Genomic DNA, 56,648 nt, shown 5'->3' with positions numbered 1-56,648 from the left:
GTGCTGGGGGAAGAGAGTGTCGCGGCAGGGATTATTCCGGTGTTGGGCGAACGCTATTTCGTGGTCGATCCGCTCGATGGGACCAAGGAATTCATCAAGCGCAATGGCGAGTTCACGGTGAATATCGCGCTGGTGGAGCATGGCGTGCCGGTGATGGGCGTGGTGCTGGCGCCGGTCAGCGGGGAAACCTTTATCGGGGACGCGGGCGGGGCCTATGCCTGCGATGCATCAAGCGGAATTGCGACAGGCAAGCGGGCTATTTCGGTGGCGACGGCAGCACCGATGCGGGTGGTGGCCAGCCGCTCGCACGGCCATGCGGCGCTGGCGAGCCTGTGTGAGACCTTTGCGGTGGAGAGCGATGTATCGGTGGGCTCGTCGCTGAAATTTTGCCTATTGGCACGGGGCGATGCGCAGCTTTACCCGCGGTTTACGCCGACTTGCGAGTGGGACACGGCGGCGGGCCAGGCTGTGCTCGAAGCGGCGGGCGGCGCGGTCGTGACATTGGATGGCGAGCGCATGCGCTATGGCAAACACGATATCGGGTTCTTGAATCCCTATTTTGTGGCGGCGTCGAGCCTGGACCTGGCGCGGCGGGCGGCGGCGGAGATGAGCTCGATATTGGGATAGGAATCGGGCGTCGGAGTACCCCCTCCTAGCCTCCCCCTGATAGGGGGAGGGATGGATTGGGGCTGGCCGGCGCTGGTTCCCGGCCCGGGCTTATTGTCGCAAGGCTGGTGGCCAGCGCGGTTACCCGTGTTGGAACTAAGTTATTGTTCTGGCAAGCATGGCCCTAAGTATTGAAGCTGCCCGATTGCCCTCGCCATTGGCATGGCCTTAACTGTTCGACGCGACTTCTGCGTCCGCAATGCTTGCGCAACCTTCAGCAGCGATATATAGCCCCGGCATATATCGTTCCGGCATATGGGCCGGCGGAGCTGCAGCTACATGAACGTCAGAACCCTATGCCTTTCCATCCTCTATAACGAGGACGCGACCGGTTACGAGATCAGGCGGCAGTGCACGGATGGCGAATGTGCCTATTTCGTGGAGGCCAGCTTCGGTTCGATCTATCCGGCGCTCGCCAAGCTCGAAGATGACGGGCTGGTGACCAGCCGCAGCCAGACTCAGGACGGCAAGCCGACAAAAAAAATCTATTCTATTACCGAGGCCGGCCGGCTCGCTTTTGTCCATCACTTGAGCGAACCGCTAGCACCGAACATGTTCCGCAGCCCATTTTTGCTGTTCGCGCGTTACGCACATCTTTTGCCACAAGAGCTGGTGGAAGAACGCGTTACCGACTTTCTCAACGAATTCACCGGCAAGCGGGAGATGCTTGACGGTTTTCTCGGCAAGCATGGCACCAATGCTGCGGACACATGGGTAATCAATTATGGACGTGCCATGATGGAGGTTGCAGAGAACCACCTGCGCTCCCATATGCACGAACTGATCACAATGGCGCGAGCCGAGCCGAAAAAAGAAGCGGCTGAGTAGAAGGGGCGAATTTCTCATGCGTGCATTGCTTTCTTACGGTATTGCCTTGCTCATCCTGGTTGGCGCCGGGCTGTGGCTGGCAACTGGCACTTTGGTGATAGGCGGGAGCGGGCCGGGCGAGGGCGAGCGCTCGATCATTTCGGTCGTCGAAGGGCAGGAGCATGGCCCCATCGCCACGACACTGGCCGATGCCGGGGTGCTGGCGCACCACGAATCAACGACCACAGTCGACCCTGCTCTGACCATTGCCCAGCGCAATGAAGCCGAAATGGGGTCGGCGACGGAGCTGCAATCGGTCCGCACGACCACTTATGTGGCCAAGCCAATGTCCATCGAAGTGCCGCTGCGCGGCCGCACCGCCGCCAAGGCGAGCGTTTCCGCGGTGGCCGAAACGCCCGGCATCGTGGATGAAGTCAATGTGGTCAAGGGGCAGAATGTCAAAGTAGGCGACTTGCTCTGCACGCTGGACCAAGGCACCCGCGCCGCTGCGGTGGCACAGGCCGAAGCCGGACTTGCACAGGCCAATGCCTCACTGAACCAGGCCCAGCTCGACTATGACACCAATGAAAGCCTGCGTGGCCGGGGGCTTGCCGCCGCCAATACGGCGCGGGCGGTAGAAGTGGCGTTGTCTTCGGCCAAGGCCAATGTGAGCTCGGCCCAGGCAGCGCTCGACAATGCCAATGCCGAACTCGACCGCACGCGGATCATCGCCAAGGTAAACGGGGTGGTGCAGGACCCAATCGTTTCGGAAGGCGCCATGCTGGCCATGGGCTCGGCCTGCGCCACCATCGTGCAGCTCGATCCAATGCGCTTCCTGGGCCAGGTTCCCGAAGCGCGCATCGCGCTGGCCAAGACGGACCTGACTGCCTCGATCCGCACGGTGAACGGCCAGACCGCCGACGGCAAGGTGACCTATATCGCCTCGACCGCCGACAGCGCGACCCGCTCCTTCCCGGTGGAAATCGAATTCGCCAATCCCGACGGCGCCATCCGCGACGGCATCACCGCCCAGGCGACCATCAATATGGGGTCGGCTCCGGCACAGCTACTGCCACAATCTGTCCTGACGCTCAGCGATGATGGCGTTCTGGGTGTGCGGACCGTGGAGAACGAGAAGGTGAAGTTCTACCCGGTGCAGATCGTCAGCGATACGCGTGACGGCATCTGGGTGATGGGACTGCCCGCGTCGGTCGATGTGATCACGGTGGGCCAGGAATATGTGACTGAGGGCCAGACCGTGGCCGCTACCAACGTTGCAGCAGGAGGGGCCGCTTCATGATCGATTTTCTCGAACGCATACTGAGAATGCCGCGTGTGGTACTCACCGTCATGGTGCTGCTGCTTGGCGCGGGTCTATCGGCGTACCTCTCCCTTCCCAAGGAGAGCTTTCCGGCCATCGATATCCCCTACTTCTATGTTTCGGTAACCCAGACCGGCGTGTCGCCCCGCGACGCCGAGCAATTGCTCGTCAAGCCAGTCGAGGACCGGATCAAGGACATCGATGACCTCGAGAACTATTCCTCGACCGCGACTACCGGGCATGCCTCGGTGTTCCTCGAATTCAACGTCAATGCCGACAAGGACACCGCACTGAACGATATCCGCGCGGCGCTTGAGGGCGTGACCGCCGATCTGCCGGCGGAGGCCGATGAACCCGTCGTTACCGAAATCTCGTTCACTGACACGCCGGTTATCTATGTCGCGGTCTATGGCAATGTGCCTGAACGCGAATTGGTGCAGCGCGCCAAGGACCTGCAGGATGAACTGGAGGGCCTGCCCGACGCGCAGACCGTGACCATTTCGGGCCAGCGCGACGAGATGATGGAAGTTACCATCGACCAGAATCGTCTGGAAGCCTATGACCTGACTGCCACGCAACTGCTCGACGCATTGGCCAAGAACAATATGGTGGTTCCTGGCGGCACGCTCGACACCGGACGCGGCTCGTTCAACGTGGAAGTGCCGGGCCTGATCAAGAGCGTCGAGGACGTCTATACCCTGCCGCTCAAGGCTTCGGGCGACACGGTGGTGACGTTCGGCGACGTGGCGACCATTACCCGCACCTTCGAGGACGCGACGCAATACGCCCATGTGAACGGCCAGACGGCCATCACGCTGGGCGTGTCCAAGAAGCTGGGCACCAATGTCATCGATGTGTCCGATGAAGTACGGCGCGTGACCGCGGAATTCACCAAGGACTGGCCGCAGGGCGTGCAGACCTCGTTCCTGATCGACCAGGCCGACTCTACCAAGAACCTGTTCCGCTCGCTGGAAGCAGCGGTGCTGACCGCCGTTGCACTGGTGCTTATCACCTGCGTCGCCACCCTTGGCGTGCGTCCGGCCATCATGATCGGCATGTCGATCCCCATCTCGTTCATGGTGGCGTTCCTTGTGGTGCAGATGCTGGGCATGACCATCAATATGATGATCATGTTCGGACTGGTGATCGCGGTGGGCGTGCTGGTGGACGACCCCGTCGTGGTGGTGGAATATGCCGAACGAAAGCTGCAGGAGGGCGTTCCCAAGAAGGAAGCGTTCATCATGGCGGCCAGGAAGATGTTTGTGCCGGTGGTTTCGGCCACCTTCACCACGCTGGGTGCTTTCGTACCCCTGCTGTTCTGGCCGGGCATTATCGGCAAGTTCATGAGCTATCTGCCGATCATCGTGATCGTGGTGATGGTGGCCTCGCTGGTCTCCGCACTGATCTTCATGCCGATCATCGGCGCCTTTATCGCTTCGACGCATATCGATGAGAAGCAGAAGGAAGCCGCCGACATCGTCATGTATGCCGACAAGTTCGACCCCAAAAAGGTCGGCGGCATTACCGGTCACTACGTGCGGTTGATGGAACACCTGCTGCATCAACCGGTGCTGACGCTGGGCATCGGCTTCGGACTGGTGGCGGCGATGTTCGCGGCCTACATGATGAATCCGACCGGCACCGAGGCCTTCCCGGCTTCCGAGGCCGAATTTGGCACGGTCAATGTGATCACGCGCGGCAACTATTCGCCGGCCGAAATCCGCGACCTGCTGATGGAAGTGGAAACCGAGATCCTGCAGGTTCAGGGCATCCAGGACGTGGTGATGCGTTTCACCAATACTGGCGGCGGTGGCGATGGCATGAGCGCGTCGGCACCTCCCGACACGGTCGGTGCGTTCGACCTGCAGCTGATCAATTACAATGAACGCGTCAAGGCCGAAGAAATCTTCCAGACCATTCGCGAGCGCGTGGCCCATATTTCAGGCCTCGAGGTACAAATCGCGGCGCAGGAAAACGGCCCCCCGGCCGGCAAGGCCATCAACCTGCGGGTGGAAGGCACTGTGTATGACGATATCGCGCCGACCGTTGCCAAGCTGCGTGACTATATCGAGCACGATCTGGGCGGCGCCATCGACGTGGAAGACGGCCGCCCTGCCCCGGGTATCGACTGGCAGGTAACGATCGATCGCGTGGAAGCCGCCAAATACGGCATCGGCGTGCGCGAGCTGAGCCCCTATGTGCAGCTCGTGACTTCCGGCGTGACACTGGGCACCTATCGCCCGGATGACGGCACGACGAGTGACGAGCTCGACATCAAGGTCCGCCTGCCGGAAAGCGAACGCACCTTCGATGCCCTGGATTCGCTGCGCATCGTGACTTCGCAGGGCCTGGTGCCGGTCTCCAACTTCATCGAGCGCACGGCAGTGCCCAAGGTGGCGAATATCTCGCGCCGCAATGGGCTCTATTCGATGAATGTGGCGGCCAATCTGGAGCCGGGCCTGGATACCGCGGCCAAGGTGGCTCAGGTGCAGGAATGGCAGGCGAGCCAGGACTTGCCCTCGAGCGTCGAGATTGTCTATGGCGGTGCTGCAGAGCAGGTCGATGACACCAATGCGTTCATCGTGGCCGCATTCGGGGCCGCCATGTTCCTGATCTTCTTCATCCTGCTGCTGGAATATAACAGCTTCTGGCAGGTGCTGGTGACGCTGACCACGGTGATCATGTCGCTGGGTGGGGTGCTGCTTGGCATGCTGGTCACGGGGATGAGCTTCTCGGCGATCATGACCGGCCTGGGTATCGTGGCGCTGGCGGGTATCGTGGTGAAGAACGGCATCGTGCTGATCGACACCTATAACCACTACAATCGCGACGAAAATGTTGAACCGATCAAGGCCATGCTGCTGACCATCAGCCAACGCGTCCGGCCGGTTCTGTTGACCGCCACCGTGACGGCGCTGGGTGTGATCCCGATGGCGCTCAATGTGGAGTTCGACTTCATCCGCCGCGAAATCGTGGTGGGCGGCATTGCCGGTTCGTGGTTCATCCACCTGTCGGCGGCGCTGGTGTCGGGCCTGTTCGTCTCCACGGCCCTCACGCTGGTGATGGTGCCGGTGATGGTGGTGGCCCCGCATGTGATGAAGGGCCAGATCGGCTGGGTCATCCGCCAGGTTGGCAAGATGATCAACTCGGCCCGCAATGGCGGCAAGCAGGCGGCGGTTCCGGCCGGGTTCGATGGCATGGCCGTCGAAATCCCCGCCGATGCCGATGGCGCCAGGCGCTACATCGTCAGCAAGGAAGAAGGACTGGTCGAGAAGGACAAGAACGGCGTGACGATCGTCAGCCGGCCTGAAGCGGCGGAGTGATCTGACGCTAGCGAATGAGTTGGAAAGGCCCGCAGTGATGCGGGCCTTTTTGTTTTGAGTTATGCTAACGGTCACAGCAGTCTGACGAGAGAAACGATGCGACTGACTGCGGAACAGGCCATGGCCGATCTGCACAAGGCTATCGAAGCCACGATCGACGGCCCGGTGCATATTGAGAGCGAGGGCAAGGACGTGGCTGTCCTTCTGTCGCCGGAGCAATATGCGGCGCTTGCCGGCCCTGCTGCACGTGTTCCCGAGCGGAGTTAGAGCGGCTCATGGCGGCGAGTATCGAGCGGCATGGCTCGGTCTATTGGGCCCTCGCGACGTGGGAAGCGGAGAATGAGCCGCCGGAGACTTGATGAACGCGACGCCATAGTGGGTGGTGCAGCATCGCACCCCTCACCCGGCGCTGCGCGCCGACCTCTCCCCTGAGGGGCGAGGTGACGTTGCGCTGGTAGTCGAGGTAGTAAAAGCACTCAGCCGCCAGGTGTCGCCTTCGAACTGGATTTCGCTTGTGGCTGGGTTCAGTGGTGCCGTGGCCTTTTGCCAGAATGCGAGGGCGGTGGTGTTGGCGAGGGGGGTGGCGATGTGCCAGTTGCCGGGATGGTGGGCAAGGATTGTCGCGAGGGCTGCGCGGCCGGTGCCCCTGCCCCGGTAGGCTTTGAGGATGAAGAACTCGGCCATGAAGAAGCACGGCTGGCGGCCGGTGAGTGGGCATTCGTCGATGACCAGGGCAAAGCCGGCGATCTCGTTGCCCGCCATCACCAGATAGGGGAAGCGCCAGAAGCGGTCGAGGAAATCGTAGGCGAAGCGGCCATCGGGCTCGACCGGGAACGGCATGAACTCGGTCATGTCGTGGAGGTAGAGCTGGATCAGATTGGCGATTACCGGTTTTTGGTCCGGTGTGGCGGGGATGACCGATATATCCTGCATGGTTGGACTATGGCCGCGGTGTTGTTTGAGGACAAGCGCCGCTACAGCCAGCGCAGTGGCGAGGTGAGCGAGGCCAATGATCTCGAAGATATTGCCACTTGCCGATATCGTCCCCTCGCCCCTCAGGGGAGAGGGCTAGGGTGAGGGGTGCGATGCTCAAACGTCGCCCCCGTTGCAGCATCGCACCCCTCACCCGGCGCTGCGCGCCGACCTCTCCCCTGAGGGGCGAGGTGAGGGCCTTGCGTGGGCCGGAGCCCCCCTACTCCGCCGCGGGCAGGCCGCGTTTGACGAAGCCGTCGGGGTCGTTGGCGGTGCGCAGGAGTTGTTCTTCGGCTTCGGTGGCTTCGCGCTGGCGGTCCCACATCTGGGCGTAAAGGCCGGCTTTTTGCAGCAGGGCGACGTGGTTGCCACGCTCGGCCACGACGCCGTCGCGCAGGACGAGAATTTCGTCTGCATTGACGACCGTGGAAAGGCGGTGGGCGATGACGACCGTGGTGCGGTTTTTCGAGACCACGTCGAGGGCGGACTGGATGTCGCGTTCGGTCTTGGTGTCGAGGGCCGAGGTGGCCTCATCGAGGATGAGGACCGAGGGGGCCTTGAGGATGGTGCGGGCGATGGCGACGCGCTGCTTTTCGCCGCCCGAGAGCTTGAGGCCGCGTTCGCCGACGGGAGTGTCGTAGCCCTTGGGCAGAGCCTCGATGAAGGGGCCGACCTGTGCCATGGCGGCAGCGGCGCGGACTTCTTCGTCGGTGGCATCGGGGCGGCCATAGCGGATGTTGTAGCCGATGGAATCGTTGAACAGCACGGTATCCTGGGGGACCATGCCGATGGCCGAGCGCAGGCTTTCCTGGGTGATGTCGCGCAGATCCTGGCCATCGATGGTGATGGCGCCGGTGGTGACGTCGTAGAAGCGGTAGAGCAGCCGGGAAATGGTGGATTTGCCGGCGCCGGTAGGGCCGACAATGGCGACGGTCTTGCCGGCGGGGACTTCGAAGCTGACGCCCTTGAGAATGGGGCGATCGGGATCGTAGTGGAAGGTCACGTCGTCAAAGCGGATGACGGGGCCGGAAATGACCAGCGGCCTGGCGCCAGCCCTGTCCTCGATTTCGGGGTTCTGGTCGAGCAGCTTGAACATTTCCTCGATATCGGTGAGGCCCTGGCGCAGCTCGCGATAGACGAAGCCGATGAAGTTCAGCGGACGATAGATCTGCATGAGGAAAGTGTTGAGCAGGACGAAATCGCCCAAGGTCAGCGTCCGGTTCATGACGCCATTGATGGCCATGACCGAGATGATGAGGAAACCGCCGTAGAAAATCAGCGCCTGGCCGAAATTGAGAAAGCCCAGCGAGGTCCAGATGCGGATGGCGGAACGCTCATAGCCGGCCATGGAAGCGTCGTAGCGCTCGGCCTCCATCTTCTCGTTGGCAAAGTACTTCACCGTCTCGAAATTGAGCAGGGAATCGATGGCCTTGCCATTGGCGTCGGTATCGGAATCGTTCATGTCGCGGCGGATGGAAATCCGCCAGTTCGAGGCCTTGATGGTGAAGTAGAGATAACCCCAGATCATCACCACCAGCACGCCCAGATAGCTGAAGCCGAACATCCAGACGAAGATGACCGCGGTGATGACGAATTCGACCAGCGTGGGAGCGATGTTGAGCATGGTGAAACGCACAATGGTTTCAATGCCCTTGGTGCCGCGCTCGATGACACGGCTCAACCCACCCGTGCGGCGCGCCAGATGGAAGCGCAGCGACATGCGGTGGAGATGGTGGAAGGTGCGCAGCGCGAGTTTGCGCACGGCATTCTGGCCGACGCTGGCGAACAGCACGTCGCGCAATTGCTGGAAGCCGGCGTCGAACACGTTGCCCAGCACATAGGCGATGACCAGGACGATGGGGATGGCGAGGCCCAGCACGACCCCGCTATCGGGCGCAGTACCATCGAGGCTATCGATAATGCCCTTATAGGCGAAGGGGATGAAGGTGGTGGCGACTTTGCTCAGCAGCAATGCGCCAATGGCCAGCACGACGCGCAGACGCAGGTCGGGGCGGTCGGCGGGCCACATGTAGGACCACAGGTTCTTGACCGTGGAAAATACCGAGCCTTCGTCCGCGCTAACGGACGGCTTCTTGTTCGTGCTGTCTATGGTCATCAGGCCGGCTCTGCTTCCAGTTTGGGGCTGGCGGGGGTGAGGCCGGCGAGCATGCCGGAATAGGCGGCACCCAGTTCGGCCAGGCGATCATGCTGGACAATGTAGCAATTGCGCGTGCCGCGCGGCTGGCGTGTGATCAGCCCCGCATCGAGCAGCACCTTGATATGCTGGGACACGGTGGACTGGGCCAGCGGCAAGGATTCCGTCACGTCGGCGCAGCAGCACTGCCCCTGCTGCTGCGTCGCCAGGATGCGCAGGATATTGAGGCGCACCGGATGGCCCAGTGCCCGCAGGAGAATGGCAATATCGTCGTCGCGCATCCGAACTCGGCTTTTTTGATCGTTGATTTACGATAGAAGATGGGGTTCGCGGGCGCAAGTTCAATGAGGGGCCAAACGTTCCGCGTCAGTGGGAATCTCAGCACCCAAGGAAGCGGAGTGGACGTTCGCCCTTACGTGCCCTTCCATTCATCGTCATCACCCGGCTTGTCCGGGTGATCCACGTCTCAGCGCCTGTGGAAGTAATGGATTGCCCGGACAAGCCGGGCAATGACGATGGAACTTAGTTTGGGAGAATGCAAAAAACCTCCCCGAAACTGCTAATTGGCCTCGCTGGGCAGATCGAAAACCTGGCCGGGATAGATGCGGTCAGGGTCGCGAATCTGGCTGTTATTGGCTTCATAGATGGTGGTGTATTTGATGCCGGCGCCATAGACGCGACGGGCGATGGTCCAGAGGTTGTCGCCGGTGCGGATGATGGCTTTGCCGGAGGCAAAACGTGCGGCTTCCGGGTCACCGACTGCGGTTGCGACCATGGTGGGGACATCGGTTTCGTCACTGGCAGATGCTGTGGCAGGCGGCGGTGTGGGCTCGTCTGGCGCAACAGGTTGAGCCGGGGTGGGCTCGGTGGGTGCTGCCGGAGCTGCGGGCTGATCGGCGGTGGGCTGTGCCGGCGCGCTGGGAGCCGCCGCGGGCTGAGCGGGCGCCTCGGGCTCGGAAGGCTGGTCGGCCTGGGCGACAGTCAATGGCGGCTCGGTGGCGGGAAGATCGACGACGAAATCGACCTCGGCGCGGGACGCGACCTGGGCGGAGCCGGGCTGCAGCATATCGACACGGATGCGCTGGCTGGGCTTGGTCAGCACATTGCCGGCTTCGACCAGCCAGCGGCCGTCGGAGACGGTGGTATCGGCGATGAAGGTGTCATCGACATAGAGGCGCATGGTGGCGCCTTCCGGTCCACCGCCGGCGAAGAAGGTGCGGTCACCCTCGATTTCGATGGCGTCGATGGTCGGCGGGGCGATTGTGGCGGGTTCTGGTGCTGCGGGGGGCGTTGTTGGCGCGGGCGTGGCAGCGGCGACAGCTGTATCGGCGTTTGCGGCTGGCGCCTCGGGCGTTGGCGCAGCGGGCTGCGGCTCGGTAGTAGCCGGTTCGGTCGTCGGAGCGGCGGGTTCGGCAGACGCCGCTGACGGCGCGGTGGAATCCGGGGGCGCCGCCTGGGCCGGAGCGGGTTGCGCGGCCGGTAGTTCGGCTGGCGGGGTGGTCTCGGGTTCAGGCTGAGCCGCTTCCGGCGCCGCAGCGACGTCGGTGCTTTGGCCGGCCGGCGGGGGCGTCAGGCCCTGCAGCACTTCGCTGGCGGCGCCGGGGGCGCTGGCGACGACCAGCGGTTCGCTGGATTTGTCTGGATTAATGACGACGACGAAGGCTTGGGCCGATTGGCCGGGCTTGCCGGCTTCGCCAAGGGTGATCTCGGTGCCGCCGGGCGGGATGGGGGCATCGGGCACCAGGACCCAATCGCCGCTGGGCTCGACCGTGGTTTGGCCGAGCAGATCGCCATTGGAGAAGACCTGCACCTCGCTGCCGGGCGTGCCGCTGCCGGCAATGACCACGGAGCCATCGGGCTCAGCGCGGAGCAAGCCGAAGGTTGCGGAGATGAGGTCGTTGGGTGCTTCGGGGGCCGCTGGCGGGGTCATGTCGGGCTGGGTGGCATCCGGCGCAGGCGTGGCGGCAGCCGGTTCTGGTGCTGTCTGTTCGGGGGCGGCGAGGGCCGTGCTCTGGCTGGGCAGGATGCCCGCATCGGTCATCTTGCCGCGCAGGCACTGGCCCATATTGCCTTCGCCGTTAAAGCAAGCGACTACGGAGGGACCAGCCAACACGCCGATGACAACCACAAGGGTAACCGCCGCTGCACCAAGGGTGAGAGCCAAGGGTTGGTTCGGTGTGGAATCGGCCAGTTTTTCCTCCGGGACGAAATAGGCGGCGCGAAGCGCCAGCCAGGTTATGCCACCTTTTCTGTTGTCCCCTGCGCCGCTTCAGTCTTCAACAGCTTATATGTGATGGATTCATATAGAGCTTCAAAGGATGCATCAATGATGTTGGGGGATACCCCGATGGTGTACCAGCGCTCGCCGGTGCCATCGCGGCTTTCAACCAGTACACGGGTGACCGCGCCCGTGCCGCCGTCCAGAATACGGACCTTGAAGTCGACCAGTTCCAAATCCTCGATGCGGGACGAATATTTGCCGAGGTCCTTGCGCATGGCCAGATCGAGCGCGTTGACCGGACCATTGCCTTCGGCCACCGACATCAGCAATTCGCCCGCGACGCGGATTTTGACCACGGCTTCGGTGACGGTGATCTCTTCACCCTGGGCGTTGTGGCGGCGTTCGACGCTGGCGCGGTAATTCTCGACGGTGAAATAGCTCGGGAGCGTGCCGAGCACTTCGTGGGCGAGGACGGCAAAAGAGGCGTCGGCGCCATCATAGGAATAGCCGCGTGACTCGCGCTCCTTGACGGTGGCGAGCAGCTTTTCGAGGCGCGGATCATCCTTGGCGAGGACGATATCGTGGCGGGCGAGAGCCGTCAGCAGGTTGGACTTGCCGGCCTGCTGGCTGACCATGATGGCGCGCTCATTGCCCACACTTTCGGGGGGCACATGCTCGTAGCTGGAAAAATCCTTGAGCAGGGCGGAGGCGTGAATGCCGGCCTTGGTGGCGAAGGCGGAGGCGCCGACATAGGGCGCCTGGCGCTGGGGGGCTCGATTGAGCCTGTCATCGAAGGCGCGGGAAATCTGGGTCAGCCGCTCGAGGCGGGCCGCGTCGATATTGGTTTCGAAGCGGTCGGCAAAGAGCGGCTTGAGCACCAGGGTGGGGATGATGGTGATGAGGTTGGCATTGCCGCAGCGTTCGCCGATGCCGTTGAGCGTGCCCTGGATCTGGCGCACGCCGGCCTCGATGGCGGCGAGCGTATTGGCGACGGCCTGGCCGGTATCGTCATGGGCATGGATGCCCAGGTGGGTGCCGGGGGCGACGGCCAGCACTTTGCCGACGATGTCGCGGGTTTCGGACGGCATGGTGCCGCCATTGGTGTCGCAGAGCACGACCCAGCGCGCGCCTGCTTCCAGCGCCGTTGTGACACAGGACAGGGCATAATCGGGATTGCTCTTGAAGCCGTCGAAGAAATGCTCGCAATCGATCAGAGCTTCCTTGCCGGCAGCAACGGCGGCCGTGACGGTGTCGCGCAGATTTTCGAGATTGTCTTCGAGGCTGATCTCAAGCGCGGTCCTGACCTGGTGATCCCAGGTTTTGGCGACAAAGCAGGTGGCGTCGGCGCGCGAATTGAGCAGGGCCTGAATGCCCGGATCATTGGCGGCAGAGCGCCCTGCCCGCTTGGTCATGCCGAAGGCGGTGAATTTGGCACGCTTGGTGCGCTTCTCTTCAAAGAACTCGGTATCGACCGGATTGGCGCCGGGATAGCCGCCTTCAATATAGTCGACACCCAATTGCTCAAGCAGGCCGGCAATGGAAATCTTGTCCTCGAGCGAGAACTCGATTCCAGCCGTCTGGGCGCCGTCCCGTAGGGTCGTGTCGAAGATATAGAGGCGTTCTTTGGGCATTTTCGTACTCAACTAGGGTCCGGCCAGACCGGTGTGTCGTGGTCGGGGTGTTGGTGGTTGGTATCGCGGATGGGGCCGACTTCGTCAGGCATATTGGTTTCGGTGGTGCCCACCTCTTCGATAGCAGCGAGGTGCAGCAGGGAGGGGTGCCGGCCCTCGATGCCGAACTGGTAGAGCACGGGGATGGTGTAGGGCTCGTCGAAGGCGCCGATCGACATGGAGAGGTGTTCGCCGCCGATGGCGCGGTAATAGAGCGGGGTGCCGCAATCGCGGCAATAGCCGCGCGCGGCCAGGTCCGAGCTCATGAATTCGGCGGGTTCGCCGCGGGTCCAGGTGAGGTGATGGTGGCGCACGCCAACCAGGGCGGCAAAGAAATTACCCATGGCCTTCTGGCACATGCGGCAATAGCAGACATGGGGATTGTCGCGCAGTTCGGTGGCGTGAAAGCGGATGGCGCCGCATTGGCAGCCGCCGCTACGGGCGAGATGGCGATAGGCTTCCGTCATGATTCTTCCCTCTGCGGTGGCCAATCGGCCGTGTCGTGATCGGGGTGCTGGTTGGAATGGATGCCGGCCAGGAAATCGCGCCATTCATCGCTTTGATGGGTGGAGACCGGCAGGCTGGTTAGGCCATCGAAAAATGGCACCTTGTCGGTAAGGTTCACCTGGATTTGCGGCGCGGCGACGGTCGGATCGTCGAAGGCGCCGATGGCGAGTTCGAGGCCGAAGCGGGTCTCGTAGCCCAAGGGCGTGCCACAATCGCCGCAAAAGGCGCGGCGGGCGGCATTGGAGCTCTGGAACCACTTGGGCTCGCCCCGGGTCCAGACGGCATTATGAGCTGTGACCAGCGGACCGAAGAAGCTGCCAAAGGCTTTCTGGCACATGCGGCAATGGCAGATCGAGGGGCGGCCCAGCCTTGTGACGCTGAAGCGCACGGCGCCACATTGGCAGCCACCGGTATGGGCCTCTGATTTTCCGGGGGCCTTCACCGCTTGCTCTCCCATTTGGTCTTGCGTTCGCCTGTCTCGGGGTCCTTGTAGTCCATCAGGGAGATGCCCTGTTCGGTGAGGTCGTTGCGGATGGCGTCGGCTGTGGCGAAGTCCTTGGCGTTGAGGGCGGCGAGGCGGTTTTCTATGGCGGCGGCGATGTGGGGCGGTTCTTCCCAGCCGTCGTCGGAGGTCAGCAGGCTATCGAGGCTGAAGCCGAGGAAGCTGAGGGTGGCGGCGAGGCAATGGCTGGCGCGAGTGTCGTCGCGATTGGCTTTTTTGGCGATGGCGTCGAGCACCACGCTGGCGCGATGGAAATTGAGGTCGTCAGCCAGCTCGGCAATGACCGAGGCGTCGGGCGTGTCGTCATTGGCGAGTTCAGCGTTGCGGGCGGCGCGTTGCCAGTCACGCAGCTTGGTTTCAGCCTCTTCGAGGCGTTTGAGCGAGAAATCGATGGGCTCGCGGTAATGGGTCATCAGCATGGCCAGGCGCAGCACATCGCCATGCCAGGCGTGGCCGCCCATGGTTCCGGTTTCGAGCAGTTCGTTGATGGTGACGAAATTGCCCAGGCTCTTGGACATTTTCTGCCCTTCAACCTGGAGGAACCCGTTATGCATCCAGACGCGGGCCATTTCGTGCGTACCGTGGGCGCAGCGGGACTGGGCGATTTCGTTTTCGTGGTGCGGGAAGATCAGGTCGAGCCCGCCGCCGTGTATGTCGAAGACCTCCCCGAGATAGGCCGCGCTCATGGCCGAGCATTCGATATGCCAGCCGGGACGCCCCCTGCCCCATGGGCTTTCCCAGCCTGGTTCTTCAGCGCTGGATTGTTTCCAGAGCACGAAATCGGCCGGGTTTTTCTTGTGGGCGTCGACGGCGATGCGGGCGCCGGCGAGATTATCCTCGAGATTGCGACCGGAAAGCTGGCCGTAATCGGGCATGGATTTGACGTCGAACAGCACTTCGCCATTGGCTTCATAGGCGTGGCCATTGGCGATGAGGCGCTCGATGAGGCTCACCATGTCGGGCTTGCCGTCGGGCCGGGGCAGCACGAAATCGGTGGCGCGGGGCTGATAGGTGGGCTCGAGCGTGCCCAATGCCCTGACGTCGGCGGCGAATTGATCGCCGGTTTTTTCGGTGACGCGGCGGATCGCTTCGTTGAGCGGGAGCGCGGGGAAATCGCGGGCGGCTCGGGCGTTGATCTTGTCATCGACGTCGGTGATGTTGCGGACATAGGTGACGTGATCGGCGCCATAGGTGTGCCGCAGCAGCCGGAACAGCAGGTCGAACACGATGACCGGCCGCGCATTGCCGATATGGGCGAAGTCATAGACCGTGGGGCCGCAGACATACATGCGCACATTTTCCGCATCCAGGGGAACGAAGGGTTCCCTGGTGCGGGTCAGCGTATTGTAAAGGGTAAGCGGAGTTCCCGAGGTCATCAAAGGCTTCCTGGCCATGCGGAGTTGCGCTGGCTGACGGCTCTTCGGATATCAGAAAATCAGGATGAAGAAGACCGTGCCGCCAACGAGTGGTTAGCAGGTAATAATGCAGACGTTAATCTGAATAGCATTGGTCTTCATGAGCGCGACATTGGCCGGAGTGGTGGCGGCGGTCAAGGGGAAAGAGTAGCGGCAGTGCAGTAGACCTCATCCTGAGCTTGTCGAAGGACGAGGTCGTGGCACACCTGCCTCCACTCGCTCGACCTCGTGGTTCGACAGGCTCACCATGAGGTCTTCTGGAATTTAAAACAGCACTACGGTTTGCGCGATATCGCCGAAGATGGATTGGCCGTCGCTGCCGATGGCGCCGATGCGGATGGTGTCGCCCGGCTGCAGGAAGGGAGTACGGGCGCGGCCGTATTTGAGCTTTTCGACATTGCGGGCTTCGACAATGCAGGCAAAACCGATACCGGCGGGTTTGATGGGCAGGCTTTCCTCGTGCGGCACAGAAATGGTGCCGCCACCGATAATCGTGCCGGCGGCGAGGGCGCGAGTGCGGGCGGCTTCAACGATGAGGGCGGCGAAGTCGAAATACATGTCAGAGCCGGCATTGGGCTGGCCAAAAAGGGTGCCATTGACCTCGCAGCGCACCGGCAGATGCAGGCGATTGTCGCGCCAGGCGGCGCCCAGCGCGGCGGGGGTGGTGACGATGGGGGCGAAGGCGGTGGCGGGCTTGGCGTGGAAATAGCCGAAGCCGTTTTGCAGGTCATTGGCTACGAGGCGCCGCATGGAGACGTCGTTGCAGATGGTGACGAGGCGGATGGCGGCGGCGGCTTGCTCCAGGGTGGCGCGCATAGGCACGGCGCCGATGATGACGGCAACTTCGGCTTCGAAATCGAGCGCCAGATCGGGTTCGGGCGTAATGATGGGGGCGGTGGGGGCCGAGAGTGTGTCAGAGGCGCCCTGATAGAGCACCGGACGGTTGGCGACGTCGGCATCGCGCGTGCCTTTGAGGGTGCGGACGCGTTCGGCGTGGTTGAGATAGGCGGCGCCATCGATCCATTGATAGGCGCGTGGCAAGGGGGCCAAGGCGCGCTTGACGTCGAAAGGCTGGCCCGAAATCTGGCCGGCATCAAGCTGGGCGGCGAGGGCCGACAGGGCCGGCACGGCTGTGTCCCAATCGTCGAGCGCGGCTTGCAAGGTGGGAGCGACTCGCCCAGCTGAAACATAGCGAGCACGGTTCCGCGAGAGGACCACGAGCTGACCATCGGGGCGGCCATTGTTCAGCGTGGCTAGATTCATCGGTGCATTCTCGCTGTTGTGTGGCCGGGCTGCGCTATCTCGGCGCTGGTCGCGACACTATACTGTTGCAACCGGCCCTAGCGATGTCTTAAGGGCCGATACTATGCGCGTGTTGCGGCGCGGACGAGTGGGACTTGATGGTGAATTTGGGCGGAATGGGCATTCGGACGCTATTGTTGCTGGTTTTGGCGACACTGGTGTTGGCGCTCGACGTGAACACGGCCTATGCCCAATCGTCGGCCTGCTCACGGCTCGACCGGCAATTGCGCCAGTTCGACCGCAATGGCGACTTCCAGCAACGGGATGGCAATTCGCAGGCGGCGCGGCAATTGGCCCGCGACGTGCAGAATGCGGAAAGCCGCTATATTCGCGACGGATGTAACGACGACGCCAAGGCCGGGCGGACACTGACGCCGCAATGCCAGCAGGTGGCGCGCGAAGTGCTGCGGCTGCGCCGGGATTACGCGGCGGTGTCGCAATCGGTCAATTCGGCGGGCGCGGTATCGCAGCAGCGCGAAGCGATTTTGCAGGAAATGGCGCGATTCGGCTGCAATGCCAATGGCGGTTCGAACGCCACGTTTTCCAATGACCGCCAGAACGTGTTCGACCGCATTTTCGGCACCACCACGGAAGGCGACTTTTCCAATGGCCAGATGGTGAATGGCGGCGATTTTGGCTACCAGGGCTATCGGACCGTGCGCACCGTGTGTGTGCGGCTGAGCGACGGCTATTTCTGGCCGATCAGTTATTCGACCCTGCCCGACTATGTCGGCAATGACATGGGGCAATGCAAAGCCATGTGTCCCAATGAGCCGGTGGAAATCTACTATTACGACAATCCGGGCCAAGAGCCCGAGCAGATGCGTAACATGTTCAACCAGGCCTATACGGACCTGCCGACCGCGTTCAAATATCGCAATGAAATCGACATGAATGCCAGCTGCCGGGTGATGCCGCAATCTGACGGCAAGCTGATCACGGCAACAGCCGCCAATGGGCAGGCGCGCGCCATGATCGAGGTGCAGGGAGCGAGCTTCCCGCTGCCGCTGCGCGATCCGCGCGGACAGATTCCGGTTCCGGCTGCCGAAGCGGTGCAGACGGCCAATCTGGTCGATGTGCCCCTGCCCCGTCCGCGTCCTGCCGGGCCTGGCGAAACGGTGGCCCGTGTCGTGGCGCCACCGCCGGGGGAAACTCAGCTGCGGCTGGTGCAGTTCGGCGACAAGGTGGTCAGGGTAGTCGGGCCAGACACGCCGTACGCCCAACCAACGGGAGCAGGCTCTTAAGCTCGGGGCCATCGTGACGGCCGGTTAGCACCAGACGCAGCGGCAGGAAGAGCGGCTTGCCCTTGCGGCCGGTGGCGGCCTTGAGCGCATTGGTCCACTCGCCCCAGGTTTCGAGCGACCATGGTTCAGGCGGCAGCAGCGCCTTGGCGAGGGCCAGGAAATCCCGGTCCTCGTCGGCAATAACTGGCTCGACCGGACCGAGCACGAGCTTGGACCACTCCACGATGTCGTTGAACTTGCTCAGATTATCGCGCAGCAGGAGCCAGATGGCTTCGCCTTCGAGGCCCAGGCTCGTGAGGCGCGGCAAGGCGGTTTCGTAAGGCATGGCGTGCAGCAGGCGGGCGTTGAGATTATCCAGTTCAACGGGATCGAAACGCGCGGCGCCATGGGAGATCATGGAGAAATCGAGCTTGGCGGCGATATCGTCCAGCGAGGCGTAGGGCTCGATGGGCAGGCTCGTGCCGGTGATGCTGGCCATGATGGCGATGGCAAGCGGTTCATAGCCTTCGGCGCGGAAATCGGACAGGGACTGGGAGCCGAGGCGCTTGGAAAAGCCCTGCCCTTCGGCGTCAGTCAAAAGATTGTGGTGGCCGAAAATCGGTACCGGGCCGCCCAGCGCCTCGAAGATTTCGATCTGGGTGCCGGTATTGGAGACGTGGTCCTCGCCGCGGATGACATGGGTGATGCCCAGATCGATATCGTCGACCACGGAGGGGAGCGTGTAGAGGTAGGAGCCGTCTTCGCGCACCAGAACGGGGTCGGACATGGAGGCGGTGTTGACGGTCTGTGTGCCCTTGATGAGGTCTTCGAACTGCACGGGGCGGCCGTCGAGCTTGAAGCGCCAATGGGGCTTGCGGCCCTCGGCTTCGAGCTTGGCGCGGTCTTCCTCGGTCAGCTTGAGGGCGGCGCGATCGTAGATCGGCGGCCTCCCCAAGGCGCGGGCGCGCTTGCGGCGGCGGTCCAGCTCATCCTCGGTTTCGTAGCAGGGATAGAGCCGGCCGGCGGCGATGAGGCGGTCGCGGGCGGCGTCATAAAGCGCGGTGCGGTCGGACTGGCGGACCAAAAGGTCGGGCGTGATGCCGAGCCAGGCCAGGTCGGCCTCGATGCCATCGGCGAATTCGCGGGTGGAGCGGGCCGTATCGGTATCGTCCATGCGCAGCACATAGCGGCCGCCATGGCGCCTGGCGAAGAACCAGTTGAGCATGGCCGGGCGGGCATTGCCGAGGTGAATGCGGCCAGTGGGCGATGGCGCCCAGCGCACGATGGTCATCCGATGGTCCGGTCCTTGTAGCCGTTGGTAATGGGATATTTGCGGCCCAGCCCAAACGCCTTGGGCGTGAGCTTGGGGCCGGGAGCCGATTGGCGGCGCTTGTACTCGGCGATATTGAGCAGGCGTTCGATGCGCTGCACCAGTGCCTCGTCATAGCCCAGGGCCACGATCTCGGCGATCGACTTTTCTTCCTCGACCATGGCGGTGAGGATGGCGTCGAGCACCGGATAGGGCGGCAGGCTATCCTGGTCGGTCTGGTTGGGGCGCAGTTCGGCCGATGGTGCCTTGGCGATGATATTGGCGGGAATGACTTCGCCCGCGGGGCCAAGGCAATCGCCGGGGACATGGGCATTGCGCCAGGCGGCCAGGCGATAGACCTCCATCTTGAACATGTCCTTGAGCGGATTGTAGCCGCCATTCATGTCGCCATAGATGGTGGCGTAGCCGACGCCCATTTCCGACTTGTTGCCGGTAGTGAGGAGCATGGAGCCCAGCTTGTTGGAGACGGCCATGAGGACGACGCCGCGCATGCGGGACTGGATGTTTTCTTCGGCCAGATCGGCAGGGCGATTGTCGAAGATGGGGGCCAGTTCGATCAGCGCGTCATCCACCGGATTGCCGATGGAGACGATATCGTAGCGTACGCCCAGGCGGGTGGCGCAATCCTTGGCGTCCTTGAGGCTGTCCTCGGACGTGTAGCGATAGGGCAGCATGAGGCAGTGGACATTTTCGGCGCCGAGGGCATCCACGGCCATGGCGGCGACTACGGCACTATCGATGCCGCCGGACAGGCCGAGGACGACCTGCTTGAAGCCGTTCTTATGCACGTAATCGCGCAGGCCGAGTACGCAGGCGAGCCAGGGGGCTTCGTCGGTGGTGGTCAGTTCGGTGACGTGGCCATTGGTGCAGGTCCAGCCATTGTCGCCGTCGGCCCAGTCGGAGACGATGAAATCGGTGGCGAAGGACTTGCCCTGGAACACGAGCTTGTCGCCGGGCTCGATGGCAAAGGAGGCACCATCGAACACCAGTTCGTCCTGGCCGCCGACCTGGTTGAGATAGAGTAGCGGCACGCGATCCTCGGCTACGCGGGCGCGGACCAGTTCCTTGCGGATATGCTGCTTATTGGTCCAATAGGGGGAACCATTGGGGCAGAGCAGGATTTCGGCGCCGCGCTGCACCAGATGGCCGCAGACCCAGGGGTGCCAGATGTCCTCGCAGATCGGAATGCCGACCGAGACGCCCTTGATGGTCACCGGCTCGGGCAGCACGCCAGGGACGAAATAGCGCTTTTCGTAGAAGACATCGTCATTGGGCAGTTCGCGCTTGAGACGCGTGGCGATGATCTCGCCATCTTCGGCAACGACGACGGTGTTGTGCAGGCCGGTCTGGTCGCGCCAGACAGTGGGCAGGATCAGGACGACACCCGTGCCGGTGGTGTCGGCAACCAGATCGCGGGCGGCCTGCATCGCGTCGGCGACGAATTTGGGCTTGAACAGCAGATCGTCAGGGAAATACCCGGTGAGGAACAGCTCGGAGAGCATCAGGATGTCGGCCTTGGCGGCGGCGGCGTCGCTCAGCGCCTGGCGGGCAAGCGCCAGATTGCCGGCGATATCGCCGACCTTGGGATTGAGCTGGGCAAGCGCAATTCTGAGGCGGTCTGTCACGATGATGCTGGCCCGTGTGCTGGGAAATGAGATGGCGCAGCGGCGCAAAACCGCGCGCGGGCAAGACTTATCCGCTCACCCCGGCAAGGGCAAGCGGATCAAAAGGAGGAGATGGGGTGCAGAGACTAGAAGCGGCCGGTGATTTCGAGCAGCGCGCCGTAGCGGAACATGGAGAAGGGATTGTCGCGGACGACATAGCGCTGCTTGGTCAATGAGGGCGCCGAATAGGCCGGGTCGCCGCCGGTTGCTTGTGGCGGCGTGATCGAGGCCTCTTCCCAGCTAGCATCATACTGGCCCTCGAGATAAGAGGCGCGGCCGCCGACACGGATGGTCAGGTTTTCGGTCGGATGGAAACCCACCATCAATTTGCCTGAGGCACCGTAGCCAAAACCGTTCAGCGTAACGGCCGAGGCCTGAAGCTGGGTGGGCGTGCCCCAAGGCGAAGAATAGGCGCCATAGGTGCCGCTAACCCAAGCGTAGGGCGTTGCCGCTGCCTCACCAGTTAAGTCGAACGCGCCAAAATCGGCGCGGCCAGTGACACCCAGCTTGAGTCCGTGAATATCGAAGCTATTGACCTCACTGTCGCCTCCCACGCCCCAATCCCCTGTGGCCGGCGACCATGAGATATCGGAGGAGCTTTCCGCCGTGGTGAAATCGGCACTGCCGGTATCGGGAGAGTCATTGGTGAATTGATAGCCAGCGACAAATCCCAGGCCCATCTGGCCGCTCGCATCGCCGAAAGGCAACCATCCGAAATCGGCGCCGACATAACCCAGCCGGGCTGCGGGCAGATCAAGGCTAGCGCCACCATTAGTGCTGTAGCTGCCCTCGTGGGCAATGCCATAGCCGCCGGTGGCTTCGACATAGCTACTGGTCGCGTCATCATCAATGCGCAGGAATGCTTCGCCGGAACTCGATGTGGATTCCACATCCTGGGCGTAGGGACCGATATTGTGATTCTGTTCAGACCACGAATACCAGTAGCGCAGGCCGGTCTCAAAGCGCAGTGGGCCTTGTGCGCTCTGTTCCCAGCCATTGTCATAGGAAGGCCGCATCTCGCCAAATAACGGGTAATCGGCGGCCAGGGTTGGCATGGCGGTGCCGAGAGCCAATATCGCGGCGGCGCTGGACAGGGAGCGCTTCATGACGATCTCCAGAACGTGGACCCATTCTGGGTCGCTCAGGAAATTTATGGGTCATTAGGGTTAATGTTCCGCTAAACGGCGGGTTGGGGAACACCTCCCCGTCGAGGGGGAGGTGCTGCACCGGGGCTCGCGCGCCCTGCCCTATTCGCCCGCGATGCGGGTTTCGCGTGGGGGTTTCTGGGCGTGGACTTCTTCGGCGACGAGGAAGGCCAGTTCCAATGCCTGGCTCGCGTTGAGGCGGGGGTCGCAATAGGTGTGATAGCGGTCCGAGAGGGAGGCTTCGGTGACGGCCGAGACGCCGCCGACGCATTCGGTGACGTCGTCGCCGGTCATTTCGATATGCACGCCGCCGGCATAGGTGCCCATGTCACGGTGGATTTCAAAGAAGCTCTTCACCTCCGACAGGACGCGCTCGAATGGGCGGGTCTTGTAGCCGGTCGAGGCCTTGATGGTGTTGCCATGCATCGGATCGGAGCACCAGACGACGGTGCGGCCGGCGCGTTGCACGGTTTCGATCAGGCGCGGCAGGTGATCGTGGATCTTGTCGGAGCCGAAGCGGGCGATGAGGGTAATGCGGCCGGCCTCATCGGTGGGATTGAGGCGGTCCAGCAGGCGCAGCAGGTCTTCGCTGCTCAGGGTCGGGCCGCATTTGATGCCGATGGGGTTCTTGATACCGGCGAAATATTCGACATGGGCCGCATCGGGCTGGCGGGTGCGGTCGCCGATCCACAGCATGTGGCCGGAGGTGGCGTACCAGTCATTGGTGATGGAGTCGCGCCGGGTCAGGGCTTCCTCATAGCCGAGCAGCAGGGCTTCGTGGCTGGTGAAGAAACTGGTCTGGCGCAGGGCCGGCGTGTTGTCTGGGTTGAGGCCGAGCGCGGCCATGAAGGTGATCGCATCATCGATCTTGCGCGCCACTTCCTCGTAGCGCGGATACCAATTGGAGCCCTTCATGAACCCGACGGTCCATTCGTGGATGCGGGTCAGCTCGGCATAGCCGCCCATGGAGAAGGCGCGCAACAGATTGAGCGTGGCGGCCGACTGGCGATAAGCCTGCAGCATGCGATCCGGATCGGGGACGCGGGCAGTTTCGGTGAATTCGATGGAATTGATGATGTCGCCGCGATAGCTGGGCAGTTCCAGGCCATCGATGGTTTCGGTATCGGCGGAGCGCGGCTTGGCGAACTGGCCGGCGACACGGCCGACCTTGACCACGGGCTTGCTGGCGCCATGGGTCAGCACGACGGCCATCTGCAGGAAGACGCGGAAGAAGTCCCGGATGTGATCGGCACCGTGCTCGGCAAAGCTCTCGGCACAATCGCCGCCCTGCAGCAGGAAAGCCTCGCCACGGGCCACCGCGGCCAGCTTGGACTTGAGATCGCGTGCTTCACCGGCAAAGACCAGCGGCGGGAAAGTGCCCAATTGACGCTCAGCTTCGGCCAGCGCAGCGCTGTCCGGATAGGCAGGCACCTGCGAGATGGGCTTGTCGCGCCAGCTATTGGGGGTCCAGGTGGTCATGTCGGGTCTCGCTCACGCGGGGTTACGCATTGTTGCTGGCGGAATACCAAGGGCGGCGGGCCGGGACAAGGATATTCGGGGTGGGCTTTAGTATAGGGCGTATGGAAGCGCCGCCTGTGCTGCGGTTGTCGATAGACGGACGGACCCCGAGACCAGATTCGCCTCGTGAGTAAATAAATGTGAGGCGCAACTTGCCTCGGGGTGCCGGGCCTTGGTCGGAAGGCAGCATCGCGACCCCAGCAGGTGACCGTAGCCCTCCTGCCCGCAGATCCGTCTGCGCATCCCGGAGCAAGGCGCGACCCCCACTCCCCCGGCTGGCTCCCCAGGGGACGTTTTCACTTGGGGGACTTTGGCATGTTCTCCCAAACTCAGTTCCGCCGTCATTGCCCGGCTTGTCCGGGCAATCCATGCTTCCGCATTCGCTGAGAGATGGATCACCCGGACTAGCCGGGTGATGACGATGAACAGGAAAATCGAGCACGCGGCCAAGTCCCCAAGTGAACTCCCCATGATGGGGAGGTACTCTGGGCGTATTCAAGAATGCGGTGTCATTCCGGCGCAGGCCGGAATCCATGTCCGTGGCGATCCACACACATCCAGCGGCGGGATAGCCTTCAGCATGGATTCCGGCCTGCGCCGGAATGACATCGTGGGTGGGATGAGTCCAATACGAACACTCCCCCTATCAGGGGGAGGTTAGGTGGAGATATCCGGGCTAGACCTTCTGCCCATCCCGATAGACGTAGCTGGGGGCCTTGAAGGTCACCAATTCTTCGGCGGCACTCGGATGGAGCGCGATGGCGCGGTCGAAATCGGCCTTGGTGGCGGTCATGCCCATGGGGATGGCGATGAGCTGGATCATTTCGGCGGCGCCGGGGCCCAGGATGTGGCAGCCCAGCACCTTGCCGCCGTCCTTTTCGGTGATCAGCTTGAGCACCATGCGCTCGGTGCGGGTGGAGAGCGTGTTGATCATCGGGCGGAAGCGGGCGACGTAAACGTCGATATCGCCATGGGTAGCGGCTTCACCTTCGGTGAGGCCAATGACGCCGATTTCTGGCTCGGAAAAGACGGCCGTGGGGATTTGCGAGTGATCGACGGCGAGTTTGTTGTTGTTGAACACGGTCTCGGCGAAATACCAGCCTTCGCGAATGGCGACGGGGGTCAGCGCAGCGCGGCCAGTGACGTCGCCCACTGCGTAAATGGAGGGGCACGAGGTCTGCGAATAGGCGTCGACGGCGATGGCGCCGGCCGGGGTCAGCTTGACGCCAGCGGTTTCAAGGCCAAGGCCGCGCACATTGGGATTGCGGCCGGTGGCGAACATGACGACGCCATAGGGGGCGGTGACACCGTCGCTGAAGGTGGCGGCAATGTCGTCGCCGTGCCTGGCCAGCGACTTAATTGTGGTCTGGTAGATGAGCTTGATGCCGCGATCGATCAGGCCGGCCTCAAGGCCCCGGCGCATATCATCGTCGAAGCCGCGCAGGATGCAGTCGCCGCGATAGATGATGGTGGTATCGACGCCCAGGCCGGCAAAGATGGTGGCGAATTCGACCGCGATATAGCCGCCGCCTTCGATGAGGATGGAATGGGGTAGTGCCGGCAGATCGAAAGCCTCGTTGGAGGTGATGCCCAATTGATAGCCGGGAATGGGCGGGACGAAGGGAGCTGCACCGGTGGCGACAAGGATGTATTTGGCGGTCAGGTCACGGTCGCCCGCTACGAGATGAACCGTATTGGGACCGGTGACCAGCGCCCGATCTTTGATGATCTCGACGCCGGGCTTTTCGAGGTTCGAAGTATAGGCGTGTTCGAGCCGGGTGATTTCCTTTTCCTTGGCGGCGACCAGGGTTGGCCAATCAAAGGAGGCGTCGACCTGCCAGCCAAAGCTGGAGGCCACATCGAACAGGTCGTTGAAGCGGCTGGCATAGACATAAAGCTTTTTGGGGACGCAGCCGCGAATGACGCAGGTGCCCCCGACTCGGAATTCCTCGATGACGGCGACTTTGGCACCATAGGTGGCGGCCATGCGGGCCGCGCGCACGCCCCCGGAGCCGGCGCCTATCACAACGAGATCGTAAGTGTCGGACATGCTGACTCCGCTGGCTGGTTATATCGTCTAATACCGATGAATATCGGATGGCGCATCGCATAAAAAAAGACCCCGCACAAGGCGGGGTCCAATTCGGGTACCAATGGCGGGCTAGAGCTGCACACCCTGGGCGCGCAATTCGGCGCGAACCTTGGCGTAGAATTCCTGCTGCAGCGTGTTGGTGAACACGGTCAGCACGCGCTGGATATCGGTATTCACCTCGGCATTGGCCTGGGAGAGCTTGGCGCCGGTGGGCGATTCATAGAAAGTGACGATTTCCTGCAGTTCGGCCGCGGTAAAGCGAACGGCATAGACGCGGGCGAACTGATCGAGCAACTCGCCCTTGCGGCCCTTGTATTCCTCGAGCGTCTTGGTGATGGCGGCATCGGTCTGCTCGGTCAGCTCCGGATTCTGCTGCACGATCTGGCGCATGGTATCGATCGCAGTCTGCACCAGCGTGACCTCATAGATCGCCGCGCGATCGGTCAGATCGATATATTTGCGGGCCAGCGCCAATTGTTCGGGCGCCACTTCCTGCGCAAAGGCCGGAGCCGACAGGCCGAGCATGCTCACGCTCAAAGCAATAACCACCAGCGCCTTGGAGCGCTTCAACACACCGGTCATCATCGAAATATCCATCCTGTTCGAATCCACCCTCATTTCATACCTGGATGGTTCTTACGCCATCCGGCATCGCGACATAAGCCTTCTTGCACATCTGGAGGAACAGCCCGTGCTGCACGACGCCGGCAATGTCCAGCAAATCCCGTGACAGCGCTTCTGGCTGCGAAATGCGGCCAAAAAATGCATCGAGGATCAGGTGGCCACCATCGGTGACATAGGGCGCGCCGTCCTTGGTTTGCCGCAGTTTGAGGCCGCCTTGCGCACCATGGGCTGCATTCACTTCGGCAATGGCGCGCTGGGTCGCGCCCAGGCCAAAGCTATTGACCTCGATGGGCAGCGGAAACTTGCCGAGCGTGTCGACCAGCTTGGAGCCGTCGGCAATCACGATCATGACATCGGAGGCGGCAGCGACGATCTTTTCGCGCAGCAGCGCGCCCCCTGCCCCCTTGATGAGGTTGAGCGCCGGATCGATCTCGTCGGCGCCATCGACGGTGACGTCGAGCCGATCCAGGGTCTCGAGGTTCGAGAGGGGAATGCCCAGGCTCTCGGCCTGCCTTGCCGTGACCTCGGAAGTAGGCACGCAGATACAGTCGAAACCCTCGGCGACTTTTGCGCCGAGCAGGTCGACGAAATGCCAGGCCGTCGAGCCGGTACCCAGGCCCAGCCGCATGCCTGGCCTTACCTCGGTCAGCGCCATGGCGGCGGCCTGGCGCTTGAGATCATCATTCATCGCAGGGCTCTCCTCGCTAATAGCCGCCCAGATGCCGGGCGAACGCTGGCAAGTCAATGCACCCAAAGGCGAGGGATCACGGAACGGTGAGCGCTTTTTGTAACCACCTGGCAACACAATTTAGTGAACATGTCTGGAGTGTGGCGGAAAGGGGGCAGGCGCCCTTCCTGCTGTTTTGTAAACCGCGTAAGCAAATCGTCATTGATCCGATGGGCGAATCGCCAGCCCATCTATTTTCAGAGGCCAGTCGTCAGATGTCCAAATTCAGAACAGCCGCGGCAATCGGGCTGTCGATACTTTTGTCGGTGTCATTGACCATGCCCAGCATGGCTGCTCGTGTCTACAATGCCGACACCAATACCTGGGAAGAGCCCAGTGTCGCCAAGACGCGCAATCGGGGCGGCAGCCCGGTCAAGCGGGAAACGATCGAATATGCGAGCAATTACAAGCCCGGCACGATCGTGATCGAAACCGGCGAGCGCCGGCTCTATCTGGTACTCGAAGACGGCAAGGCCATCCGCTATGGCGTGGGCGTGGGCCGCGACGGTTTCACATGGTCAGGCAGCCATCGCATCACCCGCAAGGCCGAATGGCCGGGCTGGACCCCGCCGCCGCAGATGCGCAAGCGCGTGCCGGACCTGCCGGCCTATATGCCCGGCGGCCCGGACAATCCGCTGGGCGCCCGCGCCCTCTATATCGGCTCGACGCTGTATCGCGTACATGGCACGTCCGAGCCCTGGTCGATCGGCCAGGCGGTTTCCTCGGGCTGCATTCGCCTGACCAATGAAGACGTGACCGATCTTTATGAGCGCGTCCGCGTCGGTGCGCTAATCGTCGTAAAGCACTAGCGACGATCGAATTGTCATGAAGCCGTCTCTTCGGGGGCGGCTTTTTTGTTTGGGTGGCTTTGAAAGCACCTCGGAACCAACTAGATTTGTCGCCATGACGACTAGTCCAGCACCCGCCCGCCCCCTCGTCGACCGTTTCGGCCGGCATATTTCCTATCTCCGGATTTCGGTGACGGATCGGTGTGATTTCCGTTGCGTCTATTGCATGGCTGAGAACATGCAATTTCTCCCCAAAAAGGAGATCTTGAGCTTTGCCGAGATCGAGACCATTGCCACCGCCTTTGTGACGCGTGGCGTGACACGGTTACGGCTGACAGGCGGCGAGCCGTTAGTGCGGCGCGACATTATCGAATTGGTGCGCAGCCTGGGCCGGCATATCGGGCATGGGCTGAATGAGCTGACCATGACCACCAATGGCAGCCAATTGGCCAAGCATGCCGAGGCGCTGATGGCTGCAGGCATGCGGCGGATCAATGTGTCGCTCGATACGCTGGATGCGGAGCGCTTTCGCACCATTACCCGGCGCGGGCGGATCGAGGACGTGCTGGGCGGGATCGACGCGGCGCTAGCGGCCGGTCTCAAGATCAAGATCAATATGGTGGCGATGCGCGGCGTCAATGACGACGAGATCGAGCCGATGATGGCCTGGGCGCATGGTCGCGGCATGGGGCTGACGCTGATCGAGGGCATGCCGCTGGGCGAAGTGGGCATTGACCGGGTCGACAGCTATCTGCCGCTGCGCGAACTGCGCGACCGGCTGGCCAAACGCTACACATTGGAAAAGCTGGATCACCGCACCGGGGGCCCTGCCCGCTATGCTCGCGTGGCCGAAACCGGCGGCATATTGGGCTTCATCACCCCGATGAGCCACAATTTCTGCGAAAGCTGCAATCGGGTGCGGCTGACGGCGACCGGGCAATTGTTCCTATGCCTGGGGCAGGAAGACCAGGTGAGCCTGCGCGATGCGCTGCGCGAAGGTGGCGCGGAGGCACTGGATGCCGCGCTCGACCAGGCCATGCTGATCAAGCCCAAGGGGCATGATTTCGTCATCGACCGTGCAAGACCGGAACCGGCGCTGGGACGGCATATGAGTGTGACGGGGGGCTAGGCCTTCCGGGGTATCCGTATCTTGCAAAACCCAACTTCTTAGGTTATTTTGTTGCATGGTTACGGTGTTCCGTTTGGCGGGCATGCGGTTCGTCATTTACACCGACGACCACGAACCGGCACATGTGCATGTCTATGGAGACGGCGAGGTCCGCGTCGATATCGTGACACTGACGGCTCTTTCAAACCGCGGCATGAGCAAACGTGACCTGGGTCGCGCGCTACAGGCAGCTGCTTCTGGAAAAATGGACTGAAATCCATGGCTGAATTTGAACTCGATGATCGGCAATATGAAGAAGCGACGCAGCGCGGCGCTGATGAGCGCGCACATGCGCCTATGCCCTCCTCTGTCCGTTTCGACCGTAAATCCGGCCGTATCCTGGTGGAATTCAGCAATGGCGCGGCCCTGATGGTGCCGGCACGGGCGCTTGAGGGTCTGGAACAGGCGAGCGACGAAGAACTCGCCGAAGTCGAACTGTTGGGTGAGACCGGATTGCACTGGGAGAGCCGCGACGTCGATTTTACCATTGCCGGTTTGATGCAGGGAATATTCGGCACGGCGAAATTCATGGAGGCGCAACGTCGGGGCGGGCAGTCGCGCTCGGCTGCCAAGGTTGCCGCAAGCCGGGCCAACGGCGCCAAAGGCGGGCGGCCACGGAAAAACCTGCCTTAGGCGACGCTCAGCGTTGTTCTATCCGCTCGGCCAATTCCACCACGATGCCGTCGGGGTCGCGGCAGAAGGCGACGCGTTTGAACATTTCGGTGTTGTGGGCGGCGCGCGGATATTCGACGATTTCAGTACCGCTGGCTTCGAGTTCGGCGATCAGAGCATCCACATCGGTGACGGCCAAAGTGAGGTGGCGCATGCCGGCTTCGAGCGGGGGCACATCACGCGAGCGGGTGATGTGGCCATTTGGCGCGAAGACTTCGAGCATGCCGCCGCCGGCGTCGAGAAAGGCCATTTCGCCGCGCGGCTGCTGCTTGCGCAACACGAGCTTGAGGCCGAGCTGGCCGCAATAAAAGGCGATCGTCCGATCGAGATTGGACGAGGTGACGCCGATATGTTCAAAGCCGATAAGCATGGGCTTACTTGTCGTCGTCGACGACGATGGCGAAATCGAGCGGCAGAGCGGTGGTATATTTGATCTGCCCCATGGCGAAGGCCGAGCTGACATCGGTCAGATTGATCTTGGAAATCAGGCGCTTGTAGAAGGTGTCATAGGCGCCGATATCGGGCACAACCACGCGCATCAGATAATCGACATCGCCGCTCATACGATAGAATTCGACGACTTCGGGGAATTCGTCGATAACGCCAGCGAATTTGCGCATCCAGCCTTCATTGTGTTCATTGGTCTTGACCGAAACAAAGACGGTGACGCCGACATTGACCTTGGCCGGATCGAGCACGGCGACGCGGCGCTGGATGACGCCATCTTCTTCCATCTTCTGAATGCGGCGCCAGCATGGGGTGGTGGAAAGGCCGACTTTGCGGCCGATTTCGGCCACCGGCATGGTTGCATCCTTTTGCAGAAGCGTCAGAATTTTCCGGTCGATCTTGTCCAATGCCATAAACGCCCCCGCGAAATGAGATTTCCAGGACAACGCCATTCCATCCTGAATTTGGCAGTTTAACTGCCACACCCGGCAGTTAAACGCAATAATCTTGCTCTTTTAAAGATGATCGTAATGATCATGTTTATGGCAGCAGGCTGCCGAGCCAACCAAGCAAACTGCTCGGGCGGGGGTGATCGTCGCGCCAATGGCGCGGTGTATCGAAACCGCCGGCCCATATCCCCTTGCTGGTTGAGCGGGCCGACTGTTCCTCGCCCCAATAGCGGCCCGAGGAAATAGCCAATCCCTCGGCGACCATGGTCGCGGCAATGTCCCTGCCGCCAACGGTGCACACGGCGAGCAGCCGCCCATATTGATCGTGATCTTCGGGACGGCAGTCGACCTTGCCGGACTTGAGCAATTGGGCCATCCGGTCGCGGGCCGTGCGGCCGCAAGGCCATTGCCTGCCGTTGCTGTCATCGCAGGTCTGGGCGTATTCGGGCGCATCGATGCCGAGCAGGCGCACGCGCTCTTCCCCCAGGCGGAAGCTGTCGCCATCGCTAACGCGGGCATTGCCGGCCATGGGGGGCGGAGCAGGATCGAGCCAAGCGGCGACCAGTGCCGCGCCGCCCAAAAGGATGATCGCCAGCACGGCTCCGAAGCGCCCGCGAAAGGGTCGCATCCAACGCTTATATGAAGTCAGGATTTCACCACCCGTTAACTACGCGTCGCTAGTGTTTTGCCCGTGAGCGTAGCGAATGCGTTTCTGGTTCGCATCATTTAGTAACGAGTAAAAGTTTCATGCCGCTTCAGTCGGCTGTCATCGATGCTGATGTTCGCTCGCAAATGGGGCGGGACGGCAAGCGCACGGCGCAAAAAACCGTTCTCGACGCGCGGCAACGCTTGATGTCGAGCTCCGGCACGCGCGCGTCCTATGATTTCGAGCTGCTGCACGATTATGCGCAATCGCGCATCTCGGCGGCTTTGCCCATGGCCGCCATCGTGGTCATTCTCTCGATTGTCGCGAGCCTTTGGGTTCCGGTGGTTTTCACCACGCTATGGGCTGCCGCAGTGTTGCTGGGCCTGTTGATCGTGGTGATGGTGGCCAGCCGGTTCCAGCGGAGCGACCCGGCCAAGTTCAACGCCACCAACTGGACCACCACCTTCATCGCCGGCGAGATGATCTATGGCCTGTCCTGGTCGCTGCTGGCGCTGTTTACGCTGGTGGCACCGGCCGACACGCTGACGCCGGTGATGTTCGCCATGGTGCTGGTGAGCGTGGCCGCCAATGCGGTCACCACCAATACCCTGCCCCCGGCAACGCTGATGAGCACGTTGCCGGTGACGCTGACCGTGTCGGCAAACCTGATCGCGGTGGGCGGCACGCTCAATTATACGCTAGCCGCCGTGGCAATTTGCGGCGAAGTCTTCTTCGTCTACCTGGCGCGCCAATTGCACAAATCTGAGCTGGAAACGATCACGCACCAGGCCGAAAAGGATGCGCTGATCAACGAGCTCGAGGAAGCAAGGCAGATGTCGGACGAGGCGCGGCGCCACGCCGAGCAGGCCAATATCGCCAAATCGCAATTCCTGGCCACGATGAGCCACGAATTGCGCACGCCGCTCAACGCGATCATCGGGTTTTCCGAGGTGCTGAAGTCGGAGTTGCTGGGGACCCATCAGGTGCCGCAATACAAGGAATATGCCGGCGATATCCACGCCAGCGGGCAGCATTTGCTCAATCTCATCAATGAATTGCTGGACCTCAGCCGTATCGAGGCGGGCAAATATGACCTCAATGAAGAGGCCGTGTCGCTGGTCGATATCGCCGAGGACTGCCGGCGGATGATGGAATTGCGCGCCAAATCCAAGGGCATCGAGCTGGCCTATAATGTCGGCCACAACCTGCCCAAGCTGTGGGGCGACGAGCGCGCCATCCGGCAGGTGGTGCTGAACCTGTTGAGCAATGCCATCAAGTTCACGCCGCAGAACGGCAAGGTGACGCTGGTGGTGACCCGCAGCGGCGACGGCGGGCAATTGGTGTCGGTCAAGGACAATGGACCGGGCATTCCCGAGGACGAAATCGCCACGGTGCTGTCCTCATTCGGCCAGGGATCACTGGCACAGAAGACCGCCGAACAGGGTGCGGGCCTGGGCCTGCCGATCGTGCAGAAGATCATGGACCTGCACCAGGGGCGGTTCGACCTGTTCTCCAAGCTGCGCTTCGGCACCGAAGTGATCGCCACCTTCCCCCGCGCCCGGGTGATGGACGCGCTGGCGCCGGTGGTGGAGAAGAAGAACCGGCTGGAGATTTACTCGGAAGCTGGCTAGGCGGCGTTGACGAGCGGGTGGGCGCGTTCGACCCGCTCGCGCTCATGCGGATCGTGCATCGCGTTCCACAGATCGGAGCGGCGCTGTACATTCAGCCAGAAATCGGGACTATTGCCGAAGACGCGCGCCAGAATGAGCGCCGTCGGAGCGGTAACGGAGCGTCGGTCGTTGCAAAGCTCGTTAACGTGCTTGCGCGGCACGCCAATTGCCTCAGCCAACGCGGCCTGAGTTAGGCCCAGCGGGCCCAGGAATTCCTCAGTCAATATCTCGCCGATTGTCGCCGGCTTACGCGCTGTCATCAACATGGCTCACTCACCCTGTTACCAACGGTGTCGTTCCGGCGAAGGCCGGAATCCATCCTGAGATGACAGCTTAGCCTAAAATCTCAGGATGGGCCCCGGCCTTCGCCGGGGTGACACCGAGTTTTAGTAGCCAGCCTAGTTCGCCTTGCCGCTGACTGCCGCGCTTTCGAACGTGGCCATGTTGTTGTGCAGGTGCAGGGCGGTTTTGGCCAGCACTGCAGCCAGAGCGGCGCCGCTCCCCTCCCCCAGGCGCATGCCGAGGTCGAGCAGGCCTTTTTGGCCCATGGCGGCGAGGGCGCGGGCGTGGCCGGGTTCCGCCGAGACGTGGGCGAAAAGGCAATGATCGATTGCTGCAGGATTGATCGCATGGGCGATGGCAGCCGCCGAGGTGGCGACGAAGCCATCGACGATGACCGGCACCTTTTGATGGCGGGCGGCGAGCAGTGCGCCGAGCATGGCCGCGATTTCACGGCCACCTAGGCGGGCCAGAATGGCCAGGGGATGATCGAGTTCGTCCTGGTGGAGGGCCAGAGCGCGGTCGACGGCGTGGGCCTTGCGGGTGAGACCGGCGTCATCAACGCCGGTGCCGCGGCCAACCCAATCGGCGCCGGTGCCGCCATAGAGGGCAGCGTAGATGGCGGCGGCGATTGTGGTATTGCCGATGCCCATTTCCCCGATGCAGATCAGGTCGGGCTTGCCGGCAATGGCTTCCATGCCATAGGCGATGGTGGCGGCGCACATCCGGTCGTCGAGCGCTGGTTCCTGGGTGATGTCGCCAGTGGGTAGTTCCAGCGCCAGTTCGAAAACGCGCAGGTTGATTTCGTGCAGCGCACAAATCTGGGAGATGGCGGCGCCACCATTGGTGAAATTGGCGACCATTTGCGCGGTGACTTCGCGCGGAAAGGCAGAGACGCCCTGATCGGTGACGCCGTGATTGCCGGCGAAAATGGTGACCATGGGGTTGTCGAGGCGCGGCTTGGCACGGCCCTGCCAGCGGGCGAGGAATTCGACCAAGGTTTCGAGCTGACCAAGCGAGCCGGGTGGTTTGGTGAGCTGGGAATCGCGCGCGCGCACAGCGGCAACGGCCGCTTCATCCCCATCGGGAACAATGGTCAAAAGTTCGAGGACATCGGCATAGGCGGGATTGAGGGCGGGCATGACAGGTCCGGCGGCAGGGTGCTAGGAAGGTGCGGACTTGTTGCGCAGAACGGGATGAAAAGCAATTGAACGGCGACGAGCCAGTCCAGGACCCCGCCCCCAGCATCGACGCCGCCGCGCGTGAGGCCAGCGTGCCGCATGAGCCGGCAGCAGGTATCGGGCTGAAGGACGATTTCATCATGGCGCTGCGGTTTTTCTCGCGGCTGCCGACGGGGGATTCGCCGCATCAGAAGCCCGATCTGGGGCGGATTGCCATGGCGTTGCCGCTGGCGAGCGTAGCGATCGGCATTGGTCCGGTGGCTCTGCTGATCGCGGGGGTGTTGGTGGGGCTACCGGCTTATTTCGCAGCGGCGCTGGCAGTTGGCGCCATGGTGCTGGCGAGTGGGGCGATGGCCGAGGATGCGCTGGCGGATGCGGCGGATGGCCTGTTCGGCGGGCACACGCCCGAGCGACGGCTGGAAATCATGAAGGATAGCCGCCACGGCACTTATGGGGTGGCGGCGCTGTGCCTGTTTCTCGTGCTGCGCGTGATGGCGGTGGGGTCGATGGCGGAAACCAGCCCGCTGGCGGCGGGGGCGGCGTGGCTGGCGGCGAGCATTGTCGGGCGGTCGGCGGCGCTGTGGGTGGCGGTGGTGCTGGCTCCGGCTCGGCGGGACGGCGCCTCAGCGACGGCGGGGCAATTGAGCTGGCGCAATTTTGCGGTGGGCATGGTGTTTGCCGCGGTGCTGCTGTTCGTGCTGGGTGGTCCGGCGTCGAGCATGGCGGGGCTGATATTGGCCATTGTGCTGACAATGGGGACCGCCTGGGGCTGGACCACTTTATGCAAGCGGCTGGTTGGCGGGCAGAGTGGAGACCTGATCGGGGCTCTGGCGGCGCTGATCGAGATTGCTGCGTTCACGGGACTGTTGGTTTTCGCCCGCGGTTGAGGCCTTGAAATTACCGCATGAAATGACTTTATCGGCTTGAACGCACGAAAAGGGATGGGCGCAGGCATGATCTTTATCGGCATCGCCATCCTGATCGTGGCCGCCATCACCCTGATGATCAATGCCGATGCGGGCACCCTGGTAGGGCTCAGCCAGGAGCAGACGGCGCGGCTCGTGCCATTGGTGGTCATTCTCATCGTCATTGCGGCGGGCGTGCTGTCGCGGCGCCGGAAATTCTCAGAACTGCTCGGCGGCGTGCTGCTGTGGGCAGGCATTTTTGGCGTGGCCATGCTGACCTATGCCTATCGCGATGAGCTGACCAGCATTGCCGGCCGGGTCGCCGGTGAGTTGCGGCCAGGTGTGGCGCTGGTGGATGCCGAGCGCGGCACGGCGACATTCCGGCGCGGCATTGGCGGGCATTTCGAGATCGCCGCAAGCATCAACGGGCACCGAACGCCGATGATCTTCGATACGGGGGCCAGTGCGGTGGTGCTGACCCTGGCCGATGCGCGGGAGGCGGGTATCGATACGGCCAATCTGCGGTTCACCATCCCGGTTTCAACGGCCAATGGCATGGGCCAGGCGGCGCGGGTGAAGCTGGATCAGCTTCAGGTCGGCGGCATTGTCCGTCACGGCGTCGTGGCCTTCGTCACCGAAGAAGCGGCGCTGGAAACGAGCCTCTTGGGCATGACGTTCCTGGAAACACTCAGCCGCTATAGCGTGACGCAGAATTCGCTGGAACTGGTGGACTGAAACAGCAAGGGCGGGTCGCCGGACCCGCCCTTTCCACATTGCGAGATCAATTCACCGCGAACTGGATCGCCTGGCTGCCCACGATGTACCAGGTGACGAACAGTGCATTGATGAAGGCGCCGGGCAGATAACTGCCGGTCCGCCGCCAGGCGAAGGTGGAGAGGAACGCCACGATGGCCAGCAGCGGCACGAATTGCATGCCGATCACTGTGGTCAGCGACTCGTTCATGCTGAACAGATGGCCGGTGAACAGCAGCGTCAGATACTGGAAGCCGAGGAACAGGATGAACCCGACAACCATCACGGCGACGTTGGAGAGGTACTGCGCCAGCCGGCTATCGCTGCGAACCGATAGGCCAGTATGCAGGCCGCGCATTGCCAGCACGAAGTAGACAGTGAACGGCACCAGGTAGACGAGGCCGATCTTGGCCCGCACCAGATCGAGCGGCTTGAGCGCGACGACCCAGAAGCGGAAATCCACCTTGAAGAGGAAGTCCGTTGCCGCCACGGCGATATAGCCGATGCCCACCGTGGCCAGCGCGATCAGTACCGAGCCCCAGATATCGCCACGGCCTTCAAGTTTGTTGCCCTTGAAGACAAAGCCCAGAGCAAAGACGATCACCGCGTTCAGCACCGCCCAAAGAGCGATCTGGCTGGTGAAGCTCTGCGGCAGGATGGCCGAGGCCGGAAAGATCACCGTCGCCCAGTAGAAAAAGGGATAATAGGTCAACACCGGCATCAGGGTGGCGAGAGCAAAATGCAGCCACCATTTGCCGCTCCGCTTCTCATAGGCCGCGCCTGCCGGCTGCTTGCGCAGATGGGCGAAGAACTGGGTCTTGAGCAGCATGTCGAAGGCGCCGGCGAGAAGGATGACGAAACCCACCAGCGCAATGAGCGTGCCGATTTCCTTCCAAATCCAGATCTGGTCGCCCGGCGACAGCGGATTGGCGCCATCAAGAGTCCGGTCGAACCAGGCAATGGCGTCCCCGATCGCTTCGGGGGAGAGGTGATTGCCCGGATGGGTGGTGTTCGGCTGCTGCAACAGGCGCGCAGTACCATCTTCAATGCTGCCGTAGAGCTGGCCGATAACCACCGGCCCGGTGGCGCCGAAAGCGGTCTGCAGCTTTGTGCTGTCGGGCACATCCTGGGCCCGGTCCACGCCCCACATGGTGCCCGAGAACTCGTCGAACTTGGAGAAGACCACAGCCAGATTGCGCGGCCAGGACGTGTCGGCTTCCTTGGCGAAGGGCGCGCCGGTGCTCGATCCCTGCAAGACCACGGCCTTATAGGCATCCGGCATGGCGGCTGCGGCAGCAAGCACGGTCCAACCACCCATGGAATGGCCTTCAAGGCCGATATTGTCGGTATCGACGAAATCAAGCGAGCGCAGATAAGCCAGACCGCCCGGACCGCCGAAACCATTGGCGAAGGCTGGAGCGTCGGAATAACCATGGCCGCCCTGATCAAGCGCCAGGACGACATAGCCGCGACGGGCGAACTCGATGGCAAAGCCGTCCTGGGTCTCGCGACTGTTGAAATAACCATGCACCGCCAGGATGGCCGGCGCCTTGTTTTCGGCCGAAACGCCCGGCGGCACATAGAGCAGACCGCTCAGGACCTGGCCGTTGGTGCCGTTGAACCGCAGGTCACGAATGCTGACCCCGCCAGATGTCTGGATGAAATGCGCCAGCAGCGCGCCGATGAGAATGATGATCCAGCCCGCGTGAAACAGGCGATTTTTGATTGGCATTGAATTGCCCCCCTTATTTCGTTCCATCGTCTTAGCACATGAAGGGCGAGATATTACAGCCCATACGAAATGCAAACGAAATAAAACGAAAGCCGTGGAAACAAGCGCCATCGGCCCGCCCGCATGGGGCGGCGATCCATCTCATATGCGGATAGAAAATTAGCTGGCGAGGCCCAGGCCACGGTTTTCCACCACGGCCAGGGCGGCCAGGAGAACCTCTGGTCCAGCCCCGGGTTTGCAGGCATCGACACTCAGAATCTGGCGGAACCGGCGGGCGCCAGCCAGGCCATTGGCGAGGCCGAGCATGTGGCGGGTAATGTTGTTGACACGGGTGCCGTTGCCGGCTTCACGACGGGCATAGTCGGCCATGGCCTGCATGATGGCTTCGAGCGTGACCGGCGGGTTGGCCGCGCCGAAAAAGCGGCTATCGACCTCGGCCAGCAGCATGGGATTGTGATAGGCAGCGCGGCCCAGCATGACACCATCCATATGGGCCAATTCTGCCTCGGCGGTTTCCAGCGTCTCGATACCGCCATTGATCATGACCGGCAGTGGAGCCAGACGCTGGCGCAGGCGGTGTACGCGGTCATAGTCGAGCGGCGGGATGGTGCGGTTTTCCTTGGGGCTCAAGCCCTTGAGCCAGGCCTTGCGGGCATGGACATAGAGCGCGTCGACGCCTGCGCCGACCACGGCATCGGCGAAGCGGTCAAGGCTTTGCTCGATATCCTGATCATCGATGCCGATGCGGCACTTGACCGTCACCGGCCGATCGGTGGCAGCGCGCATGGCGCGCACGCAATCGGCAACGAGATCGGGCTCGGCCATGAGGCAGGCGCCGAACTTGCCGGACTGCACGCGGTCCGAGGGGCAGCCGACATTGAGGTTGATCTCGGCATAATCGTAGGCTTCCGCAAGCGCGACAGCCCGGGCCAATTCGACCGGATCGGAGCCGCCCAATTGCAGGGCGACGGGCGCTTCCTCAGCATTGAGACGCAGATGGCGGTGGGCGTCGCCATGCACGATGGCAGCGCTGGTGATCATTTCGGTGAAGAGCAGGGATTCGCGCGTGAGCAGCCGATGGAGGTAGCGGCAATGCCGATCCGTCCAGTCGATCATGGGCGCAACGCTGAATTTCCTATGCCTTTCAAGCAATTAAATAGATTCCCATAGACCGCGTTGAGATTGGACCGACTGACATTGCCGACTTTGGTGATAGCTGATGCATTTCGTTCTATTTTTCAATGTGCAACGACCAATGTCACTCAACACCACGTTCCTGCTTTTGGCACAATACAATGGCAAAATCGTCATTCCGCTTGAGAAGGTCCGCCGTGACTTCCTTTGGCACCTGACGCTGCAAAAGCTCCAGCTCAGGGGACAAGCACCGGACAGTCACGCTGGCGGCCTGCCGGTTCAGGCCTCTGCTGAGCGGGGCCGGCCGATCATCAGCCACAGCACCGCCGCGGCAGCGAGCGCAAGCCAGGGGAGCAGGACCAGGTTCATGATCTGCCAGCCCACGGCCTGCTGCAAAACGCCGGCGGAGAGCGAGGCCAGAAGGCCCACGATGAATATCGTGAAGTCGTTCGCGGCCTGAGCTTTGCCCCGCTCGGCAGCGGTGTAGGTCCGCGTCAGCAGATTGGTGCCGCCGATATAGAGGAAGTTCCAGCCAATTCCGAGCAGGATCAGCGCACCGGCAAACGAGTAGAACCCGGTTCCGCTCAATGTCAGCAATACGTGTCCCGCCAGAATTGCGATGCCGGCGCCCATCACGGTCAGCACGCCGAAACGGGCGATCAGGGAGCCGGTGACAAAGGACGGCAGGAACATGCCGAGGACGTGCAACTGGATGACGATCGAAGCATCGGCCAGGCTGTGGTGGTGATGGACCATGGCAAGTGGTGTCGCCGTCATTGCCAGGATCATGATGCCGTAGCCGGTCGCGGCGCCGAACAGCGCGACCAGATAGGTCGGCTGTTTGGCTATCACCGCCATCGGCCTGGCCGTTGCGCCTTTGTCCGCAGAAGCCGCGGCGGCAGGAATTCTGAGCCCCAGCAGGAGGCCGGCTGCGAGCATGGAGACGATGGCCAGCAGCAGGAACGACCCGCTGTAGATCGGCTGCAACCATTCACCACCAATTCGCGCCAATGCAGGCCCGGCGAGCGCCGCCACCACGCCGCCGGCAAGCACCAGGGAAATGGCGCGTGGCCTGAACGCATCGTCTGCGACTTCGGATGCGGCGAAGCGGTAAAATTGGGCAAAGGCCTGGTAAATGCCGACCAGCAGCGTGCCGATGCAAAGCAGAAACAGCGACCCTGCGAAGATGCCCAATGCCGCCATCACGCCGCCGGCGGCACCGATCGCGGCTCCCGCGACAAAGCCGGTCCTGCGGCCGACGCGGGCCATCCACATCGACGCCGGCACGGTGCCAAGTGCGGTGCCCAGAAACATCGAGGCAATCGGCGCCGTCGCCCATTCCGGCGCCGGGCTCAGGACCGCACCGGCGAGGCTTCCAACCGTCATCACCAGCACCGATGCGGTCTGGAACAGGGCCTGCGCGGAAGCAAGCAGTAAAACCTGGCGGTGCATGGGCAGCATTTGGGAACTCCGGGTGGCTCAGGATTCGACGGGTTGGCCGGCCGCCGCCCATTCGGGCATGCCGTCCTGGAGGCGCCGCGCCGAAAAGCCCATCTGGCGCAGGCGGGCGACGGCCTCGAACGACATGACGCAGTATGGTCCGCGGCAATAGGCGATGACCTCCTGGGCGGGGTCCAGTGCCGACAATCGCGCTTCCAGTTCACCCAGCGGCACATTGAGCGCGCCCGGTACGTGCCCGAGCGCGTATTCATCTGCCGGACGCACGTCGAGAACCGTTACCGTGCCATCGCGCAAACGGGACTGAAGCTCATCCCGTGATATCGGTTCAAGGCAGTCGCGCTGGTAGAAATAGCCCCGAACCACCCGGCCGACCTCGGCGAGATTGGCCTCGGCCACCTGCTGGATGGCCTGGACGGCTGCCAGGACGTCCGGACTGGCCAATCTGTAAATCACGTACTTTCCCTGCCGCTCGGCGGCGACGAGCCCGGCCCGCCGCATCGCCTGCAGGTGCTGAGACACGTTGGCGATTGGAAGACCGAGCTTGTCGGCCAACAGGTCGACGTGGCGCGGCCCCTGGCCGAGCTGCTCGATCAGTTCGAGACGCTGCGGATGACCCAGCGTTTTGGCGACGAGGGCGAACTGTTCGAACAGGGCCAGCTTCGGCGAAGTGCTTGACATCGATCAACAATCAACGATTCAATGTAATTATTGATTATCGCGTCCAAACCTGATCCGCAAGCGTCGGGTTTCGCCAGGAAACAGAATGAGGATCGGGGCTTGATTGCCCTCCCATTATTGTTATGTTACATAACAATAATGGGAGGTGGCATGGTGGAGCCCTTGGAGTACCGGCCTGTCCGCATGGGCGACATGCGGGCGGAAGTGCGGACCGCCGAAGATGGCACGCACTATGTGCGGTCGCAGGAGGAACTGGCGGCCTATCCGCGCACCATGACCGACCGGCTGGCGCATTGGGCGCTCAGCGATCCAGACAGGGTTTTTCTGGCCGATCGCGGCCAGAGCGGTGCGTGGCGGCGGCTGAGCTATGGCGAGGCGTATGCGCGCGTGCGGTCGCTGGCCCAGGTGCTGATCGATGCGGGTCTCAGCGCCGAGCATCCGCTGCTGATCCTGTCTGGCAACGAAATCGAGCATGCTTTGCTCGGCTATGCCGCCATGCTGGCCGGGGTGCCGCATGCGCCGCTGTCGCCCGCCTATTCACTAGTCTCCAAGGATTTCGGCAAGCTGCGGCACATTGTCAGTCTGCTCGAACCGGGCATGGTCTATGCCAGCGATGGCGACAGGTTTGGCGCGGCCATCGCTGCGACCATCGATCCGGCCACGCCGCTGGTGGTGCGCTGCAACCCGCCGGCCGGTCGCGCCGTGCGGCTGTTCGACGATCTGGTTGACACTGTGCCGACAGCGGCGGTGAGGGCGGCCAATGCAGAAGTCACGCCCGATACGATCGCCAAGTTTCTCTTCACCTCCGGCTCGACCGGCATGCCCAAGGCGGTGATCACCACGCAGCGCATGCTCACTTGCAATCAGGAGATGATCCGCACCGCGCTCGCCTTCCTGGCCGACGAGCCGCCGGTGCTGGTCGACTGGATGCCGTGGAACCACGTTGCGGGCGGCAGCCACAACCTGGGCATCGCGCTCTATAATGGCGGCAGTTTCTATATCGACGACGGTTTGGCCACGCCCGAGGGCATGAAGCGCACCGTGCGCAACCTCAGCGAGATCGCGCCGACCATCTATTTCAACGTGCCCAAGGGCTACGAATTCCTGGTCGGGCACCTTTCGGCCGACGCAATGCTGCGCGACAATTTCTTCAGCCGGCTCAAAGTGATGCAATATGCAGGGGCGAGCCTGGCCCAACATGTGTGGGACGGGCTCGACACCGCGGCGCGCAACGCCACCGGCCAGCGCATCCGTATCATCACCGGCTATGGCTCCACCGAGACCGCGCCATTTGCCTTTACCACGACCTGGACGGTGGATCGGGCCGGCCTCGTCGGCCTGCCGGCCGCGGGCATGGAGATCAAGCTGGTGCCGAACGAGGAAAAGCTCGAACTGCGGCTGCGCGGACCCAATGTGACGCCGGGTTACTGGAAGCAGGCCGACAAGACTGCCGAAGCCTTCGACGAGGAGGGCTATTACAAGATCGGCGATGCACTGAAATTTGCCGACCCGGACGACCTGGGCAAAGGTTTCGTGTTCGACGGCCGGATGACGGAGGATTTCAAGCTGGCAACCGGCACCTGGGTCAATGCGGGCGGAGTGCGCATCGGCGCTATCGGGGCCGGCGCGCCGCTGTTGCGCGACCTGGTGCTGACCGGGCTCGACCGCAATTTCATCGGTGCCCTGATTTTCCCGGATTTCGAGGTTTGCCGGCAGCTGGCTGGTCTGGATGCCAGTGCTTCCGGCGACGCCATCGTTGCCCATCCCATGGTCCGCGCAGCGTTCCAGGAGCGGTTCGACGCGCTGGCCGCAAAGGCCACGGGAAGCGCCGGCCATATCGCGCGCGCCGTGGTGCTGGCGGCGCCGCCATCGATCGATGCCGGGGAAATCACCGACAAGGGATCGATCAACCAGCGTGCCGTCATCGCCGGGCGGGCGCAGGCCTTCGCCGATCTTTACGCCGAGCCCGCGCCCGGCCATGTGCTGACCTTCGCCCGAAAGGCATGAATGACATGAGCAAGCCAGCCGGCCTCACGGCCACGTTCGCCGACGCCTTCCTGATCGATGGCATTCGCACTCCCTTTGTCGATTATCGCGGCGCGCTTTCGGCGATTTCGCCGATCGACCTGGGCATCAAGGCGGCGCGCGCGGTTATTGCCAAAGCGGGCGTCGACCCAGCCGATATCGGCACCACTATTGCCGGCTCGATGGCGCAGGCCTCGTTCGACGCCTATGTGACGCCGCGCCATATCGGGCTTTATGCCGGTGTGCCGGTGGAACGGCCGGCCCATCTGGTACAGCGCATCTGCGGCACAGGCATCGAAGTGCTGAGCCAGGCCGCCGATGCCGTGTCGCTCGGCCGGATCGATCTGGCGCTCGGCGTCGGCACGGAATCGATGAGCCGCAATCCCATCGCCGCCTACACCCACCGCAATGGCTTTGCCATGGGCCAGGTCGAGTTCAAGGATTTCCTTTGGGAAGCGCTGATGGATCCGGCCGTGCTCTGTTTCATGGGCGACACGGCGGAAAACCTGGCTAAGCAGTATGGGATCAGCCGCGAGACGGTGGACCGCTTTGCGGTGCACAGCTTCGAGCGGGCCATTGCGGCACGGGACAGCGGCTATCTGGCCGGAGAGATCGTCCCCGTCGTCACCGAAGATTTTGCCATCGAGGGGCTGCAGACGCGGGGCATCAAGCTGGCCAAGGGCGTCGAAAGCGTCGCTGTGGACAGTCATATCCGCCCCTCCCCCTATGAGGTGCTATCGCGCTTGCGGCCGGCCTTTGGTGGCGTGCAGACTGGCGGAAATTCCTCCGCCATCGTCGATGGGGCGGCCGCCGCGCTGGTCGCTTCAGCCGGCTATGTGCAGAGCAAGGGCCTCAAGCCGCTGGCCCGCATCCTCGCCAGTGCGGCTGTGGGCGTGCCGCCCCATATCATGGGCATCGGCCCGGCGCCCGCGATCCGCGCCGTGCTTGACACCGGCGGCCTCAGCCTTGGCCAGATCGACCGTATCGAAATCAACGAAGCCTTCGGCGCTCAAATCCTGGCCTGCATTGCCGAACTCGGTCTCGACCAGGACAAGGTCAACGTCAATGGTGGCGCCATTGCCATCGGCCATCCGCTGGGCGCCACCGGCGTGCGCATCACCCTGACGCTGGCGCGCGAACTCAGGCGCAGCGGCTTGCGCTATGGCATAGCCTCGGCCTGCATTGGCGGGGGCCAGGGCATTGCCATGCTGATCGAAAACCCGGGGGCGGCATCGTGAACATCGAGGGGGTAACGGCGCTCGTCACCGGCGGCGGCTCCGGGCTTGGCGCGGCCACGGCGCGGGCGCTGGCGGCGAAGGGGGCACGGGTTGCCGTCCTTGACCGCAATGCAGAGGCCGGTTCGGCCGTGGCAGCCGAGATTGGCGGATTCTTTGCCCCCTGCGATGTGGCCGATGCCGGGAATGCTACAGCCGCGCTTGCTGCCAGTCGCGCCGCACTTGGTGTGCCGCGCATCCTGGTCAACTGCGCCGGCATTGGCGGCGCCGGTCGCGTCGTCGGTCGCGATGGTCCGCTGCCGCTTGACGCCTTCGAGCGCATTGTCCGCGTCAACCTCATTGGCACGTTCAACATGATGCGACTGGCTGCCGCCGAAATGTCTGTGGCCGATCCGGAAGATGGTTCGCGCGGCGTCATCATCTCGACCGCCTCGGTCGCGGCGTTTGAAGGCCAGATCGGCCAGGCGGCTTATGCGGCCTCCAAGGGCGGCATCGCGGCGCTGACGCTGCCGGTGGCGCGCGAACTGGCCCGCTTCGGCATTCGCGTGCTGACCATTGCCCCTGGCCTGTTCAAGACGCCCCTGCTTGCCGAATTGCCCCAGGAAGCCCAGGACGCGCTGGGTGCCGCCATCCCCTACCCGGCCCGGCTCGGCGAACCGGCCGAATTCGCCCAGCTCGTCACCGCCATGATCGAAAACGACTATCTCAACGGCGAGATCGTGCGGCTCGACGGCGCGCTGCGTATGCAGCCCAAATAGGAGCCTCCCATGCTTGTGAACACCCGCAGCGTGGAGATCGAGTTCGGCGACTGTGATCCCGCCGGCATCGTCTACTACCCCAATTATTTCCGCATGTTCGACGCATCCACGGCCCATCTGTTCGAGACCGCGCTGGGCATGAAGAAGATCGCCTGGATCCGGCATTTCGGCATTGTGGGCATTCCAATGGTCGATACCGGCGCCAAATTCATCCGGCCTTCGGCCTTTGGCGACGTAGTCAGCATCGAAACCACGATCACCGAATTGCGCCGCTCCAGCTTCGTGGTCAGCCATAAGCTCTATAATGGCGGCGAGCTGGCCATCGAAGCCCATGAAGTGAGGGTCTGGGCTGGCAGGGATCCGGAAAATCCCGACCGCATCAAGTCGCGGGCGCTGCCGCCCGAAGTGGTCGAGGCGCTCTCGCGCTAGGCCCTATTCCTCGATGAGCAGCCGCCCCAGCAGGTCCATCAACTGGTCCCGCGCCGCTACTCCACCCAGTTTGTCGATACAGTGCGCCTCGAAATCGGCCTGCACCTTGTTGAACACCGCGATCTGCTCGATCCCGCGCTGCGTCAGATACAGCGCCTGCGAGCGCCGGTCATCGGCCGGCTGGCGCCGTTCGACCAGCCCCCGCCCCTCAAGCCCGTTGATCAGGGCCACGAAATTGGCGCGCTTGATGCCCAGCGCCCTGGCGATTTCGATCTGCTTGCTGCCAGGGTTGGCTTCGATCAGCGCGAGCGCCGAATAGTCGGCCGGCCGCAGATCATGCGCCGCGAACCGGGCGATGAACTGCTGGAACACCGCAATCTGCGCCCGCCGCAGCCGATAGCCGACAATGCCGGTCACCACGTCGGCGCGGAACCGGCGGCGCGGCGCCTTGCCAGGCGGGGCAGGATTTTGCTCATTCATCGGGGATGTCCCTCATCGGCCATGTCTCACACCTTATCGGCAAGGCGACGGCTGCGAGCAAGAGTGCTCCGGCCATCGAACGCTCGTGCCGATGACCAAACAATATCGCTCGGGGGGCACATCATCTGCTGGCGCTCATAATTGTTATATAGTAGAACAATCATCAAGGTGGCGGTACCGGAAAATGGTGCCGCCGAACGCGAACGCTTCGGGGTGGAGAATGACCGTGGAAAAGTCCGTGCTGGACGTGCGGGTGGAGGGCGCCATTGCCCATCTGCAGTTCAACCGCCCGACCAAGCGGAATGCCGTCAACGACCAGACCATCGAGGCGCTGCGCAGCTTTTTCGGCACCGTCCCCAATGGTGTCCGCGTCATCGTGCTGTCCGGGGCCGGCGGACATTTTTCGGCCGGGCTCGACCTCAGCGAACAGGTGCGGCGCGAGCCGCAGGCCGTGATGCGGCACTCGCGCAACTGGCATGCCGTCATGAGCCTGGTTCAATTCAGTGGCATTCCGGTCATCGCGGCGATGAACGGCGCGGTGATGGGCGGTGGCCTGGAAATCGCCGCCGCCTGCCATGTTCGCGTTGCCGAACCGGGCACCATGTTTCGCATGCCCGAGGGCCAGCGCGGCATCTTCGTGGGCGGTGGCGCCACGGTGCGCCTTGCCGCCATTATCGGCGCTGACCGGCTGACTGAAATGATGCTGACCGGACGCACCTATAGCGCCGAGGAAGGCGAGCGCCTCGGCCTTGCCCACTATCTGGCGCCGGCCGGCGGCGGGCTGGCCAAGGCCTTCGAACTGGCCGGGCAGATCGCCCAGAATTCAGGTACGATCAACTACCTGATCATCCAGTCAATTGCGCGCATCGCCAATATGTCCGCCGAGGACGGGCTTTATGCCGAAAGCCTGGCAGCCGCGCTGAGTCAGACGGGTGCCGACGCAGAAGAAGGCCTGCGCGCCTTCCTCGAAAAGCGCAAGCCGAACTTCGGCTGATACCGACGTCCACCTGGAAGCATAATCCGGGGGTTATACAAACTACGCAGAAAATCGCTTTGCCGCACGCAAGATGACGGCAATCATTGACGAAGGGAGGAGCCTTTGGAAATGGATGAAACACTCATCGGTCGTGGTGTGGCCGGGCTTGCCCGACTGACGGCGATCGCCGGCGGCCTGGTGCTGACAGCGCTCGTCATCCTGATCGTGGTCAGCGTGATCGGACGCGCCCTGATCTGGGCGGGCCTGGGCCCGGTCCTGGGGGACTATGAACTCGTCGAGGCGGGCATTGGATTTGCCATTTTTGCCTTCCTGCCCTGGGCCCATCTCACGCGCGGACACGCAGTCGTGGCAATTTTCACCGATCTGGCCGGCCCACGATTCAACGCCTGGCTGCTGGTCATATGTGACGCGCTGATGCTGGTGCTGGCCGCCTTCATCGCATGGCGGCATGCCCTGGGCACCATCGACAAGTTCAACTATGGCGAGACCACCCTGCTGCTGCGCATGCCGCTCTGGTGGTCCTATGCCGCGGGCCTTGTCGGCGCCGGTGTCCTCATCATCGTGGCCGCCTATCTCCTCGTCCGCAGTCTGGCTGATGCCGCGGCCGGCCGGGCACCGACCGAAAGCCAGGGGGCCATCCATTGAGCAATGTCGAGCTTGGGCTCTGGTCCTTTCCGATCGTCCTGCTGCTGATTTTCCTGCGTATCCCCATTGGCCTGGCCATGCTGGCCGTGGGCGTGGGCGGCTCCTACCTGATCACGGGCTCCTTCAATCCGGTCATGGCCCAGTTCAAGAGCCTGACCCACAGCACGTTCTCCAACTATTCGCTCTCCGTCGTGCCGCTCTTCCTGCTGATGGGCCAGTTCGCCACGCTGGGCGGCATGTCGGCCGCGCTGTTCAAGGCCGCCGCGACCTGGCTGGGCCATCGCAAGGGCGGCGTCGCCATGGCGGCCATCGGCGCCTGTGCCGGGTTTGGCGCCATCTGCGGTTCCTCGCTGGCGACAGCTGCCACCATGGGCCATGTCGCCCTGCCCGAGCTCAAGAAATACGGCTATTCCGGCGCGCTGGCGACGGGAACGCTGGCAGCTGGCGGCACGCTGGGCATTCTCATCCCGCCATCGGTTATCCTGGTCATCTATGCCATCCTGACCGAGCAGAACATTTCCAAGCTGTTCATGGCCGCCTTCGTGCCCGGCATCCTGGCCGCTCTCGGCTATGTCATCGCCATCGCCATCTATGTCCGCGTCAATCCCGAAGCCGCCGGTGCCGCCGCGCGGGTGCCCTATCGCGAGCGGTTTGCGGCTCTGGCCAAAGTCTGGCCGGTGCTGGTCGTCTTCGTCGTCGTGATCGGCGGCATCTATAGCGGCCTGTTCACCCCCACCGAGGCGGCGGCCATCGGCGCGGCCGGAACGGCGATCATCTCGCTGCTCAACCGCAGCCTCACCGGCAAGAACTATATCGAGGCTCTCCTGGCGACCGCATCGTCCACCGCCATGATCTTCCTGATCGTGCTGGGCGCGGCCGCGCTCAACGGGTTCCTCGCCATGTCGCAACTGCCCCAGATCTCGGCCCAATGGGTCACCGCACAGGGCCTCAGCCCCTGGGTGGTGCTGGCGGCGGTGCTCATCCTCTACCTGGTGCTGGGTTGCGTCATGGATTCGCTGTCCATGATCCTGCTGACCGTGCCGATTGTCTTCCCCATGATGACCGCCCTCGATTTCGGGCTGTCGCCAGAAGAGTTCGCCATCTGGTTCGGCATTCTCATCCTGATCGTGGTGGAGGTTGGCCTCATCACCCCGCCAGTGGGCATGAACCTGTTCGTCATCAATTCCATGGCCAAGGGCACGTCGCTTGGCCAGACCTACAAGGGCGTCCTGCCCTTTGTCGCGAGCGATCTCATCCGCACCGTGATCCTGGCCGGTTTTCCGGTCATCACGCTGTTCCTGGTGAGACTGCTCTACTGAGGCCATCGTTCTTGCCCCCGAGGAGACAGGGGCGAACGACGTATAGAGGAAGACTGCAACGCGCATCCAAACGCGCAATCTAGGGAGTGAGAAACTATGAACAAGCTCAATACCATTCTGGCTGGCGCCCTCGCCGCAACACTGCTGTGCGGCAGTGCGCTGGCCCAGGACGTCACCATGCGGATTCACCAGATGCTGCCGGCGCAGGCGACCATTCCCGCCTCGGCCATCGAACCCTGGGCCAAGGCGGTCGAGGAACAGTCGGGCGGCCGCATCAAGTTCGAACTGTATCCGGCCATGCAGCTGGGCGGTGCGCCGCCCGCCTTGTTCGACCAGGCCAAGGATGGCGTGGTCGATATCATCTGGACCGTACTGGGCTATACGCCCGGCCGCTTCCCCAAGTCGGAAGTCTTCGAAATGCCGTTCCTGGTCACCTCCGCCGAGGCGACCTCGGTGGCGTTCCAGAAATATGTCGAAGCCAATGCCATGGATGAGTTCGAAGGCGTTCACCTGATCGCCGTGCATACTCATGGCCCTGGCCTGTTCCACACGCAAAATCCCGTCACCAAGCTGGAAGACCTGGCCGGGATGAAGATCCGTGGCGGTTCGCGCGTGATTTCAGACATGCTGGGCCGGCTCGGCGCCGAACCGATCGGCATGCCCGTGCCGCAGGTGACCGAGGCCCTGTCCAAGGGCGTCATCAACGGCACGACCATTCCGTGGGAAGTCACGCCCTCGCTCAAGGTGGCCGAACTGGTCAAGAACCACACCGGCTTCACCGGTGCCAATGGGCTTTATACCCAGACCTTCGCTTTCGTCATGAACCAGGCGAGCTACGACGCCCTGCCCGACGACCTCAAGGCGGTGATCGATGCCAATTCCGGCGTCGAAGTGGCGCGCGCCTTCGGCCAGGCCATGGATGCCGGCGATGTCGGTGGCCTCAAGATTGCGACCGACTTGAGCAACAATATCGTCACGCTCGATGAAGCCGAAACCGCTCGATGGAAGGCTGCCGCGCAACCGACCATCGATCAGTGGTTCTCCGACATGGAAGCCCTCGGCGTCGATGGCAGGGCCCTTTACGAGCAGGCCACGGCAATGGTTGCCGCCGAGTCCGCCCAATAAGCCAACCCGGCCTTCCGAAGATTTGAGGGGCGCCACGGCGCCCCTCTTTTGTCAGCAGTCAGGCGCGGTAGCCGACATCGATGACCGCCTTGCCGCTCGCCAGGCGTGACACGCAGGCACACATCCGCGTCCCTTCATGTTTCTCCTCGGCACTGAAGAATACGTCGCGGTGGTCGATGGGGCCATCATGCTCGATGATATCGACGGCGCAGAGCCCGCATTCGCCGCGCTGGCAATCGTAGATCATGTCGACACCGGCACCGAGCAGCGCTTCGAGCAGGGTCTGGTCGGGCCGCACCGTGACCGAGCGGCCAAGCCCTTGCACTTCGACGCTGAAGGGACCCTCGGCAAACAGCCCGCTATCGCCGAAAACCTCATAGCGCAGCCGGCCCATGGGGCGCCCGGCGGCGGCCCAGGCTGCCTTGACCGCATTGAGCATGTCGATGGGGCCGCAGACATAAAGCTCGCCATTTTCGGGTAATGCGGCAATCTCGGCCGCCACATCGATGCGTCCGCCGGCATCGCCAGCATGCACGGCAACGCGATCGCCAAGCCCGGCCTCCAGCGCATCGGCAAAGGCCATGACCGAGCGGCTGCGGCCGCCATAGACCAGGCGGAAATCAATGCCGCGCCGCTGCAGCGCCAATGCCATGCCGTAGATCGGCGTGATGCCGATGCCGCCCGCCATCAACAGATAGTATGGTGCGCGCCAGGATAACTCGAAGCGGTTTTCCGGCACGCTCAGCTCAATCGCTGTCCCGGCCTCGAGGCTCCACATGAAGTGCGAGCCGCCGCGGCTGTGCTCATGATGCTTGACGGCCACGCTGATATGGCCGCCCGGTGCCGGCAGGCAGCTATAGGTGCGCACGGCCTGCCCCTCACCCAGGCTCACCGTGAAATTGCTGTGCGAGCCCGGATCGAAGCGGGGCAGCGTCCCATCCACGGCAAATTCGAGCAACCGGACATCGTCCGCAATATTCTCGGCGCGGGTCACGCGGCCCCGGCGCCATTCCAGTTTGTTGCGCATGGCGTCCTCCTATTCGCCGACCAGCGCCAGCGCCGGCACGCGGCGCAGCAGGCTGCGGTCTTCCTCGATGACATATTCGAGATTCTGCCGCGCCAGCCGCGCATGCTCGCGCGCCAGCGCCTCGGCCCGGCCGCCCTCACGCAGCTCGATGGCATTGATGATGGCCTTGTGCTGGGCCTGTCCCACCAGCAGCGATTGCCGGAAGGCGGGCACATCGGCCTGCTTGTCGAGAAAGGCGCTGGGCGAGGCAAAGGGCAGCCGCGTCACTCGCTCGATTTCGCGCCTGATGGTTTCGCTGCCCGAAAGCCCGGCCAGCGCCTCGTGGAAGGCAGCGTTGAGCTCGACATAGCGGTCGAATTCCATGTCCTCGGGGCGATCGCGCACGGTCTCGTCCAGCGCCCGCACCAGTTCCTTGACGGCACGCATCCGGCCCGGCGGTACGCCCCGTTCCGCGGCAAGCCGCGCGGCGGTGCCTTCCAGCACCCCTCGCAGCTCGATCGCGTCGATAACCTCTTCGCGGGCAAAGCCACGCACGGCATAGCCGCCCGAGGGAATGAGTTCGAGCAGCCCCTCCTGCTCCAGCCGGGCCAGCGCGGCGCGGATCGGCGTGCGCGAAATGCCCAGCCTCTCGGCAACCGCCACCTCCGAAAGTCGCTCACCCGGGCGGGCACTGCCGCCCAGGATCAGATCGCGTACGCCCATCAGCGCCTTGAGCGATTGCGGCTGCTGCCGGGTCTGGGGAGAAACGGCCATGGCCTATTCCGCCGCCATGGCTTGCTGCTGCTCGCCGGCGATCATCGCGTCGATCAACTTGCGTGCCCACATCGAGCCGGCATCGATATTGAGATTGTAGATGACATGGTCGGGGTTGTTGTCGATGGCGATCTGCTGCGCTTCCAGTATCCGCTCATCCTCACGGAAGATGCTTGCCACGCCCTCACGCAGTTCGTGCGTGCGGCGCTGTTCGGACGTCTTGTAGTTGCGGGCAAAGGCCCAGAAGTAATGGCAAGTCTTGTCCGTCTCTGGCGTGATCGTGTTGAGCACGAAGCCGTTGACGCCCTGGCTGCGATCGCCCTCGGGCGCGCCGGTGCCGGCGGGCGCGACGCCGACATCGATGGCGATGGTGGCTGGCGCTTCGAAATTGATGATCTGCCAGCGATCGACATTGCCTGATTTGCCCAATTGCCCGCGCCAGAATGGCGGTGCGTCGATATCTTTCATCCACCGCGTGATAGTTGCGGTCGTGTCCGAATGGGTGGCGGTAAACGGCGCTTCCGCGACAGCGCGGTTGCCGATGGAAGAGCCGTGCACATAGGTCTCGTGCGTCAGATCCATCAGATTGTCGATGACCAGGCGATAGTCGCATTTGGCGTGGATCAGCTTGCCGTCTGCCGCCCATTCCGGATCATCGTTCCAGTGCAGGTCAGGCACCTTGGCCGGGTCCGCCAGTGCCGGATCGCCCATCCACAACCAGATGAAGCGGTGCTTTTCGATCAACGGATAAGACACAACACAGGCCGACGGATTGATGGTGTCCTGCGATGGCATGTATACACACCGGCCGGTGTCGTCGTATTCCAGACCGTGATAACCGCAAATAACATTGTCGCCGTAGAGCTCACCCATCGACAGCGGCAATAGCCGATGCCAGCAGGCATCGGCCAAGGCGACCGGCGTTCCGTCCTGTTTTCGGTACAGAACCACAGGTTTTCCGCAGATTTTGCGCGGCAGCAAAGCGCGTTTAACCTCAGTATCCCACGCGGCAGCGTACCAGGCGTTCATCGGAAATGTCTGCGTGTTCATCACCGGGCTCCTCTTCCCTGCGATTGATCTCGCAGATCATCAAATACCTATTGTATACATTTTTCAAGGAGGAACGTTAGGGCCTCAATGTCTTCGCCGCCTGTCAGAGCGCCCAGCAGCGCGTGCCCAGCGAGAGCAAAGTCTCCGCGGCGATTGCTGTAGCGAGCTGCTATCCGCGCGCTTGGTCCCGGTAGGTCCCCGGCGCCATACCCAGCACGCGCACCAGTACGCGCGAAAAATAGGCCGGGTCCTCGTAGCCCAGCTCCGCCCCGATCTGCTTGACCGACAGGCTGGAAAACAGCAATTGCCGCCGCGCTTCCAGTGCCACGCGCCGCTCGATGACCTGTAGCGCGGAGGCACCTAGCACCTCCCGGCATACCCGGTTCAGATGCGTAGGGCTGATGCCCAATGCCTCGGCATAGTCGGCGATCCGTCGCGTTTCGCGAAACCGCTGGTCGACCAGCCAGCGATAGGCCCGTGCATGCAGCAGGCTGCGGCTGCTCGCCCTGGTTTCCTCGATCACAGACGCATGCCGTGCCCGCCCGATTGCCACCAGCAGCAGTGCAATCAGCGCCCGCATTGCCACCCCGTGCCCGGCACCGGGCCGGTCGGCCTCGGCAATCAGCCGATCGATGGCTTCCCCGACATCGGCTGAACCACCGAACACTGCCGCCGGCATCTCGCCGGCTCCCGCCGCCCGCACATCTCGCTCCATCAACGTTACAACCACGCCATCAACGTCGTCGCTGAAGCGGTAGGCATGCACTGTCAGCGCCGGCACCACGACCACCGCTGGCGCCTTGAGCTCATGCTGCACCGCATCGATCGTTACCTGGGCCCGGCCCCCGGTCAGATGCAGGATCTGGAAGAACTGTTCATGCCGATGCGGCGCAATGCGATAGCCATGCAGCCGGCTGCGCGACTGGATGGTTTCCCAATGCAGCCAATCCTGCTCCTGGTTGGTGTTGGCTTCGCCATATAGGGCATAGCTCGGGATGGGTTTCATGTTCGGATAGTCCAATAGATTGCTCGTCGTGTCCATTCACAAACGCCCCCGTTTGCTGATGCTAATGCTAACAGGGGGGTAACGAATTGCGCGCGCAGGTTGTGATTATTGGAGCGGGGCCGGCGGGGTTGATGCTGGGTCGCCTGCTCGAACTGGCTGGCATCGACACCATCATTCTGGAGCGCAAAAGCCCGGATTATGTGCTTGGCCGCATCCGGGCGGGGGTGCTCGAACAGGGCAGCATCGACCTGATGGGTCGTGCGCAAGCCGGCGCGCGTATGCATGCCGAGGGCCTCATCCACCATGGCGTGGAACTAAGTTTTGATGGTGACCGCCAAAGGTTTGATTTTACTCAGCTAATGGGCCGTCATGTCATGGTTTACGGCCAGACGGAGGTCACCCGGGACCTCATGGCCGTCCGCCGGTCCTCCACCATCTACGAGGCCGAAGACGTCTCTCTTCACGACTTTGACGGCAAACCTTGGGTCACCTACCGCAAGGACGGGCTCACCCATCGCATCGACTGCGACTTTATCGCAGGCTGCGACGGCTTTCACGGCATCTGCCGCGCCAGCGTTCCGCCGCCTGCCATTGCCACGTTCGAGCGCACCTATCCTTTTGGCTGGCTTGGTGTTTTGGTCGATCAACCACCCGTCGCCGACGAACTCATCTACGCTCACCACGCTCGCGGTTTCGCGCTCTGTTCGCAACGGTCGGCCGTACGGTCTCGCTACTACATCCAGGTACCTGCTGACGAAAAGGCGGAAGCCTGGGACGACGCCCGCTTCTGGGACGAGCTGCGCTCCCGCCTCAACCCGGAAACCGCAGAGGCCCTGCAGACCGGGTCCTCTATCGAAAAATCTATCGCTCCACTACGCAGTTTCGTGGCGGAACCGCTTCGCTTCGGTCAGCTTTTTCTTGCCGGTGATGCTGCTCATATTGTTCCGCCTACCGGCGCCAAGGGCCTCAACCTTGCCTTGAGTGACGTCGCGGCTCTCGCTGACGCCTTCATCGAGCACTACATCGACAGATCTCCGGCCGCACTGAAGGGGTACTCCACCAAGGCTTTGCAGCGAATTTGGAAAGCGGAGCGCTTCAGTTGGTGGATGACCAATCTGCTTCACACCTTCCCCGAGACAGGCGACTTCGGCCGGCGCATCCAGCGCGCCGAGTTCGACTACCTGACCGGCTCAACCGTGGCCCAGCAAAGTTTTGCCGAAAACTATCTGGGCCTGCCGTTCTAGTTGGAGGCGGACCTTTCCACAATTGCTATGAGTAGAGTACAGGGAAGCAACGCTACGGCCTTGTTAAGGCTCGTAATTGCCGTAGCGTGGGATGGCTTCAGCACGCGTCCTCGCTTGACGGTCTGGCAAAGGTGCCGATCTAGCCCAGTCGGTCGCAATGCGCCCAAATCGGCCGTTGAGGGCACGGCTCATTCTTCCTGGAAGCGGACGGTCAGTGAATCACAGGCAATACGAAATCGATACCATATTGCCCGGCGGCGGTCCTAATCCCACAATACTCGCACCGACATCGTCGCCGCCGCTGTCCGGTTTTCGATACCGAGCTTCTCGAAAATCTGTTCGAGGTGTTTGTTGATGGTGCGGGGTGAGAGCTGGAGGATTTCGGCGATTTCTTTGTTGGATTTGCCGTGCGTCAGCCAGAGCAAAACCTCGGCCTCGCGAAGGCTGATGTTGAAGGCGCGCTAGTCGCTCTTCCTGGGTGCCGGCCTCCCGGTCGATCAGGCGGATAAGGGTTACGCCGTCAGGGCGCTGCTCCATGATGCGCAGTTCAACTTCGCGCTCGAAGCGCTTGTGGATGTAGGCGGGGGCCTCCTGCGGATCAGCCACTAAATCCCGGGTGAAGGCTGAGTGCGAGCACTCGGCGTTCAACCGTGGTTCAGCGCCGAAGCCCCAAGGGCGGACACAGCGTGTTGCTACCCGCCACCAAGCGGATAGAGTGCGCATCCTAGCGCTTGAAGAGCATTCCGCCGAGCCAGCCTGTGCCTAGTGCGAGCAGGATTGTCGCCAGCCCGTAGAGGGGCGGATTGGATGTCGCGAGGTTGGCGACATAGCGTTCAAAATCCTGGGTTCTCACCGTGAAGCGCGTGGTTGTCTCGCCGATGACCTTGCCGTCGGCAATGATCAGGGCGCGCGCGAGGTAGAGACCGTTCACGGCATTTGAATCGATGGGAACGCGAGCCGAGAAAGTGGTCGGGGAATGCATAACGACGCCCCGCTCTGCCTCGATGAAATTGCCGGCCGAGCGCATCAGACGGACAAACTCAGGATCAAGGCTGGCCAGGTCATCGCCCTGCCGGGTCAAAGCGGCGAGCCCCGCAAAACTGAGGCGTTGCCTGTCGACGACTTCAGGAGGAGCGATCTGGGACAGCGGGCTGGACGACAGGACGGCGTAGTAGCTCGGCGCCTGGGCGTAGCGCGCAGCGGCTTTGTTGAGCACGAGACCACCCTGTCGCCCCTTCTCGCGCACTACCCAGTCCGACGATGGTCCCTGCACGAGAACAACCACGGAATAAGGTCCCTCGGGCGCCCCTTGGCCAGGTTCGATGCTGCCGAAGAGCGTGACGGTCTGCCCCCGGAAATTGGAATGCACTGCCACTACAGGGTCGGAGTTGACGAAGACGACATTTAC

General features: G+C 62.7%; 54 protein-coding genes and 1 pseudogene (2 of these 55 cut by a window edge). 23 read left to right on the top strand and 32 right to left on the bottom strand.

From position 1 onward, the window contains the following. From cysQ to FF80_RS21565, 5 genes are all read left to right on the top strand, one after another. Positions 1-627 carry the 3' portion of a 3'(2'),5'-bisphosphate nucleotidase CysQ gene (gene cysQ / locus FF80_RS03425; RefSeq protein ID WP_052153126.1) on the top strand. Its footprint begins 195 nt before the window's first position, so 627 of the gene's 822 nt are visible here — the last part of the coding sequence; the start codon falls outside the window, past its left edge; the stop codon is at positions 625-627. A gap of 318 nt (positions 628-945) precedes the next feature. Next, the gene (locus FF80_RS03420) at positions 946-1,494 is read left to right on the top strand and encodes a PadR family transcriptional regulator (RefSeq protein WP_035097525.1); all 549 of its coding nucleotides are present in this window, start codon (positions 946-948) and stop codon (positions 1,492-1,494) included. Between the two features lie 16 nt (positions 1,495-1,510). Beyond that, entirely contained in the window at positions 1,511-2,773 is a 1,263-nt protein-coding gene (locus tag FF80_RS03415; RefSeq protein WP_052153124.1) for an efflux RND transporter periplasmic adaptor subunit, read from the top strand. Further along, complete coding sequence (locus tag FF80_RS03410) at positions 2,770-6,117, top strand: efflux RND transporter permease subunit (protein WP_052153123.1); 3,348 nt, start codon at positions 2,770-2,772, stop codon at positions 6,115-6,117. The genes FF80_RS03415 and FF80_RS03410 overlap by 4 nt, the downstream gene beginning before the upstream one ends. 96 nt (positions 6,118-6,213) lie before the next feature. Beyond that, a complete protein-coding gene (locus tag FF80_RS21565) occupies positions 6,214-6,384 on the top strand; it encodes a hypothetical protein (RefSeq protein WP_152558245.1) in 171 nt (56 codons plus the stop codon). A gap of 132 nt (positions 6,385-6,516) precedes the next feature. Here the strand turns inward: FF80_RS21565 and FF80_RS20810 are convergent, their stop codons facing one another. From FF80_RS20810 to FF80_RS03365, 9 genes are all read right to left on the bottom strand, one after another. Further along, the gene (locus tag FF80_RS20810; RefSeq protein WP_052153122.1) at positions 6,517-7,050 is read right to left on the bottom strand and encodes a GNAT family N-acetyltransferase; all 534 of its coding nucleotides are present in this window, start codon (positions 7,048-7,050) and stop codon (positions 6,517-6,519) included. 259 nt (positions 7,051-7,309) lie between these two features. Further along, complete coding sequence (locus tag FF80_RS03400) at positions 7,310-9,205, bottom strand: ABC transporter ATP-binding protein/permease (protein WP_035097524.1); 1,896 nt, start codon at positions 9,203-9,205, stop codon at positions 7,310-7,312. Further along, positions 9,205-9,525 carry a metalloregulator ArsR/SmtB family transcription factor gene (locus FF80_RS03395; protein WP_035097523.1) on the bottom strand — a complete coding sequence of 107 codons (321 nt, stop codon included), beginning with the start codon at positions 9,523-9,525 and terminating at the stop codon, positions 9,205-9,207. The genes FF80_RS03400 and FF80_RS03395 overlap by 1 nt, the downstream gene beginning before the upstream one ends. Positions 9,526-9,803: 278 nt before the next feature. Next, on the bottom strand, positions 9,804-11,408 hold the full coding sequence (locus FF80_RS21805; RefSeq protein ID WP_160172786.1) for a LysM peptidoglycan-binding domain-containing protein: 1,605 nt from the start codon (positions 11,406-11,408) through the stop codon (positions 9,804-9,806). Between the two features lie 71 nt (positions 11,409-11,479). Then, positions 11,480-13,096 (bottom strand): citramalate synthase, encoded by a 1,617-nt coding sequence (gene cimA, locus FF80_RS03385; protein WP_035097521.1) that lies wholly within the window; start codon positions 13,094-13,096, stop codon positions 11,480-11,482. An 8-nt stretch (positions 13,097-13,104) separates the two neighbouring features. Beyond that, positions 13,105-13,602 carry a GFA family protein gene (locus FF80_RS03380; RefSeq protein WP_035097520.1) on the bottom strand — a complete coding sequence of 166 codons (498 nt, stop codon included), beginning with the start codon at positions 13,600-13,602 and terminating at the stop codon, positions 13,105-13,107. Then, positions 13,599-14,084, bottom strand: a complete 486-nt coding sequence (locus FF80_RS03375) for a GFA family protein (RefSeq protein ID WP_035097519.1) — start codon at positions 14,082-14,084, stop codon at positions 13,599-13,601. The genes FF80_RS03380 and FF80_RS03375 overlap by 4 nt, the downstream gene beginning before the upstream one ends. Continuing rightward, positions 14,081-15,520: a cysteine--tRNA ligase gene (gene cysS, locus FF80_RS03370; RefSeq protein ID WP_035097518.1), complete on the bottom strand. Its 1,440-nt coding sequence runs from the start codon at positions 15,518-15,520 to the stop codon at positions 14,081-14,083. Before cysS ends, FF80_RS03375 begins: the two co-directional genes overlap by 4 nt. 303 nt (positions 15,521-15,823) lie before the next feature. After that, positions 15,824-16,822 (bottom strand): fumarylacetoacetate hydrolase family protein, encoded by a 999-nt coding sequence (locus FF80_RS03365; protein WP_035097517.1) that lies wholly within the window; start codon positions 16,820-16,822, stop codon positions 15,824-15,826. 137 nt (positions 16,823-16,959) lie between these two features. Between FF80_RS03365 and FF80_RS03360 the strand changes: the two genes are divergently transcribed. Then, positions 16,960-18,105, top strand: coding sequence for a DUF2865 domain-containing protein (locus FF80_RS03360; protein ID WP_035097515.1), 1,146 nt, complete (start codon positions 16,960-16,962; stop codon positions 18,103-18,105). Here the strand turns inward: FF80_RS03360 and gltX are convergent. The 7 genes from gltX to rpiA form a co-directional block, all read right to left on the bottom strand. Then, positions 18,050-19,375, bottom strand: coding sequence for a glutamate--tRNA ligase (gltX, locus tag FF80_RS03355; protein ID WP_035097514.1), 1,326 nt, complete (start codon positions 19,373-19,375; stop codon positions 18,050-18,052). The two genes, FF80_RS03360 and gltX, sit on opposite strands and share 56 nt — an antisense overlap. Beyond that, positions 19,372-21,039 (bottom strand): NAD+ synthase, encoded by a 1,668-nt coding sequence (locus tag FF80_RS03350; RefSeq protein WP_035097568.1) that lies wholly within the window; start codon positions 21,037-21,039, stop codon positions 19,372-19,374. The genes gltX and FF80_RS03350 overlap by 4 nt, the downstream gene beginning before the upstream one ends. Before the next feature lie 125 nt (positions 21,040-21,164). Beyond that, the gene (locus tag FF80_RS03345; RefSeq protein WP_035097512.1) at positions 21,165-22,184 is read right to left on the bottom strand and encodes a hypothetical protein; all 1,020 of its coding nucleotides are present in this window, start codon (positions 22,182-22,184) and stop codon (positions 21,165-21,167) included. A 141-nt stretch (positions 22,185-22,325) separates the two neighbouring features. After that, positions 22,326-23,702 carry a 3-deoxy-7-phosphoheptulonate synthase class II gene (locus FF80_RS03340; RefSeq protein ID WP_035097510.1) on the bottom strand — a complete coding sequence of 459 codons (1,377 nt, stop codon included), beginning with the start codon at positions 23,700-23,702 and terminating at the stop codon, positions 22,326-22,328. A 715-nt stretch (positions 23,703-24,417) separates the two neighbouring features. After that, positions 24,418-25,791 (bottom strand): glutathione-disulfide reductase, encoded by a 1,374-nt coding sequence (gene gor / locus FF80_RS03335; RefSeq protein ID WP_035097508.1) that lies wholly within the window; start codon positions 25,789-25,791, stop codon positions 24,418-24,420. Positions 25,792-25,902: 111 nt separating this feature from the next. After that, positions 25,903-26,430: a DUF2059 domain-containing protein gene (locus tag FF80_RS03330; protein WP_035097506.1), complete on the bottom strand. Its 528-nt coding sequence runs from the start codon at positions 26,428-26,430 to the stop codon at positions 25,903-25,905. 22 nt (positions 26,431-26,452) lie between these two features. Continuing rightward, on the bottom strand, positions 26,453-27,145 hold the full coding sequence (gene rpiA / locus FF80_RS03325; protein ID WP_035097504.1) for a ribose-5-phosphate isomerase RpiA: 693 nt from the start codon (positions 27,143-27,145) through the stop codon (positions 26,453-26,455). A gap of 254 nt (positions 27,146-27,399) precedes the next feature. Here rpiA and FF80_RS03320 point away from each other — a divergent pair, with 254 nt between their 5' ends. From FF80_RS03320 to FF80_RS03305, 4 genes are all read left to right on the top strand, one after another. Further along, positions 27,400-27,993: a L,D-transpeptidase gene (locus FF80_RS03320; RefSeq protein ID WP_035097503.1), complete on the top strand. Its 594-nt coding sequence runs from the start codon at positions 27,400-27,402 to the stop codon at positions 27,991-27,993. Positions 27,994-28,087: 94 nt separating this feature from the next. Next, the gene (gene moaA, locus FF80_RS03315) at positions 28,088-29,101 is read left to right on the top strand and encodes a GTP 3',8-cyclase MoaA (protein WP_035097501.1); all 1,014 of its coding nucleotides are present in this window, start codon (positions 28,088-28,090) and stop codon (positions 29,099-29,101) included. Positions 29,102-29,156: 55 nt separating this feature from the next. Then, positions 29,157-29,354 (top strand): DUF4160 domain-containing protein, encoded by a 198-nt coding sequence (locus FF80_RS03310; RefSeq protein ID WP_200877151.1) that lies wholly within the window; start codon positions 29,157-29,159, stop codon positions 29,352-29,354. 5 nt (positions 29,355-29,359) lie between these two features. After that, positions 29,360-29,773, top strand: coding sequence for a DUF2442 domain-containing protein (locus FF80_RS03305; protein ID WP_035097499.1), 414 nt, complete (start codon positions 29,360-29,362; stop codon positions 29,771-29,773). 7 nt (positions 29,774-29,780) lie between these two features. Here FF80_RS03305 and FF80_RS03300 read toward each other — a convergent pair whose 3' ends face one another. The 3 genes from FF80_RS03300 to FF80_RS03290 all read right to left on the bottom strand — a co-directional run bounded on the left by FF80_RS03300 (position 29,781) and on the right by FF80_RS03290 (position 31,336). After that, the gene (locus FF80_RS03300) at positions 29,781-30,182 is read right to left on the bottom strand and encodes a VOC family protein (RefSeq protein ID WP_035097492.1); all 402 of its coding nucleotides are present in this window, start codon (positions 30,180-30,182) and stop codon (positions 29,781-29,783) included. A gap of 4 nt (positions 30,183-30,186) precedes the next feature. Beyond that, complete coding sequence (locus tag FF80_RS03295; RefSeq protein ID WP_035097566.1) at positions 30,187-30,666, bottom strand: Lrp/AsnC family transcriptional regulator; 480 nt, start codon at positions 30,664-30,666, stop codon at positions 30,187-30,189. Positions 30,667-30,799: 133 nt separating this feature from the next. Next, on the bottom strand, positions 30,800-31,336 hold the full coding sequence (locus tag FF80_RS03290; protein WP_052153120.1) for a thermonuclease family protein: 537 nt from the start codon (positions 31,334-31,336) through the stop codon (positions 30,800-30,802). Between the two features lie 119 nt (positions 31,337-31,455). Between FF80_RS03290 and FF80_RS03285 the strand changes: the two genes are divergently transcribed. Further along, positions 31,456-32,985, top strand: coding sequence for a HAMP domain-containing sensor histidine kinase (locus FF80_RS03285; RefSeq protein ID WP_081917208.1), 1,530 nt, complete (start codon positions 31,456-31,458; stop codon positions 32,983-32,985). Here the strand turns inward: FF80_RS03285 and FF80_RS03280 are convergent. Both FF80_RS03280 and cobT read right to left on the bottom strand, forming a co-directional pair. Further along, complete coding sequence (locus tag FF80_RS03280; RefSeq protein ID WP_035097490.1) at positions 32,982-33,290, bottom strand: HigA family addiction module antitoxin; 309 nt, start codon at positions 33,288-33,290, stop codon at positions 32,982-32,984. The genes FF80_RS03285 and FF80_RS03280 overlap by 4 nt on opposite strands. Before the next feature lie 132 nt (positions 33,291-33,422). Beyond that, complete coding sequence (gene cobT, locus FF80_RS03275; RefSeq protein ID WP_035097488.1) at positions 33,423-34,445, bottom strand: nicotinate-nucleotide--dimethylbenzimidazole phosphoribosyltransferase; 1,023 nt, start codon at positions 34,443-34,445, stop codon at positions 33,423-33,425. 65 nt (positions 34,446-34,510) lie between these two features. Here cobT and FF80_RS03270 point away from each other — a divergent pair, with 65 nt between their 5' ends. Further along, the gene (locus FF80_RS03270) at positions 34,511-35,371 is read left to right on the top strand and encodes an adenosylcobinamide-GDP ribazoletransferase (RefSeq protein WP_052153119.1); all 861 of its coding nucleotides are present in this window, start codon (positions 34,511-34,513) and stop codon (positions 35,369-35,371) included. A 66-nt stretch (positions 35,372-35,437) separates the two neighbouring features. Continuing rightward, positions 35,438-36,124, top strand: a complete 687-nt coding sequence (locus tag FF80_RS03265) for a TIGR02281 family clan AA aspartic protease (RefSeq protein ID WP_160172785.1) — start codon at positions 35,438-35,440, stop codon at positions 36,122-36,124. 46 nt (positions 36,125-36,170) lie between these two features. Here FF80_RS03265 and FF80_RS03260 read toward each other — a convergent pair whose 3' ends face one another. Then, positions 36,171-37,874: an alpha/beta fold hydrolase gene (locus tag FF80_RS03260; RefSeq protein ID WP_035097485.1), complete on the bottom strand. Its 1,704-nt coding sequence runs from the start codon at positions 37,872-37,874 to the stop codon at positions 36,171-36,173. A gap of 159 nt (positions 37,875-38,033) precedes the next feature. After that, positions 38,034-39,026 (bottom strand): tRNA dihydrouridine(20/20a) synthase DusA, encoded by a 993-nt coding sequence (dusA, locus tag FF80_RS03255; protein ID WP_035097484.1) that lies wholly within the window; start codon positions 39,024-39,026, stop codon positions 38,034-38,036. Between the two features lie 67 nt (positions 39,027-39,093). Between dusA and FF80_RS21235 the strand changes: the two are divergent. Further along, positions 39,094-39,240: pseudogene (locus tag FF80_RS21235) on the top strand (pyocin activator PrtN family protein); the annotation flags it as partial. A 47-nt stretch (positions 39,241-39,287) separates the two neighbouring features. Here the strand turns inward: FF80_RS21235 and FF80_RS03250 are convergent. Together FF80_RS03250 and FF80_RS03245 are read right to left on the bottom strand one after the other, a co-directional pair. Further along, entirely contained in the window at positions 39,288-40,469 is a 1,182-nt protein-coding gene (locus tag FF80_RS03250) for an MFS transporter (protein ID WP_035097482.1), read from the bottom strand. An 18-nt stretch (positions 40,470-40,487) separates the two neighbouring features. Then, positions 40,488-41,147 (bottom strand): metalloregulator ArsR/SmtB family transcription factor, encoded by a 660-nt coding sequence (locus FF80_RS03245; protein WP_035097478.1) that lies wholly within the window; start codon positions 41,145-41,147, stop codon positions 40,488-40,490. Between the two features lie 150 nt (positions 41,148-41,297). Between FF80_RS03245 and FF80_RS03240 the strand changes: the two genes are divergently transcribed. From FF80_RS03240 to FF80_RS03225, 4 genes are read left to right on the top strand one after another with little or no spacing between them, the layout of a single operon-like run. Next, on the top strand, positions 41,298-43,154 hold the full coding sequence (locus FF80_RS03240; RefSeq protein WP_035097477.1) for a feruloyl-CoA synthase: 1,857 nt from the start codon (positions 41,298-41,300) through the stop codon (positions 43,152-43,154). A 5-nt stretch (positions 43,155-43,159) separates the two neighbouring features. Continuing rightward, positions 43,160-44,410, top strand: a complete 1,251-nt coding sequence (locus tag FF80_RS03235; RefSeq protein ID WP_035097562.1) for a thiolase family protein — start codon at positions 43,160-43,162, stop codon at positions 44,408-44,410. Next, positions 44,407-45,165 carry an SDR family NAD(P)-dependent oxidoreductase gene (locus FF80_RS03230; protein WP_035097475.1) on the top strand — a complete coding sequence of 253 codons (759 nt, stop codon included), beginning with the start codon at positions 44,407-44,409 and terminating at the stop codon, positions 45,163-45,165. The genes FF80_RS03235 and FF80_RS03230 overlap by 4 nt, the downstream gene beginning before the upstream one ends. A gap of 9 nt (positions 45,166-45,174) precedes the next feature. Further along, positions 45,175-45,594: a thioesterase family protein gene (locus FF80_RS03225; RefSeq protein ID WP_035097474.1), complete on the top strand. Its 420-nt coding sequence runs from the start codon at positions 45,175-45,177 to the stop codon at positions 45,592-45,594. Between the two features lie 3 nt (positions 45,595-45,597). On the opposite strand, the gene FF80_RS03220 is transcribed toward FF80_RS03225, so the two are convergent. After that, positions 45,598-46,074, bottom strand: coding sequence for a MarR family winged helix-turn-helix transcriptional regulator (locus tag FF80_RS03220; protein ID WP_035097473.1), 477 nt, complete (start codon positions 46,072-46,074; stop codon positions 45,598-45,600). Between the two features lie 220 nt (positions 46,075-46,294). Here FF80_RS03220 and FF80_RS03215 point away from each other — a divergent pair, with 220 nt between their 5' ends. The 4 genes from FF80_RS03215 (at position 46,295) to FF80_RS03200 (ending at position 50,160) form a co-directional block, all read left to right on the top strand. Then, positions 46,295-47,068: a crotonase/enoyl-CoA hydratase family protein gene (locus FF80_RS03215; RefSeq protein WP_035097472.1), complete on the top strand. Its 774-nt coding sequence runs from the start codon at positions 46,295-46,297 to the stop codon at positions 47,066-47,068. 111 nt (positions 47,069-47,179) lie between these two features. Continuing rightward, positions 47,180-47,716, top strand: coding sequence for a TRAP transporter small permease (locus FF80_RS03210; protein WP_035097471.1), 537 nt, complete (start codon positions 47,180-47,182; stop codon positions 47,714-47,716). Then, positions 47,713-49,035: a TRAP transporter large permease gene (locus FF80_RS03205; RefSeq protein ID WP_035097470.1), complete on the top strand. Its 1,323-nt coding sequence runs from the start codon at positions 47,713-47,715 to the stop codon at positions 49,033-49,035. Before FF80_RS03210 ends, FF80_RS03205 begins: the two co-directional genes overlap by 4 nt. 96 nt (positions 49,036-49,131) lie before the next feature. Further along, a complete protein-coding gene (locus FF80_RS03200; RefSeq protein WP_035097469.1) occupies positions 49,132-50,160 on the top strand; it encodes a TRAP transporter substrate-binding protein in 1,029 nt (342 codons plus the stop codon). A gap of 58 nt (positions 50,161-50,218) precedes the next feature. Here the strand turns inward: FF80_RS03200 and FF80_RS03195 are convergent, their stop codons facing one another. The 4 genes from FF80_RS03195 to FF80_RS03180 form a co-directional block, all read right to left on the bottom strand. Further along, complete coding sequence (locus tag FF80_RS03195; RefSeq protein WP_035097468.1) at positions 50,219-51,187, bottom strand: PDR/VanB family oxidoreductase; 969 nt, start codon at positions 51,185-51,187, stop codon at positions 50,219-50,221. A 9-nt stretch (positions 51,188-51,196) separates the two neighbouring features. Next, positions 51,197-51,940, bottom strand: a complete 744-nt coding sequence (locus FF80_RS03190) for a GntR family transcriptional regulator (RefSeq protein WP_035097467.1) — start codon at positions 51,938-51,940, stop codon at positions 51,197-51,199. Positions 51,941-51,943: 3 nt separating this feature from the next. Next, positions 51,944-52,990 (bottom strand): aromatic ring-hydroxylating dioxygenase subunit alpha, encoded by a 1,047-nt coding sequence (locus tag FF80_RS03185; RefSeq protein WP_035097466.1) that lies wholly within the window; start codon positions 52,988-52,990, stop codon positions 51,944-51,946. Between the two features lie 169 nt (positions 52,991-53,159). Next, complete coding sequence (locus FF80_RS03180; protein WP_244445693.1) at positions 53,160-54,032, bottom strand: helix-turn-helix domain-containing protein; 873 nt, start codon at positions 54,030-54,032, stop codon at positions 53,160-53,162. A 50-nt stretch (positions 54,033-54,082) separates the two neighbouring features. On the opposite strand from FF80_RS03180, the gene pobA reads away from it, so the two are divergent. Then, the gene (gene pobA / locus FF80_RS03175; RefSeq protein ID WP_035097465.1) at positions 54,083-55,240 is read left to right on the top strand and encodes a 4-hydroxybenzoate 3-monooxygenase; all 1,158 of its coding nucleotides are present in this window, start codon (positions 54,083-54,085) and stop codon (positions 55,238-55,240) included. A gap of 263 nt (positions 55,241-55,503) precedes the next feature. Here the strand turns inward: pobA and FF80_RS21230 are convergent, their stop codons facing one another. Together FF80_RS21230 and FF80_RS03170 are read right to left on the bottom strand one after the other, a co-directional pair. Continuing rightward, positions 55,504-55,665, bottom strand: coding sequence for a helix-turn-helix transcriptional regulator (locus tag FF80_RS21230; RefSeq protein ID WP_348270314.1), 162 nt, complete (start codon positions 55,663-55,665; stop codon positions 55,504-55,506). A 299-nt stretch (positions 55,666-55,964) separates the two neighbouring features. Continuing rightward, positions 55,965-56,648 carry the 3' portion of a TIGR02186 family protein gene (locus FF80_RS03170; protein WP_035097464.1) on the bottom strand. 69 nt of this gene lie beyond the right edge of the window, so the window shows 684 of its 753 coding nt (coding positions 70-753); its start codon lies beyond the right edge, outside the window; the stop codon is at positions 55,965-55,967.

The sequence above is a fragment of the Devosia sp. LC5 genome (genome assembly GCF_000735585.1).
Classification (GTDB): domain Bacteria; phylum Pseudomonadota; class Alphaproteobacteria; order Rhizobiales; family Devosiaceae; genus Devosia.
The sequence above is the reverse complement of the archived record's forward strand: the minus strand, read 5'-3'. Positions and strand labels throughout refer to the sequence as shown.

Excerpts from the sequence above, each read along its gene's own strand:
- FF80_RS03420 (WP_035097525.1), top strand. The coding sequence starts at position 946 with ATGAACGTCAGAACCCTATGCCTTTCCATCCTCTATAACGAGGACGCG.
- FF80_RS03415 (WP_052153124.1), top strand. The coding sequence starts at position 1,511 with ATGCGTGCATTGCTTTCTTACGGTATTGCCTTGCTCATCCTGGTTGGC.
- FF80_RS03410 (WP_052153123.1), top strand. The coding sequence starts at position 2,770 with ATGATCGATTTTCTCGAACGCATACTGAGAATGCCGCGTGTGGTACTC.
- FF80_RS21565 (WP_152558245.1), top strand. The coding sequence starts at position 6,214 with ATGCGACTGACTGCGGAACAGGCCATGGCCGATCTGCACAAGGCTATC.
- FF80_RS20810 (WP_052153122.1), bottom strand. The coding sequence starts at position 7,050 with ATGCAGGATATATCGGTCATCCCCGCCACACCGGACCAAAAACCGGTA.
- FF80_RS03400 (WP_035097524.1), bottom strand. The coding sequence starts at position 9,205 with ATGACCATAGACAGCACGAACAAGAAGCCGTCCGTTAGCGCGGACGAA.
- FF80_RS03395 (WP_035097523.1), bottom strand. The coding sequence starts at position 9,525 with ATGCGCGACGACGATATTGCCATTCTCCTGCGGGCACTGGGCCATCCG.
- cimA (WP_035097521.1), bottom strand. The coding sequence starts at position 13,096 with ATGCCCAAAGAACGCCTCTATATCTTCGACACGACCCTACGGGACGGC.
- FF80_RS03380 (WP_035097520.1), bottom strand. The coding sequence starts at position 13,602 with ATGACGGAAGCCTATCGCCATCTCGCCCGTAGCGGCGGCTGCCAATGC.
- cysS (WP_035097518.1), bottom strand. The coding sequence starts at position 15,520 with ATGACCTCGGGAACTCCGCTTACCCTTTACAATACGCTGACCCGCACC.
- FF80_RS03365 (WP_035097517.1), bottom strand. The coding sequence starts at position 16,822 with ATGAATCTAGCCACGCTGAACAATGGCCGCCCCGATGGTCAGCTCGTG.
- FF80_RS03360 (WP_035097515.1), top strand. The coding sequence starts at position 16,960 with ATGGTGAATTTGGGCGGAATGGGCATTCGGACGCTATTGTTGCTGGTT.
- gltX (WP_035097514.1), bottom strand. The coding sequence starts at position 19,375 with ATGACCATCGTGCGCTGGGCGCCATCGCCCACTGGCCGCATTCACCTC.
- FF80_RS03345 (WP_035097512.1), bottom strand. The coding sequence starts at position 22,184 with ATGAAGCGCTCCCTGTCCAGCGCCGCCGCGATATTGGCTCTCGGCACC.
- FF80_RS03340 (WP_035097510.1), bottom strand. The coding sequence starts at position 23,702 with ATGACCACCTGGACCCCCAATAGCTGGCGCGACAAGCCCATCTCGCAG.
- gor (WP_035097508.1), bottom strand. The coding sequence starts at position 25,791 with ATGTCCGACACTTACGATCTCGTTGTGATAGGCGCCGGCTCCGGGGGC.
- FF80_RS03330 (WP_035097506.1), bottom strand. The coding sequence starts at position 26,430 with ATGGATATTTCGATGATGACCGGTGTGTTGAAGCGCTCCAAGGCGCTG.
- rpiA (WP_035097504.1), bottom strand. The coding sequence starts at position 27,145 with ATGAATGATGATCTCAAGCGCCAGGCCGCCGCCATGGCGCTGACCGAG.
- FF80_RS03320 (WP_035097503.1), top strand. The coding sequence starts at position 27,400 with ATGTCCAAATTCAGAACAGCCGCGGCAATCGGGCTGTCGATACTTTTG.
- moaA (WP_035097501.1), top strand. The coding sequence starts at position 28,088 with ATGACGACTAGTCCAGCACCCGCCCGCCCCCTCGTCGACCGTTTCGGC.
- FF80_RS03310 (WP_200877151.1), top strand. The coding sequence starts at position 29,157 with ATGGTTACGGTGTTCCGTTTGGCGGGCATGCGGTTCGTCATTTACACC.
- FF80_RS03305 (WP_035097499.1), top strand. The coding sequence starts at position 29,360 with ATGGCTGAATTTGAACTCGATGATCGGCAATATGAAGAAGCGACGCAG.
- FF80_RS03300 (WP_035097492.1), bottom strand. The coding sequence starts at position 30,182 with ATGCTTATCGGCTTTGAACATATCGGCGTCACCTCGTCCAATCTCGAT.
- FF80_RS03290 (WP_052153120.1), bottom strand. The coding sequence starts at position 31,336 with ATGCGACCCTTTCGCGGGCGCTTCGGAGCCGTGCTGGCGATCATCCTT.
- FF80_RS03285 (WP_081917208.1), top strand. The coding sequence starts at position 31,456 with ATGCCGCTTCAGTCGGCTGTCATCGATGCTGATGTTCGCTCGCAAATG.
- FF80_RS03280 (WP_035097490.1), bottom strand. The coding sequence starts at position 33,290 with ATGTTGATGACAGCGCGTAAGCCGGCGACAATCGGCGAGATATTGACT.
- cobT (WP_035097488.1), bottom strand. The coding sequence starts at position 34,445 with ATGCCCGCCCTCAATCCCGCCTATGCCGATGTCCTCGAACTTTTGACC.
- FF80_RS03265 (WP_160172785.1), top strand. The coding sequence starts at position 35,438 with ATGATCTTTATCGGCATCGCCATCCTGATCGTGGCCGCCATCACCCTG.
- FF80_RS03260 (WP_035097485.1), bottom strand. The coding sequence starts at position 37,874 with ATGCCAATCAAAAATCGCCTGTTTCACGCGGGCTGGATCATCATTCTC.
- FF80_RS03250 (WP_035097482.1), bottom strand. The coding sequence starts at position 40,469 with ATGCTGCCCATGCACCGCCAGGTTTTACTGCTTGCTTCCGCGCAGGCC.
- FF80_RS03245 (WP_035097478.1), bottom strand. The coding sequence starts at position 41,147 with ATGTCAAGCACTTCGCCGAAGCTGGCCCTGTTCGAACAGTTCGCCCTC.
- FF80_RS03240 (WP_035097477.1), top strand. The coding sequence starts at position 41,298 with ATGGTGGAGCCCTTGGAGTACCGGCCTGTCCGCATGGGCGACATGCGG.
- FF80_RS03235 (WP_035097562.1), top strand. The coding sequence starts at position 43,160 with ATGAGCAAGCCAGCCGGCCTCACGGCCACGTTCGCCGACGCCTTCCTG.
- FF80_RS03225 (WP_035097474.1), top strand. The coding sequence starts at position 45,175 with ATGCTTGTGAACACCCGCAGCGTGGAGATCGAGTTCGGCGACTGTGAT.
- FF80_RS03220 (WP_035097473.1), bottom strand. The coding sequence starts at position 46,074 with ATGAATGAGCAAAATCCTGCCCCGCCTGGCAAGGCGCCGCGCCGCCGG.
- FF80_RS03215 (WP_035097472.1), top strand. The coding sequence starts at position 46,295 with ATGACCGTGGAAAAGTCCGTGCTGGACGTGCGGGTGGAGGGCGCCATT.
- FF80_RS03210 (WP_035097471.1), top strand. The coding sequence starts at position 47,180 with ATGGATGAAACACTCATCGGTCGTGGTGTGGCCGGGCTTGCCCGACTG.
- FF80_RS03200 (WP_035097469.1), top strand. The coding sequence starts at position 49,132 with ATGAACAAGCTCAATACCATTCTGGCTGGCGCCCTCGCCGCAACACTG.
- FF80_RS03195 (WP_035097468.1), bottom strand. The coding sequence starts at position 51,187 with ATGCGCAACAAACTGGAATGGCGCCGGGGCCGCGTGACCCGCGCCGAG.
- FF80_RS03190 (WP_035097467.1), bottom strand. The coding sequence starts at position 51,940 with ATGGCCGTTTCTCCCCAGACCCGGCAGCAGCCGCAATCGCTCAAGGCG.
- FF80_RS03185 (WP_035097466.1), bottom strand. The coding sequence starts at position 52,990 with ATGAACACGCAGACATTTCCGATGAACGCCTGGTACGCTGCCGCGTGG.
- FF80_RS03180 (WP_244445693.1), bottom strand. The coding sequence starts at position 54,032 with ATGGACACGACGAGCAATCTATTGGACTATCCGAACATGAAACCCATC.